At 40.6% G+C, this 57671-nt stretch carries 51 protein-coding genes, 13 pseudogenes and 1 other annotated feature (1 of these 65 running past the window's edge); of the genes and pseudogenes, 2 read left to right on the forward strand and 62 right to left on the reverse strand.

Going from position 1 to position 57671, the window contains the following annotated elements:
• Positions 1 to 235 precede the first annotated feature (235 nt).
• The 10 genes and pseudogenes from lysS to JCM10596_RS16845 form a co-directional block, all read right to left on the reverse strand.
• Positions 236 to 1719 (reverse strand): annotated as a pseudogene (gene lysS / locus JCM10596_RS26085) (lysine--tRNA ligase).
• A 57-nt stretch (positions 1720 to 1776) separates the two neighbouring features.
• Positions 1777 to 2253 (reverse strand): transcription elongation factor GreA, encoded by a 477-nt coding sequence (gene greA / locus JCM10596_RS16805; RefSeq protein ID WP_025028136.1) that lies wholly within the window; start codon positions 2251 to 2253, stop codon positions 1777 to 1779.
• Positions 2254 to 2401: 148 nt separating this feature from the next.
• Positions 2402 to 3400 carry a tRNA dihydrouridine synthase DusB gene (gene dusB / locus JCM10596_RS16810; protein WP_025028137.1) on the reverse strand — a complete coding sequence of 333 codons (999 nt, stop codon included), beginning with the start codon at positions 3398 to 3400 and terminating at the stop codon, positions 2402 to 2404.
• Complete coding sequence (locus JCM10596_RS16815; RefSeq protein ID WP_025028138.1) at positions 3400 to 3621, reverse strand: helix-turn-helix domain-containing protein; 222 nt, start codon at positions 3619 to 3621, stop codon at positions 3400 to 3402. Before JCM10596_RS16815 ends, dusB begins: the two co-directional genes overlap by 1 nt.
• Entirely contained in the window at positions 3603 to 4097 is a 495-nt protein-coding gene (folK, locus tag JCM10596_RS26090) for a 2-amino-4-hydroxy-6-hydroxymethyldihydropteridine diphosphokinase (RefSeq protein WP_034681585.1), read from the reverse strand. The genes JCM10596_RS16815 and folK overlap by 19 nt, the downstream gene beginning before the upstream one ends.
• Positions 4088 to 4462, reverse strand: a complete 375-nt coding sequence (gene folB, locus JCM10596_RS16825; protein WP_025028139.1) for a dihydroneopterin aldolase — start codon at positions 4460 to 4462, stop codon at positions 4088 to 4090. The genes folK and folB overlap by 10 nt, the downstream gene beginning before the upstream one ends.
• Positions 4455 to 5297, reverse strand: a complete 843-nt coding sequence (gene folP, locus JCM10596_RS16830) for a dihydropteroate synthase (protein WP_025028140.1) — start codon at positions 5295 to 5297, stop codon at positions 4455 to 4457. Before folP ends, folB begins: the two co-directional genes overlap by 8 nt.
• A 37-nt stretch (positions 5298 to 5334) precedes the next feature.
• Complete coding sequence (pabC, locus tag JCM10596_RS16835; RefSeq protein ID WP_025028141.1) at positions 5335 to 6162, reverse strand: aminodeoxychorismate lyase; 828 nt, start codon at positions 6160 to 6162, stop codon at positions 5335 to 5337.
• A 15-nt stretch (positions 6163 to 6177) separates the two neighbouring features.
• Positions 6178 to 6759 (reverse strand): aminodeoxychorismate/anthranilate synthase component II, encoded by a 582-nt coding sequence (pabA, locus tag JCM10596_RS16840; RefSeq protein ID WP_025028142.1) that lies wholly within the window; start codon positions 6757 to 6759, stop codon positions 6178 to 6180.
• 18 nt (positions 6760 to 6777) lie between these two features.
• Positions 6778 to 8382 (reverse strand): anthranilate synthase component I family protein, encoded by a 1605-nt coding sequence (locus tag JCM10596_RS16845; RefSeq protein WP_304502765.1) that lies wholly within the window; start codon positions 8380 to 8382, stop codon positions 6778 to 6780.
• A gap of 88 nt (positions 8383 to 8470) precedes the next feature.
• Here JCM10596_RS16845 and JCM10596_RS16850 point away from each other — a divergent pair, with 88 nt between their 5' ends.
• Positions 8471 to 9271: an MBL fold metallo-hydrolase gene (locus tag JCM10596_RS16850; protein ID WP_025028144.1), complete on the forward strand. Its 801-nt coding sequence runs from the start codon at positions 8471 to 8473 to the stop codon at positions 9269 to 9271.
• Between the two features lie 47 nt (positions 9272 to 9318).
• Here the strand turns inward: JCM10596_RS16850 and cysK are convergent, their stop codons facing one another.
• The 44 genes and pseudogenes from cysK to metG all read right to left on the reverse strand — a co-directional run bounded on the left by cysK (position 9319) and on the right by metG (position 51932).
• On the reverse strand, positions 9319 to 10245 hold the full coding sequence (cysK, locus tag JCM10596_RS16855; protein ID WP_025028145.1) for a cysteine synthase A: 927 nt from the start codon (positions 10243 to 10245) through the stop codon (positions 9319 to 9321).
• Between the two features lie 125 nt (positions 10246 to 10370).
• Positions 10371 to 11282: a peptidyl-prolyl cis-trans isomerase gene (locus JCM10596_RS16860; protein ID WP_025028146.1), complete on the reverse strand. Its 912-nt coding sequence runs from the start codon at positions 11280 to 11282 to the stop codon at positions 10371 to 10373.
• A 37-nt stretch (positions 11283 to 11319) separates the two neighbouring features.
• Positions 11320 to 12247: pseudogene (gene hslO, locus JCM10596_RS26095) on the reverse strand (Hsp33 family molecular chaperone HslO).
• Between the two features lie 103 nt (positions 12248 to 12350).
• Positions 12351 to 13115 (reverse strand): type III pantothenate kinase, encoded by a 765-nt coding sequence (locus JCM10596_RS16870; RefSeq protein WP_025028147.1) that lies wholly within the window; start codon positions 13113 to 13115, stop codon positions 12351 to 12353.
• Between the two features lie 30 nt (positions 13116 to 13145).
• Positions 13146 to 14015, reverse strand: a complete 870-nt coding sequence (gene nadC, locus JCM10596_RS16875) for a carboxylating nicotinate-nucleotide diphosphorylase (RefSeq protein ID WP_025028148.1) — start codon at positions 14013 to 14015, stop codon at positions 13146 to 13148.
• A pseudogene (gene nadB / locus JCM10596_RS26100) lies at positions 13993 to 15656 on the reverse strand (L-aspartate oxidase). The gene nadC and the pseudogene nadB overlap by 23 nt, the downstream one beginning before the upstream one ends.
• Before the next feature lie 46 nt (positions 15657 to 15702).
• Positions 15703 to 16640: pseudogene (gene nadA, locus JCM10596_RS26105) on the reverse strand (quinolinate synthase NadA).
• Positions 16641 to 16917: 277 nt separating this feature from the next.
• A complete protein-coding gene (gene ftsH / locus JCM10596_RS16890) occupies positions 16918 to 18888 on the reverse strand; it encodes an ATP-dependent zinc metalloprotease FtsH (protein ID WP_025028149.1) in 1971 nt (656 codons plus the stop codon).
• Between the two features lie 69 nt (positions 18889 to 18957).
• Complete coding sequence (gene hpt, locus JCM10596_RS16895) at positions 18958 to 19506, reverse strand: hypoxanthine phosphoribosyltransferase (RefSeq protein ID WP_025028150.1); 549 nt, start codon at positions 19504 to 19506, stop codon at positions 18958 to 18960.
• A 7-nt stretch (positions 19507 to 19513) separates the two neighbouring features.
• Complete coding sequence (gene tilS, locus JCM10596_RS26110; protein WP_234410541.1) at positions 19514 to 20776, reverse strand: tRNA lysidine(34) synthetase TilS; 1263 nt, start codon at positions 20774 to 20776, stop codon at positions 19514 to 19516.
• Positions 20777 to 20793: 17 nt separating this feature from the next.
• Complete coding sequence (locus JCM10596_RS29270) at positions 20794 to 20934, reverse strand: ATP-binding protein (protein WP_148302627.1); 141 nt, start codon at positions 20932 to 20934, stop codon at positions 20794 to 20796.
• Positions 20915 to 21367: a threonine/serine exporter family protein gene (locus JCM10596_RS16905; RefSeq protein WP_025028151.1), complete on the reverse strand. Its 453-nt coding sequence runs from the start codon at positions 21365 to 21367 to the stop codon at positions 20915 to 20917. Before JCM10596_RS16905 ends, JCM10596_RS29270 begins: the two co-directional genes overlap by 20 nt.
• A gap of 12 nt (positions 21368 to 21379) precedes the next feature.
• Complete coding sequence (locus tag JCM10596_RS16910; RefSeq protein WP_369345663.1) at positions 21380 to 22150, reverse strand: threonine/serine exporter family protein; 771 nt, start codon at positions 22148 to 22150, stop codon at positions 21380 to 21382.
• A gap of 111 nt (positions 22151 to 22261) precedes the next feature.
• Entirely contained in the window at positions 22262 to 22960 is a 699-nt protein-coding gene (gene prkT / locus JCM10596_RS26115; RefSeq protein WP_159102367.1) for a serine/threonine protein kinase PrkT, read from the reverse strand.
• Positions 22961 to 23101: 141 nt separating this feature from the next.
• Positions 23102 to 23831: pseudogene (locus tag JCM10596_RS31695) on the reverse strand (VWA domain-containing protein).
• 101 nt (positions 23832 to 23932) lie between these two features.
• Positions 23933 to 26412 (reverse strand): annotated as a pseudogene (gene spoIIE / locus JCM10596_RS26125) (stage II sporulation protein E).
• A gap of 269 nt (positions 26413 to 26681) precedes the next feature.
• Positions 26682 to 27193: pseudogene (locus tag JCM10596_RS26130) on the reverse strand (S1 domain-containing RNA-binding protein).
• A gap of 85 nt (positions 27194 to 27278) precedes the next feature.
• A complete protein-coding gene (locus tag JCM10596_RS26135; RefSeq protein WP_025028153.1) occupies positions 27279 to 27650 on the reverse strand; it encodes an FtsB family cell division protein in 372 nt (123 codons plus the stop codon).
• 29 nt (positions 27651 to 27679) lie between these two features.
• Positions 27680 to 28276, reverse strand: a complete 597-nt coding sequence (gene yabQ / locus JCM10596_RS16940; RefSeq protein ID WP_025028154.1) for a spore cortex biosynthesis protein YabQ — start codon at positions 28274 to 28276, stop codon at positions 27680 to 27682.
• Positions 28273 to 28575, reverse strand: coding sequence for a sporulation protein YabP (gene yabP, locus JCM10596_RS16945; protein WP_025028155.1), 303 nt, complete (start codon positions 28573 to 28575; stop codon positions 28273 to 28275). Before yabP ends, yabQ begins: the two co-directional genes overlap by 4 nt.
• A gap of 143 nt (positions 28576 to 28718) precedes the next feature.
• Positions 28719 to 28991: an RNA-binding S4 domain-containing protein gene (locus JCM10596_RS16950; RefSeq protein WP_025028156.1), complete on the reverse strand. Its 273-nt coding sequence runs from the start codon at positions 28989 to 28991 to the stop codon at positions 28719 to 28721.
• Complete coding sequence (locus JCM10596_RS16955; RefSeq protein ID WP_025028157.1) at positions 28991 to 29263, reverse strand: HU family DNA-binding protein; 273 nt, start codon at positions 29261 to 29263, stop codon at positions 28991 to 28993. The genes JCM10596_RS16950 and JCM10596_RS16955 overlap by 1 nt, the downstream gene beginning before the upstream one ends.
• 79 nt (positions 29264 to 29342) lie before the next feature.
• The gene (gene yabN / locus JCM10596_RS16960; RefSeq protein ID WP_025028158.1) at positions 29343 to 30428 is read right to left on the reverse strand and encodes a bifunctional methyltransferase/pyrophosphohydrolase YabN; all 1086 of its coding nucleotides are present in this window, start codon (positions 30426 to 30428) and stop codon (positions 29343 to 29345) included.
• Between the two features lie 22 nt (positions 30429 to 30450).
• A complete protein-coding gene (locus JCM10596_RS16965) occupies positions 30451 to 32103 on the reverse strand; it encodes a putative polysaccharide biosynthesis protein (protein WP_025028159.1) in 1653 nt (550 codons plus the stop codon).
• Between the two features lie 123 nt (positions 32104 to 32226).
• A complete protein-coding gene (spoVT, locus tag JCM10596_RS16970) occupies positions 32227 to 32769 on the reverse strand; it encodes a stage V sporulation protein T (RefSeq protein WP_025028160.1) in 543 nt (180 codons plus the stop codon).
• A 229-nt stretch (positions 32770 to 32998) separates the two neighbouring features.
• Complete coding sequence (locus JCM10596_RS16975) at positions 32999 to 34021, reverse strand: foldase protein PrsA (RefSeq protein ID WP_025028161.1); 1023 nt, start codon at positions 34019 to 34021, stop codon at positions 32999 to 33001.
• Positions 34011 to 37553, reverse strand: a pseudogene (gene mfd, locus JCM10596_RS26140) (transcription-repair coupling factor). Before mfd ends, JCM10596_RS16975 begins: the two are co-directional and overlap by 11 nt.
• Before the next feature lie 93 nt (positions 37554 to 37646).
• Positions 37647 to 37877 (reverse strand): anti-sigma-F factor Fin, encoded by a 231-nt coding sequence (gene fin, locus JCM10596_RS16985; RefSeq protein WP_025028162.1) that lies wholly within the window; start codon positions 37875 to 37877, stop codon positions 37647 to 37649.
• Positions 37878 to 37970: 93 nt separating this feature from the next.
• A pseudogene (gene pth / locus JCM10596_RS26145) lies at positions 37971 to 38529 on the reverse strand (aminoacyl-tRNA hydrolase).
• Positions 38530 to 38610: 81 nt separating this feature from the next.
• Positions 38611 to 39249, reverse strand: a complete 639-nt coding sequence (locus tag JCM10596_RS16995) for a 50S ribosomal protein L25/general stress protein Ctc (RefSeq protein ID WP_025028163.1) — start codon at positions 39247 to 39249, stop codon at positions 38611 to 38613.
• 80 nt (positions 39250 to 39329) lie between these two features.
• Positions 39330 to 40279, reverse strand: a pseudogene (locus JCM10596_RS26150) (ribose-phosphate diphosphokinase).
• Between the two features lie 59 nt (positions 40280 to 40338).
• Positions 40339 to 41718: a bifunctional UDP-N-acetylglucosamine diphosphorylase/glucosamine-1-phosphate N-acetyltransferase GlmU gene (glmU, locus tag JCM10596_RS17005; RefSeq protein ID WP_025028164.1), complete on the reverse strand. Its 1380-nt coding sequence runs from the start codon at positions 41716 to 41718 to the stop codon at positions 40339 to 40341.
• 149 nt (positions 41719 to 41867) lie between these two features.
• Positions 41868 to 42170: a septation regulator SpoVG gene (spoVG, locus tag JCM10596_RS17010; protein WP_025028165.1), complete on the reverse strand. Its 303-nt coding sequence runs from the start codon at positions 42168 to 42170 to the stop codon at positions 41868 to 41870.
• Between the two features lie 111 nt (positions 42171 to 42281).
• Positions 42282 to 42668, reverse strand: a complete 387-nt coding sequence (locus tag JCM10596_RS17015; RefSeq protein WP_025028166.1) for a RidA family protein — start codon at positions 42666 to 42668, stop codon at positions 42282 to 42284.
• Positions 42665 to 43503: pseudogene (gene purR, locus JCM10596_RS26155) on the reverse strand (pur operon repressor). Before purR ends, JCM10596_RS17015 begins: the two are co-directional and overlap by 4 nt.
• A gap of 65 nt (positions 43504 to 43568) precedes the next feature.
• A pseudogene (gene ispE, locus JCM10596_RS26160) lies at positions 43569 to 44428 on the reverse strand (4-(cytidine 5'-diphospho)-2-C-methyl-D-erythritol kinase).
• A gap of 169 nt (positions 44429 to 44597) precedes the next feature.
• The gene (locus JCM10596_RS17030; RefSeq protein WP_025028167.1) at positions 44598 to 44780 is read right to left on the reverse strand and encodes a small, acid-soluble spore protein, alpha/beta type; all 183 of its coding nucleotides are present in this window, start codon (positions 44778 to 44780) and stop codon (positions 44598 to 44600) included.
• Positions 44781 to 44923: 143 nt separating this feature from the next.
• The gene (gene veg, locus JCM10596_RS17035) at positions 44924 to 45202 is read right to left on the reverse strand and encodes a biofilm formation stimulator Veg (RefSeq protein WP_025028168.1); all 279 of its coding nucleotides are present in this window, start codon (positions 45200 to 45202) and stop codon (positions 44924 to 44926) included.
• Between the two features lie 215 nt (positions 45203 to 45417).
• Complete coding sequence (gene yabG, locus JCM10596_RS17045; RefSeq protein ID WP_051541359.1) at positions 45418 to 46233, reverse strand: sporulation peptidase YabG; 816 nt, start codon at positions 46231 to 46233, stop codon at positions 45418 to 45420.
• A 56-nt stretch (positions 46234 to 46289) separates the two neighbouring features.
• Positions 46290 to 47165, reverse strand: a complete 876-nt coding sequence (rsmA, locus tag JCM10596_RS17050) for a 16S rRNA (adenine(1518)-N(6)/adenine(1519)-N(6))-dimethyltransferase RsmA (protein WP_025028170.1) — start codon at positions 47163 to 47165, stop codon at positions 46290 to 46292.
• Entirely contained in the window at positions 47161 to 47736 is a 576-nt protein-coding gene (rnmV, locus tag JCM10596_RS17055) for a ribonuclease M5 (protein WP_025028171.1), read from the reverse strand. The genes rsmA and rnmV overlap by 5 nt, the downstream gene beginning before the upstream one ends.
• A gap of 189 nt (positions 47737 to 47925) precedes the next feature.
• Complete coding sequence (locus JCM10596_RS26165; protein WP_025028172.1) at positions 47926 to 48996, reverse strand: resuscitation-promoting factor; 1071 nt, start codon at positions 48994 to 48996, stop codon at positions 47926 to 47928.
• A gap of 178 nt (positions 48997 to 49174) precedes the next feature.
• On the reverse strand, positions 49175 to 49939 hold the full coding sequence (locus tag JCM10596_RS17065) for a TatD family hydrolase (RefSeq protein ID WP_025028173.1): 765 nt from the start codon (positions 49937 to 49939) through the stop codon (positions 49175 to 49177).
• A 13-nt stretch (positions 49940 to 49952) separates the two neighbouring features.
• Entirely contained in the window at positions 49953 to 51932 is a 1980-nt protein-coding gene (metG, locus tag JCM10596_RS17070; protein ID WP_025028174.1) for a methionine--tRNA ligase, read from the reverse strand.
• Between the two features lie 55 nt (positions 51933 to 51987).
• Positions 51988 to 52233, reverse strand: a binding site (T-box leader).
• 376 nt (positions 52234 to 52609) lie between these two features.
• Between metG and JCM10596_RS17075 the strand changes: the two genes are divergently transcribed.
• Complete coding sequence (locus JCM10596_RS17075; RefSeq protein WP_025028175.1) at positions 52610 to 52897, forward strand: AbrB/MazE/SpoVT family DNA-binding domain-containing protein; 288 nt, start codon at positions 52610 to 52612, stop codon at positions 52895 to 52897.
• A 140-nt stretch (positions 52898 to 53037) separates the two neighbouring features.
• Here JCM10596_RS17075 and rsmI read toward each other — a convergent pair whose 3' ends face one another.
• The 8 genes and pseudogenes from rsmI to darA form a co-directional block, all read right to left on the reverse strand.
• Positions 53038 to 53937, reverse strand: coding sequence for a 16S rRNA (cytidine(1402)-2'-O)-methyltransferase (gene rsmI, locus JCM10596_RS17080; protein ID WP_025028176.1), 900 nt, complete (start codon positions 53935 to 53937; stop codon positions 53038 to 53040).
• Positions 53918 to 54193, reverse strand: a complete 276-nt coding sequence (locus tag JCM10596_RS17085; RefSeq protein ID WP_025028177.1) for a GIY-YIG nuclease family protein — start codon at positions 54191 to 54193, stop codon at positions 53918 to 53920. The genes rsmI and JCM10596_RS17085 overlap by 20 nt, the downstream gene beginning before the upstream one ends.
• Positions 54186 to 54938, reverse strand: coding sequence for a tRNA1(Val) (adenine(37)-N6)-methyltransferase (locus JCM10596_RS17090; RefSeq protein WP_025028178.1), 753 nt, complete (start codon positions 54936 to 54938; stop codon positions 54186 to 54188). The genes JCM10596_RS17085 and JCM10596_RS17090 overlap by 8 nt, the downstream gene beginning before the upstream one ends.
• A gap of 293 nt (positions 54939 to 55231) precedes the next feature.
• Positions 55232 to 55588 carry a DNA replication initiation control protein YabA gene (gene yabA, locus JCM10596_RS17095; RefSeq protein ID WP_025028179.1) on the reverse strand — a complete coding sequence of 119 codons (357 nt, stop codon included), beginning with the start codon at positions 55586 to 55588 and terminating at the stop codon, positions 55232 to 55234.
• A gap of 30 nt (positions 55589 to 55618) precedes the next feature.
• Positions 55619 to 56461 carry a PSP1 domain-containing protein gene (locus JCM10596_RS17100; RefSeq protein ID WP_025028180.1) on the reverse strand — a complete coding sequence of 281 codons (843 nt, stop codon included), beginning with the start codon at positions 56459 to 56461 and terminating at the stop codon, positions 55619 to 55621.
• Between the two features lie 3 nt (positions 56462 to 56464).
• The gene (locus JCM10596_RS30415; protein ID WP_369345664.1) at positions 56465 to 56962 is read right to left on the reverse strand and encodes a DNA polymerase III subunit delta' C-terminal domain-containing protein; all 498 of its coding nucleotides are present in this window, start codon (positions 56960 to 56962) and stop codon (positions 56465 to 56467) included.
• A gap of 45 nt (positions 56963 to 57007) precedes the next feature.
• Positions 57008 to 57441, reverse strand: a pseudogene (locus tag JCM10596_RS28870) (DNA polymerase III delta subunit-related protein); the annotation flags it as partial.
• A 20-nt stretch (positions 57442 to 57461) separates the two neighbouring features.
• Positions 57462 to 57671, reverse strand: the 3' portion of a protein-coding gene (gene darA / locus JCM10596_RS17110; RefSeq protein WP_025028181.1) for a cyclic di-AMP receptor DarA. Its footprint extends 120 nt past the window's final position; the window shows 210 of its 330 coding nt (coding positions 121-330); its start codon lies off the right edge, out of view — the gene reads right to left on this strand; it ends in the stop codon at positions 57462 to 57464.

Genomic DNA, 57671 nt, shown 5'->3' on the forward strand with positions numbered 1-57671 from the left:
AAAATCTAAAGCTTTAATCAACCATCAATTTTTGGAAAAATCATTTATTCAAGTTGAAGCAAGCTTCTTAATGAACCGCCTCTTTGCGGCAAAAACTAATATACCATAGATAAATTAAGAATGCAAACTTTTTTTATAAATTGATGACACGTCTTCACTGTTATCTCTTCTCTTTTATAAATTTAAGTGAAAAAGACAGTTCAAAAGTGAACTGTCTTTTGTTAGCTGTACATACTTATCTGTTTTCCTTCATGGTTGGGAAAAGTAGAACGTCCCTGATGGATGCAGAATTAGTTAATAACATAACTAAGCGATCAATACCAATTCCTAAGCCACCTGTTGGAGCCATTCCATATTCCAATGCTTCTATAAAGTCATGATCCATTTCATGAGCCTCATCGTTTCCAGCTTCTTTTTCTACTAGCTGAGCCTCAAAGCGTTCCTTTTGGTCAATTGGGTCATTCAACTCTGTAAAGGCATTAGCATGCTCTCTGGCTACAATAAATAACTCAAATCGGTCTGTAAAACGGGGATCATCATTGTTTTTCTTCGCCAAAGGAGAAATATCTAATGGATGACCATAAATAAATGTTGGCTGAATAAGTGTTTCTTCTACACGTTGCTCAAAAAACTCATTCACAATATGACCAAATTTCATATGGGGCTGAATTTCAATTTGATGCTCTTTAGCAAGCTGGCGCGCTTCTTCATCTGTCATTTGTTGTGAAAAGTCAACACCTACTACTTCTTTGATCGCCTCAACCATAGAAACTCTTTTCCATGGAGCGGCTAATTGGATTTCATGTTCTCCATAGGTTACTGTTGTTGTCCCTAACGTTTCTTGAGCAATATGCTCAATCATACCTTCTGTTAGCTTCATGATATCCTGAAAGTCAGCATATGCCTCGTATAATTCGAGCATCGTAAATTCTGGGTTATGTCTCGTGGAGATTCCCTCATTGCGGTATACTCGTCCAATCTCATACACCTTCTCCAAGCCACCTACAATCAACCTCTTCAAATGAAGTTCGATGGCAATTCGCATATATAGTTCAATATCTAAGGCATTGTGGTGAGTAATGAACGGACGAGCGGAAGCACCGCCAGCAATTGTATGTAAAGTTGGTGTTTCAACCTCTAAAAAACCAAGCTTGTCCAAGTATTGACGCATCGATTGGATAATACGACTGCGAGCTATAAATGTATCCCTTACTTCCGGATTGATAATCAAATCTACATAACGTTTTCTATAGCGCTGTTCTACGTCCTTCAAACCATGATACTTGTCTGGAAGAGGGCGAAGGGCTTTCGATAGAAGGACAAAGCTTTTGGCTTTAACACTTGTTTCCCCTTTATTGGTTTTAAACACAACTCCATCTATCCCAATAATATCTCCTAAATCAGCCTGATCAAATAAGGCGAATGAAGCGTCACCTACTTGATCTTGACGAACATAAATTTGGATTCGACCGGTTAAATCTTGAATATGGCAAAACCCGCTTTTCCTTGAGAACGCTTAGCCATAATACGTCCAGCTATTTGAACATGTACCTCCTGAGGATCTAGTTCCTCTTTCGGAAGATGGTCATACTGATCCAATATTTCTTTGGACAGGTGTGTACGCTCATATTTTCCGCCAAAAGGGTCTAAGCCACTTTCTCTAATATCATTCATTTTCTGTCTACGCACAAGCAGTTGATCGTTTAATTCTTCGCTCATATTAACACTCCTTTATCGAAAAAAGGGGGATCACTCCGTTGTGATTCCCCAAAATGATTACTTTTTAATATCTAGAATCTCATATTGAATCACACCTGCTGGAACATTTACATCCACTAAACTCCCTTTACGCTTGCCTAGTAGTGCTTGACCTACAGGAGATTCATTCGAAATTTTATTATCGAGAGGATTAGATTCAGCAGAGCCAACAATCGTATACTCTACCTCATCATTAAATTCAACATCTCTGAGCAAAACAGTGGAACCAATGCTCACAGATTCTGTATCTACCTCATCCTCTTGAATAACTCTGGCATTACGAAGCATTTTTTCTAACGTAATAATACGTCCTTCGATAAATGCTTGCTCATTTTTGGCATCATCATATTCTGAATTCTCACTAATATCTCCATAGCTGATCGCTACTTTAATTCTCTCTGCGACTTGTTTACGCTTCACAGATTTTAAATGTTCCAATTCTTCTTCTAATTTCTTTAATCCTTCTTGCGTCAAGATTACTTCTTTTTCTGTCATGAACGTTTTCCCCCATGCCCTATAGATTTCTTTAAGGATTATATGTGAAGCTGTTATATATTAGACTCATACCTGTATTGAATGTGAGAAAAACTGCCGATATGTTTCAGGCAGTTCTCTAACTGAGTGGTATTATATTGAAAAATCTCTACTCTGTCAATAATGATTCTTTTTCTTCCAGAGTATCTACATACGTCATGAGTAAATGAATGAGATCATCTCTCGTCGTAATGTAGTTTATTTTTTCTCTAATGGGAGCCGCTCCGCGCAGACCTTTTAAATACCAAGCAGCATGCTTACGCATTTCCTGGACAGCGATTTTCTCACCTTTTAGGGCAATAAGACGATCAAGATGCAGGATACAAATGTTTATTTTCTCACGAGGAGTTGGGACAGGAGGAAGAGAACCATCCTCTAGATATTTCACTGTACGATAAAGCATCCATGGATTACCCAGTGCTCCCCGTCCTATCATTACTCCATCAACACCTGTTTCATCCATCATTTTTCGCGCCTTTTCAGGGGAATCGACATCCCCATTGCCAATCACCGGAATGTTTACAGATTCCTTTACTTGACGAATAATATCCCAATTGGCATGCCCCTCATACATTTGCACTCGTGTACGTCCATGGACTGCTACCGCTTTTCCTCCTGCACGCTCTACAGCTTGTGCATTTTCAATAGCGTAGATATGCTCCTCATCCCAACCAATTCTCATTTTCACAGTCACTGGTTTTTTAACAGCTTCCACTACACTCGCTACCATATCATAAATTTTATTCGGATCAAGGAGCCAACGTGCACCTGCATCACATTTTGTGATTTTTGGAACAGGACACCCCATATTAATATCAATAATATCCGCATTTGTGTGATTATCCACGACTTTAGCCGCTTCAACTAGAGAACTTTTGTCCCCACCAAAAATCTGTAAGGACAATGGTTTTTCACGCTCGTCTACAAACAGCATTTTATGTGTTCTTTCGTTTCCATGCAGGATCGCCTTATCACTGACCATTTCGGCACAGACTAAACCTGCACCGAATTCTTTTGCAATTAATCGAAAGGCGGGGTTACAGACACCAGCCATAGGTGCTAACACGACTGGATTTTTCGTTTCTATATCCCCGATTTTTAATGACATTATGACCCACTTCCTTCTGCCTTCAATTCTTCTATTGTCACCCCTAAATGCTGAGCGATATCTTCAAATAACTTTGTTGTTGGGACTTTTTTTCCTCTTTCAATTGAACCAATCACTGAAACGGAAACGTGTAGGTCCCTCGCTAATTCTTCTTGTGTAAATCCTTTCAACTTTCTAAATGCTCTTATTCTTTTTCCCCATCTTAGAACTTGTTCCTCCACTTTTGGACACCCTTTCCTTTAAATAAAGCAACGGTCTCGGCGACCTTCGCTACTTCTCCTGGTACGATTAGATCTGGCGCTATTTCTGCTAAAGGTATCATTACAAACGCTCTTTCGTTCATTCTTGGATGTGGAATAGTTAAATGATCCATTTTAATTTCTCTATTATTATATAACAAAATGTCAATATCTATGGTTCGAGGGCCCCATCTTATTTCTCGCTTCCTTCCTAAAGTCTGTTCCACTAATTGTGTGGTTTCAAGAAGGTGCTCTGGGGACAGACTAGTCTGACCATGGATGACCATGTTCAGGAAGGCAGGTTGATCTGTATAACCGACGGGCTCTGTTTCATAAATAGACGAGGCCTTGGCTATTTGAATATTTTTGCTTTCCCCTAACAAGCGAAGGGCTTCCTGTAAAAAAAACAACCGATCCCCCATATTCGTGCCCAAAGAAAGGTAGATTTCTACGGACATGATAAGGTCCTTTCACGTTGTATTTCTACAGCAACTGAGTCGTAGTGCCCCGGAATCGGCGGGTTAGGTTTAGTCACTTTAATGCGCACCTGTTGTATCTGTTCAAAACTGAGTAGGATTCGTGCAGATATTTTTTCCGCCAATGCTTCAATTAGTTGAAACTGTTCCCCTTCTACAATGGACTTTACAATCTCGTACAGTTCAGCGTAGTTCACTGTATATTCAAGTTGATCTGTTACTCCTGCCTTCTGGAGATTCGTAAAGACCTCTACATCAACATCATACATTTGACCTAGCTTATTCTCTTCGGGGAAAACTCCATGATAGGCATAAAACTTCATTCCTGAAAAAATAATCTTATCCATGATTCACCAGTACCTCTTTTCCTAACATCGCATCCATCATCTTTGCCGCTCTGGAGACGGCTAATACATCATGAACCCTTACAATACTACAACCCAACTGAATTCCTAAACAAACGGTTGCTACAGTGCCTTCCACTCGCTCCTCTGGAGGAAGCTGAAGTGTATTCCCAATCATCGATTTTCTTGATGTACCTAAAAGCACTGGATACCCCATCTCTACAAGCTGATTTAAATTTCTCATCATCATTAAATTCTGACTGTAGGATTTAGCAAAGCCTATACCTGGATCTAAAATTATATGACGATTTTCAACCCCTGCCTGTTGCACTATTCGAATGGAATCTTGTAAATCTTGTTTCGCATCTGCCATAAAATCTCCATAATTACGATCTGAACGATTGTGCATTAAGATAATAGGGCTGTTTGTTTGGGCAGCTACCTGAGCCATTTGAGGGTCTGCTTTCGCCCCCCACACGTCATTAATGATGTGTGCTCCTTTGGCAATCGCTTGCTTCGCTACTTCAGCCTTGTATGTATCGATCGATAAGGGAATAGAAAATCGACTTGAAATAGCTTCAACAACGGGCAAAACCCTTTCCAATTCCTCTTCAAGTTCTACCTTGGGTGCACCAGGACGCGTCGATTCTCCCCCAATATCTATGATATCTGCCCCTTCTTTAATCATCTGGGATACGCGATCAATGGCGTGATCGACTTGATTAAATTTTCCTCCATCAGAAAAAGAATCAGGAGTCGCATTCAATATCCCCATAATATGGGTTCTTTGGTCCAAGTAAAGCGTGTGTGGTCCGACTTGCAAATGATGACGAGTCATAGTTAATCACCTTTCAATTAAGATCTTACATGCTGTTCTATGCTTTCGTGCATTGACTATAAATTTCTTGAAGCCTTCCCACTACTGATTTATTTCTTAGCCTGTCGTAATGGCACTGATCCCATTCATAAACAGGAACAATTTCCTGAATAGAGTTGGTGACAAAAACCTCATCAGATTGCTGAGCAAAAGATAAATCGTATTCCCCCTCCTCTATGACTAAAGAGAGTTCCTTCGCCGTCTTAAGCACCCATTCCCTAGTAATTCCATTCAGAATCCCTGTTGTCAGTGCCGGAGTGTAAACTGTTTCTCCTTTGACAAAAAAAAGGTTGCTCACAATACCTTCTGCTACTTTCCCTTGTCCTGTCAGAAAAACCCCTTCTGCATCTGGAGGGGCCTCTCGTTTTGCTAAAATATTGTTTAGGTAATGATGCGATTTAAGTCGCCCTGCTCCTTCTGGAGTGTTGCGCCTTAACGTTAATGTGGCCAATTTTTTTTCTGTTATTGCTGGAGGAAGCTCCTTAACAAGCAGAGCTTCCGTATAGTGACGATACAAATCACTGGGTAACCCAATTGCTTCAGGACCTGCTGAAACATTCAGTCTAAAATACCCATCATGAAGATCATTAACCTGGAGTAAATCATGGATTTGTTCTTGTAGCTTCAATCGCTCTGGAGTCCATTCAATCCCAATCTGTTGACAGCTCTCTACCAATCGGTGAAGATGTTCTTCAAATAAAAATGGTTTTCCTGAATAGGTGCGAAAGGTTTCAAATAAACCCACTCCATACAAATAACCATGATCATAGAGTGATATTGTCGCTTCTGCGCTATGCACTTTTGCTCCATTTAAGTAAATATACAAAGAAAGGCACTCCTTCTACTGTTTTGCCTTAGCATACGTCGTAATAAAATTCTTTAATAGTGTCTTTCCGTAATCTGTAATAATGGACTCTGGATGGAATTGAACTCCTTCTACAGCAAGCTCTTTATGGCGTAAGGCCATAATCTCTCCCTCTTCGGTCCAAGCGCTAATCTCTAGACAGTCTGGTAAGCTTTCTTTCTCCACAATCAAGGAATGATATCGAGTCGCTTGATAGGGGGAAGGAATTCCTTCAAATATTGTTTGACCATCATGATATATGGGCGATGTTTTGCCATGCATTAACCGCTCTGCACGAATCACCTTTCCTCCAAACACTTGTCCAATAGACTGATGACCTAGACAAACGCCAAATAGAGGAACTTTTCCAGCGAAATGACGGATCACCTCAAGGCTAATTCCGGCATCATCTGGCGTGCAGGGTCCTGGTGAAACCATGATATAGTCTGGCTGCAGTGCTTCTAACTCCTCAATCGTAATTTGATCATTGCGATATACTCTCAGCTCTTCTCCTAATTCGCCTAGATATTGTACTAGGTTGTAGGTAAATGAATCATAATTGTCAATCATTACAATCATTTCTAAACTCCTCCTCAGCTATACACTCAGCTCTTTTTTATTTTTCTTACTCTGCTCCAGAGCCTTCCATAAGGCCTCCGCTTTCTTCAATGACTCCTTGTACTCATTGACAGGGATTGAATCAATAACAATACCTGCACCAGCTTGAACATGGGCTATTCCATTTTGAGCTAGCATCGTTCGAATGACGATATTTAACTCCATGTCCCCATTATAATCAATCCAGCCGATAGATCCAGTATAAATGCCTCGCCGGACAGGCTCAAGCTCTTCAATAATTTCCATCGTTCGTACCTTAGGGGCTCCTGTGATCGTCCCTCCTGGAAAAACAGCTCGGATAACATCAATGGCATCCTTCTCTTCGGCAATCGTTCCTTTGACATTGGAAACGATATGCATGACATGGGAGTACTCCTCAATGACCATAAACTCATCGACTTCAACACTACCAAATTGACACACTTTCCCTAAGTCATTTCGTTCTAAATCCACAAGCATCACATGCTCCGCCCGTTCCTTCTCATTATGAATCAACTCTTCTGCTAAGCGCAGATCCTCTTCCCGATTGCCACCTCTGGGGCGAGTACCAGCAATAGGTCTCGTATTTAACTGCCCGCCTTGAAGCTTAATAAGCTGTTCTGGTGAAGCACTGATGAGTTGAAATTCGGGAAAGTGAAGGTATCCCATATAGGGAGAAGGATTAATTTCCCTTAACTCTTTATACACATCGAGCGGTTTGGATTGAAGTATTTTCGATTGCCTTACTGATAGATTAATTTGAAAAACATCACCGGCAGAAATATATTCTTGCACCTTCTGTACGGCTGTTATAAATCCTTCTTCTGAAAACGAAGGAATCATATCTTGATGTTGCTCTACAATCTCTCCTTGTACATCTCCTGCTCCTTGTTTCCCAGGACTGTTCTGCATGAATAGAGTCGCTTCTTGAGTGGAGGATTCTTCAGCTACCTCTTGAATCAGCTTTTGAAGCTCCTCATACCACAGCAGTAAGCGATTCTGTCCCTCTACATACTTTTCCTTCAGGCTTTCTTTCTGTTCTACGGCTTGATAACAAACTAACCAATGCTGTTTTTCTTGATGATCATAGAGCAGGATTTGCTCAAAAACATAAAAAGCGAGATCGGGAGTACTCAGATCATCCTTCGCCAAGCTAGGAAGAGATTCAATTTCTCTTACTAAGTCGTAGCTCAGAAACCCTAATAACCCACCGCAAAAATCTGGTAAATCAAGAAAACGCGGAGCTCTTCTCTTGCTTGTCCAAGTTTGAATCGAATCTAATAGGTTCCCTTGGATCGTTTCTTTCTGTTGTATATGCCCTTTATGATCGAATCGTCGAATGGTTAATTGATCATTCTTTCCTTGAAGAAAATAAGAAGGAGCATAAGCCATGATCGAATATCGACCTGCCCGACCACTTTCAAGCAAGACATGATAAGAATGACGTTCATTAATTTTTTGATATAAAGAAAACCATTGGGCATGATCCAAATGAATAGGATACGCTACCGGAATATAGTGGTAGTGGTCAGCCATCTTTTTTTGGATCTCATCATAGGTAGGAATAAACACGCAATCACTCTCCAAGAGTTCATCTAATGTCATTATTTTACCTTATCTAGCAGTGTTGCACAAATATATGATATACTATTCTTAATTAATGAATGATCATTCATTCGGAGGTATTTTTGATATGAAAACGAAACAAATTGGGGACGTCATTCAAACGAGACTTTATCTTAGACCCCTAGGTTTATCCGTATGCTTTTATGAAATCGATCATTTGCTTTTTGATACAGGTGCTCCTTCTCAGCGAAAGCATTTAAAAAAATACTTGATGGATCGCCCCCTTGAACAGGTGGTGGTTTCTCATCATCATGAAGACCATACCGGAATGGCAGATTGGTTAGAAAGAAAAAAAAATCTTCCCATCTATATGCTTCCGGAAACACAACGAATCTTAAATCACCCCTACAAGCTCCCGATGTACCGCTATTTAACATGGGGACAAATGCGACCTGTACAGGGGACCCTTATCGGTGAAAAAATTCAGACAAACCGATTTACCTTCGATGTTGTTAGAACGCCCGGTCATTGCCAGGATCATCTTTCCTTGGTTGAACCTAACCACGGCTTTGTCTTTAGCGGGGATCTTTTTGTTTCCAGCAGAATTAAATATAGCTTACATCGCGGAGAATCACTGAAATCCATGCTGCAATCTATAGAAGCACTGTTATCCTATGATTTTCAGCATGTATTTTGTGCTCATGCAGGTTTTGTTCCCCGAGGACGTCAAGCCTTAGAAAAAAAGAAAAAATTTCTTCACGAGCTCGTTGATTCGGTTCTGTTCTACTACCAAGAGGGACAATCACTGGAAGAAATTCGAGAAAAGCTGCATCCTCAAATTGATTGGAACCATTTACTCTCTAGAGGAGAGTTCTCCTCCCGCAACGTGGTACGCCTGATTATTGATGAATTTAGTGGGCAAGTCTAAAGAAAAAAACCTTCTCAGTAAAAATTGAGAAGGTTTTGATCACTATATTAGTCTTCAAATTGATATAAAGCTGTACTTAGGTAACGCTCTCCATTACTTGGGATGACCGCAACCACTTTCTTCCCCTTACCCAAGCGACGCGCTACTTCCAATGCTGCCTTTACAGCTGCTCCAGAAGAAATACCACCTAGGATTCCTTCTTCTTTCGCTAAACGTCTAGCTGCTTCAAATGCTTCTTCGTTGGATACAGCAATGACCTCATCGTACACATCCGTATCAAGAATATCAGGAACAAACCCTGCACCAATCCCTTGAATTTTGTGTGGACCAGGTTGACCTCCTGAAAGAACGGGAGAATCCTTTGGCTCTACGGCTACAACTTGTAGCTGAGGGAATTTTTGCTTTAACACTTGACCTGCGCCTGTAATGGTTCCTCCTGTACCGATTCCAGAGATGAAAGCATCTAATTGATCTCCTACTTGCTCTAGTAGTTCAGGTCCTGTTGTTTCACGGTGAACTTTTGGGTTCGCTGAGTTCTTAAACTGCTGAGGCATGAAATAATTATCGTTTTCAGCAGCTAATTCCTCAGCCTTCTTAATGGCCCCTTTCATTCCCTCCGGTCCAGGTGTTAATACTAATTCTGCCCCATAGGCTCTTAATAGATTTCTGCGCTCTAAACTCATGGTTTCAGGCATCACTAACTTTGTTCTGTAGCCCTTGGCTGCTGCTACCATTGCCAATCCGATTCCTGTGTTTCCGCTTGTAGGCTCCACAATCACCATTCCTGGTTTTAATGCTCCACTCTTTTCCGCTTCTTCAACCATGGATAAGGCAATACGATCCTTTACACTGCTTCCAGGATTGAAAAACTCTAACTTCAAATACACATCTGCGTCATTGGGACCGACTAGGCGGTTCAATTTCACTAGAGGTGTTTGGCCGATTAAATCTAAAATAGAATTTGCTACTCTCATCTTGAAGTGCCTCCTTATAAAACCAAGTAAATTTATTGGTTTTTCTTGTTTTTATTATTTTAGCAGAGAAAAAATTAAAACGTCAAGATATTATGCAAGTTCTCTTGTAATTATTCGACAATATTTTATGGATACAGATAGTTCTCTACTCCCACTCTCGCCCGTAGGCTTTCCAGAAAGGAAGTGACTCCATCTATTTGCTTCACTGCTAACTCACGGCGAATCTTAGATTTCACGTCTTCAAAAGGCTGAATTTTTCCCTCAACTCTTTCTGAAACCTTAATCACCGTATATCCTTCTTCCGTTTGGATGGGAGTACTAAGCTGATTGAGCGGGAGTTTCTCAGCCGTACGAGCTACCGCTTGATCTAGAAAAAAATCATCGACAGAAACCATACCCATATCTCCACCAGCAGGGGCTGTAACTAAGTCAGTCGAGCGTTCAGCTGCGACCGCTTCAAAACTTGATCCCTGTTCAATTTCTTGAATCACTCTTTCTGCTTCCTCTTCGGTGGGAACTAAGATCGTATGTAAGTGAAGCCGCGTAGGGACATAATACTGATCAATATTGTCTTCATAATATTGTCGTTGTTCCTGTTCCTCAATCACGATATCCTTTGTTGCCATATCCTCCATCAGAAGATAAAAGCGGATTTCATTACGCAAATCTTCTTGGCTTATTCCGATTTGCTCATGCAGGGTTTGATAAAACTCTTCTTCACTCGCATAATCTTGGCGCAATAGGTTAATTTCTTGTTCTATTTCTTCTTCAGAAATGGTCAATTGTAGTCTTTTGGCTTCCGTAAAGATCAGCTTTCGATTAATCAGTTCCTCTAGAACGTTTTCTCCATAATTACTACGTAAGCGCTGGTTCAAGTCGTCCATTGTGATATATTCTTCTCCAACCTTCGCTGCATGCTCCAATCGAGGATCTGCACCTGCTTCATTCTTTCCTTCTGAGATAAAATAGAAAACGGTTAATACTTGTAACAAGATAAGGACAAAAATAATCCCCCATAACAATTTGATGCGCCCCATATCGACCCTCCTAACCATTCAATGCCACTCATTTCTTTTATTTCTTGATCTCTACCAGTAACTCCTCTAAATCGGAGCGAGTAAGGTGATATTTTTCATTGCAAAAATGGCACTGTACCTCCGCTTCTCCTGTATCCTCAATCATCTCTCTGATTTGTTCAGCCCCAAGACTAATCAGTGTACTTTTGACTTTTTCTTTCGAGCAGGTACAGGAAAAGGAAATAGGAAGCCGATCTAACCACTGTATGGTTTCATTTTCAAAAACAGCCTCGATCATTTGCTCAGGAGTATACCCTTGATCTACCATCGTCGATACAGGCAGAATCGTAGATAATCTCTGTTCTAATTCAGTGATAAACTCATCTGAAACACCTGGGAGCAACTGAATGATATACCCGCCACTTGCCTTGACGGTATGATCAGGGTTTACCATCACTCCTACAGCTACGGCTGAAGGAGTTTGTTCTGATTGAGCAAAATATAAAGTGAAATCTTCTCCAATTTCTCCATTGACCATTCGGCTGGAGCATGATAAGGCTCTCGTAAGCCTAAATCTTTGGTAATAAAAATCTCTCCGCTTGTTCCCACAGCTCTTCCCACATCCAGCTTGCCCTGTGCATTTACTGGAAAATGAACATGAGGATGATCAACATAGCCCCGCACCTCTCCTTGGCTATTTGCATCGACAATGATCTTGCCAATAGGTCCTCCTCCCCTCACCTGCAGAGTAACCTTCTCTTTTCCTTTGAGCATAGCTCCCATCATGGCACCAACAGAAAGAGATCTGCCAAGTGCCGCTGTGTAGTTGCCCAAGTATCATGACGCCTCTGGCACTCGTCCACAAGCTGTGTTGTTCGCACCGCATAAATTCGCACCTTACCTTCTAAACAAAGCGCCTTCACCAAATAATCATCTTGTAGATTTATGTCATCGTGTGTATGTTCCGCCGGTTGTTGATGCTCCATCTTTCCATCCTCCAATATCCATTTCGTGTCGTGTAAAAAGAGTAGTTTAACCTCTTCATTAAACTACCCTCTTGTTCCTATTCTATTTCCTTTTATGTACTTCTTAAACATTCCTATGGTATATATTATACAATCCCTTCAAGGTTAAGAACGGGTCGACATGATCAATATATTCTGATTCATTGGCAATTAATTCTGCTAAGCCGCCAGTTGCAATAATCGTCGCCTCTTCCTTCGCCTGCTGCTTCATTCGCTTAATGATGCTGTCCACCTGTCCAGCATAACCAAATAAAATTCCTGATTGCATAGCAGCAATCGTATTTCTTCCAACAACATGTTGAGGGAACTTTAATTCGATACGCGGGAGCTTCGCTGCGTGATGGTAAAGTGCTTGTGTAGAAATTTGAATACCTGGAGCAATCGCTCCTCCTATGTAACGTGCTTCCTCATCAATATAACAAAACGTAGTTGCCGTTCCAAAATCAACAATGATGAGCGGTGGCTTATACTCCTGTAATGCAGCAACAGCATTAACAATTCGATCTGCCCCTACATCCTTGGGATTATCATAATGGATGGAGAGACCCGTTTTAATTCCCGGTCCTACGACAATGGGGTCGTTTTTGAAATATTTCCTGCACATTCTCTCTAATGAGAACATCAGAGGCGGTACGACAGAAGAAATAATAATTCCTTTGACATCCTGTGGTAACAATCCTTCTTCACGAAAAAGTCCTTTAACCAGCATTCCGTACTCGTCTTCTGTTTTTTGCTTATCTGTGTTTACACGCCAATGATAGGTAAGCTTGTCTTCCTGATATACACCAAGAACGATATTTGTATTTCCAACATCAATCACTAGAATCATAATCATGACCCATCCTTTGTTTAATATCTTTTATGCGTCCGATTCTATTATATTCTTTCTGCGCCCTAAATCCATACTAATATCTAACGCTTTCACTGAATGAGTTAGTGCACCAACAGAAATCACATCTACCCCAGTAGAAGCAATCTCTCTGACCGTTTGTAAAGAAACCCCTCCTGAAGCCTCTACAATGGCACGCTTGTTGATCTTTTCAACTGCCTTTTTCATTTGTTCAATAGACATATTATCAAGCATAATAATATCGGCTTGAACGCTTAATGCTTCTTCGACCTGCTCCTCATGCTCTACTTCCACTTCAATTCTTGTTGTGTGTGGCAGATTGGCTCGGAGTGTTTGTACTGCTTTCGTAATGCTGCCAGCCGCTTTGATATGATTATCCTTAATCATGGCAGCATCATATAACCCAAACCGATGATTAAATCCCCCACCCATTCGGACAGCATATTTTTCAAGCCCGCGCAGACCTGGAGTTGTTTTTCTCGTATCTACAATTCGTACAGAATAGTCCTTTACCAAGTTTACATACTGCTGAGTAAGCGTAGCAATTCCAGACATCCTTTGAAGGAGGTTCAACGCCACGCGTTCAGCCGCTAATAAACTGAGCATGGGTCCCTCGATCTCTAAAAGAACATCTCCTCTTTTCACAGGGCTCCCATCCTCAACTAAGACTTGGATTTGGCAGCTAGGATCCACTTCCTCAAACACCATTTTGGCTAGCCATAGCCCAGCCACTATACCGTCTTCTTTTGCCTGTATCCATGCCTTCTCTCGATCCTGAGGGGTCAATAAAGAATGGGTTGATAAATCCCCTTCCATTATATCTTCATCTAACCATTCTTGAATTTTGCCTCTCCATTTACGAAGATTTAACATCCACATAGCTCTCCTTCATTTCACCTGATTGTGCATCACGTGTTAGTATGATATGCTTCTTCCATTCTTCATCATTGACGAGCGGATAATCTGTCCTAAAATGCCCTCCTCTGCTTTCGGTTCGCAGTAAAGAAGCTTGGACTACTAAATAACTGCAAATGAGTAAATTGATATACTCAATGGCTTCCTTCTGATTCCAAACATAAGGGAAGACCCTATCCATCCCTTTTATAATCGCCTCTTCTACCTTGTGCAAGGAGCCTTCATTACGAGTTAAGCTCGCATGCTGAAGCATTTTTTCTGTTAGGGAGATCCTCTTTTCTTGGATGTCCTCTAGACTAGGACGATTTGTTTCCTCAGGCTGATTCTCCCCTGCTAACTCCATCACTTGAAGCAAGTCTTTAGATCTAAGACGCTGGGTCAAACGTTGGGCTAAGATATGATCCGCAATCCGTTTGCCAAAAACAATCGCCTCAGACAATGAATTTGAAGCTAAACGGTTCGCCCCATGAACCCTGTACAAGCAACCTCACCACAAGCATAAAGTCCATTGATACTGGTTTCTCCATGAGTATTTGTCTTCACACCTCCCATGGTGTAATGAGCAGCAGGAGCGACAGGAATCCAATCCATCACTAAGTTGAGACCATATTCCAGACATGTTTTATAGATAGTGGGGAAACGATGCCTGATTTTCTCTTCTGATTCATGCGTAAAATCAAGATAGACATATTGGTTTCCAGATTGTTGCAGCTCACTGACAATGGCTCTTGAAACCACATCTCTAGGAGCTAAATCACCTAGGGAATGATACTTATGCATAAACGGCTCTCCATTTGTATTTCGTAAAATGGCGCCTTCTCCGCGAACCGCTTCTGAGATAAGAAAACGAGGAGCTCCTGGATAGAAAAGAACCGTTGGATGAAATTGAATAAACTCCATGTCCTGAATGTTTGCACCAGCCCGGTAAGCCAAAGCAATTCCATCACCTGTTGCAATATCAGGGTTGGTCGTATAACGATATAGCTGTCCTGTTCCCCCTGTTGAGAGAATAACGGACTTGGCTTGAATCAACATCTTTTTTTGATTTGGTTTAAGGACTGTAATGCCATGACATTGCTCATCCTTCGTTAACAAGTCGGTCACAAAATGGTCTTCTAATATCGTAATGTTTTTTGTTTTTCTTACTAGTTCAGATAGACCTCGAACAATTTCAGCTCCTGTTGCGTCCCCTTGAGCATGCAGCACTCGATGCCTACTGTGAGCTCCTTCCCTCGTTAAGGCGATTTGCCCATCTTCCTCATCGAAATGAACACCGTAATAGATTAAATTCTTTACTCCATCTGGTCCTTCATGCGCCAGAATGTCAACAGCAGCTGGATCACATAACCCAGCTCCTGCCATTAAGGTATCTTGTTTATGTAATTCCGGAGAATCCATTTCTGATGTAACCGCAGCAATTCCCCCTTGAGCCCAGCGAGTATTACTATCGATTAATGATTTCTTGGTTACTAAAATCACTTCTGCTTTCTGACTAAGCTGTAATGCCGTATATAAACCAGCAATACCTGCACCTACCACAATGGTATCTGTTTGTATCACTTGATGAACCTGGTCAAGTGAGCTTATGTATCTGGGTATTCTCATCCTATCCTCTTCCTCCTTAAAGTAGGTACAAGTAAAGCAGCGCATGCTACTTTACTTGTAGCATGCGCTCTAATGATGCTCTTGCACGATCTGCAACATCCTCAGGAAGGTAGATTTCTGGTTGCATGGTTTCTAAAGCATTAGCAAGCTTCTTCAGATTGTTCACCTTCATATTCGGGCATACAAGAAACTTGGAGGCAAAAATAAACTCTTTGTCAGGGCTCTCCAATTCCAGCATATACCTTACCCCTTCTTCCGTAGCCACAATAAATTTTTTATGTTCGCTTTCACGACAATATTTTAATATCCCTGTTGTACTCCCTACATAATCAGCAATCTTCCACACCTCAGGTCGACACTCAGGATGAGCAACAAATAAGGCATCAGGATGCTCTGCACGAAGCTTTTCCACATCCGGCACAGTGAGTAAGTCATGTGTATTACAGTACCCTTCCCAGATGATCATTTTTTATCAGTGAATTGTTGTACGTATTGTCCAAGATTCTTATCTGGAATCCAAATGATTTCTTCGGCGTCAATGGATTCAATAACGGCCCTCGCATTGGAGGATGTACAGCATATATCCGTTTCTGCTTTGATTTCAGCTGTTGTATTGATATACGCTACGACCTTAGCATTGGGATGTTGAGCCTTTAGCTTCCTTAACCCATCCACATTGACCATATCCGCCATAGGACAGCCTGCTCTTTCGTCAGGTATTAATACCGTTTTATCCATATTTAATATTTTAGCACTTTCTCCCATGAAGTGTACTCCACAGAAAAGAATGACATCGGCATCTGTCGTTTTGGCTTTTTGCGCTAGACCAAAGGAATCACCCAAATAATCTGCGATTTCCTGAATTTCTGGCCGTTGGTAGTAGTGAGCTAAGATGATCGCGTTTCGTTCCTTTTTAAGCTGTAAAATTTTTTCTTGAAGCTCTTTATTTCGTTCGCGCTTTTTTTCAATCGCTAAGGCTTCCATGTTGAGTTCCCCTCCATCAGATTAATGCTATGGTTAGGCTCATTGTAAACTGATCTTCCAATTGTGTCAATCTTCACAAACTTCGTTTATTATATTTCTTTTTCATCGAAGTGTGTGTTCTTTATTTTAACCCTTTTTTTGATTGCTACTCAAGACCAACCTTGATTGGAAAAAGGTTGCGTCCCCCCTCTAGGACTCTTGATATAAAAGACATGTGAAAAGCTTTTATAGTCCAAAAAGAAAAAAGAAGAGCTATCAAATAGCTCCCCTTCATTGCTTATTTTTTCTCTTCATCGTCTTTTGGAGTGAACTTATCATCATCTTCTTTTTTCGACTGGATTTGGACTTTAACGTCCTCCTTTGCCACGGAGGATTTCTTTTCCTCAGAAGGCTTCTTGGGCATGTTCTCTTCACTGATTTTTCCGTTATTGACCAAATCAGAAATTTGCTCTGCCGTTAAGGTTTCCACTTCGAGCAAGGTTTGAGCGATAAGCTCGAGCTTGTCACGATACTGCGTTAATAGCTCTCTACAACGTTCGTATTGCTCTTTGACAATGCGTTGCACTTCCTGATCAATTTCATGAGCAATGGCTTCACTGTAATTACGTTCATGACCAATGTCACGTCCCAAGAAGACCTGTCCTTGGCTTTCTCCATATTGTAATGGCCCAAGGCGGCTCATTCCAAATTCCATAACCATTCGTCTAGCGATTCCAGTTGCACGTTGGAAATCGTTGCTTGCTCCAGTACTTACTTCCCCTAAGATGATTTCTTCAGCTACACGTCCGCCTAAAAGACCTACGATACGATCCTTAAGCTCTTGTTCTGTCATCATAAAGCGATCTTCTTTAGGAAGCATGACCGCATATCCACCCGCATTTCCTCTCGGTACAATCGTTACTTTGTGTACCGTATCCGATCCATCGAGGTAAACACCTACAATGGTGTGACCCGCTTCATGGTAAGCCACAATACGTTGTTCTTTGTCAGAAACACGACGCGATTTTTTCTCTGTACCAGCAATCACACGATCGATTGCATCATCAATCTCTTGCATGGCAATATCCTTCTTATTTCTTCTTGCCGCTAGTAAAGCAGCTTCATTTAACAAGTTTTCAAGATCTGCTCCAGAAAAACCTGGTGTACGTCGAGCAATCACATCCAACTTCACATCATCAGATAGGGGCTTATTTCGAGAATGTACCTGTAATACGGCTTCTCTCCCTCTTACATCTGGACGATCCACTGTAATTTGGCGGTCAAAGCGCCCTGGACGTAATAACGCTGGATCTAAAACATCTGGACGGTTGGTTGCTGCCATGATAATAATTCCTTCATTCGCTCCAAAACCATCCATCTCAACAAGAAGCTGATTTAGCGTCTGCTCTCTCTCATCGTGTCCTCCGCCAAGACCCGCTCCACGCTGACGACCTACAGCGTCTATTTCATCAATAAAAATAATACATGGCGCATTTTTCTTCGCATTTTCAAACAAATCACGAACTCGAGAAGCACCGACCCCAACAAACATTTCAACGAAGTCTGAACCTGAGATACTAAAGAATGGTACTCCAGCTTCACCTGCAACGGCTCTTCCTAATAATGTTTTACCTGTCCCTGGAGGTCCCACTAGGAGAACTCCTTTAGGTATACGTGCCCCTAAGGTTGTAAATTTTCTAGGATCTTTCAAGAATTCAACGATTTCGACTAGCTCTTGCTTCTCTTCATCCGCTCCCGCTACATCCTTAAATGTCACCTTTTTCTTTTCTTCACTGTAAAGCTTGGCTTTACTCTTACCAAAGTTCATCACTTTGTTGCCGCCGCCTTGCGCTTGGCTCATTAAAAAGAAAAATAAGATAAAGATTAATAAGAACGGAATAAGTGTGGTAAAAAAGGTAAGCCAAACTGGATCGCCCTTGGCTTCGATAAAGGTCACCTTGGCTTTTGATTGATTAATAATCTCGAGGGTCCTCTCCGAATTCATCGGAGCATGCGTAATAAATCGATCTCTATCTTTCCCTTCACTATCCTTTACAGCACCTTTTACGAACTTACCATCAATAAACCATACCCCACGCGCAGCTTGAACATTAACGGAATCAATTTCCCCTCTTTCAAGATGGGTGACAAACTCTGTATATTCAATTGCAGGAGATTCCTGCCCTGATTGTACAATAAATTGAACAATACCGATTACAACTAGAAAAATAAGCAAGTAAAATACAGTATTTCTTAAAAAACGATTCATCCCCTACCTCCTCTCAGAGTAAAAAAAGCTATTAATTAGTTTAACATAACAGAATTGTTACTCTCAAGTTTAAGCTTCGGAATATATTTCCGGTTTTAGCACACCCACAAAGGGTAAATTACGGTATTTTTCAGCGTAGTCTAAGCCATATCCTACAACAAATTCATCTGGGACACTAAATCCAGTATAATCAGGCTTTAGATCTACTTTACGGTTATGTGGTTTATCTAATAGTGTAACAATTTGGACACTATTGGCTTTACGATGCTGTAACAGCTCCACTAAATAGTTGAGGGTTAATCCGCTGTCGATGATATCCTCTACAATCAATACATCGCGACCTTCTACAGTCGTATTCAAATCTTTAATAATTTTTACTTCTCCAGAAGATCGAGTGGAGTTCCCGTAGCTGGATACATCCATAAAATCCATCTCTAAATGAATATCCATCCTCTTCGTTAAATCTGTCATAAAGAGGGCAGCCCCTTTTAAAATACAAACCACTAAAGGATTTTTTCCTCGGTATTCTTCTGATAAGATTCCGCCGAGCTCCTTCACTTTTTCCGCAATTTGCTCTTCAGAAATTAATATTTCTTTGATGTCATCTAACACTACTATACCCTCCCTAGTCTGTTCCGATCATAATGGTTATGATGTTTTGCCTTGTTTCTGTTACTTTACCTCTATTGCTTCTTTTTAAACCTGGGACCCAGATAATTCCTGCTTGATCAGTCAAAATGGGCCAATCCTGTCGCTTTCGAACAGGAACTTTTTCATCAATAAAAATATCTTTTACCTTCTTGTGACCTTCCATACCTATAGGTTGAATTCGATCTCCTGATCTGCGATTGCGTAACACAAGCGGAAACTGAAGAGAGCCTTCAAGAAAGTGTGTTTTCCAAACCCGAGAAAAAAGACTTTCCCATTCTTCCTCTTTCTTCCTATCGATTCCTTGATAAAGAATCATTTGGATAGGGGGTGTGGAAAAGTGGTATTCACCTAGATGAGAAATAGAATGTAAATAATCTAAGGTGCTTTGATCTTGTTGGCTTTCACTACTTACTTTCATTATGTATAGTTGGTGGTACTCTTTAACGACTTGTACCTGATCGGGCATATCAAGCGTCTTAGACCCTTTCTCATTTTGTATGATCTCAAGAATTTGATCAATATGTACCTTACTCCAAGAAGAACGTTCAATCTGCAGATAACTTAATATTAGTAGAATCACCCTTCTTTGTAAAGGAAGAGGTAAGGTTTTTATTAAAGAGAGGTTCATAGTAATTTTATTCATTGATTCTGATTCAATGACTTGTTTTACATAATTTTGAGCCATTTCTTCTAATAGCTCATCCTCCTCGCGAATCAGTGATGTCGTTTCGTGTATGACTTGATGCAGATTCGGATTTAGTTGAAACAGGAGAGGAGAGATATGATGTCTGATCCAATTCCTCGTATAATCATCTCGAAGATTACTAGAATCCTCTCGATAGGAAATACGATGTTCCCGGCAATAAGTTTCAATTTCTCTTTTACCAACAGACATGAAAGGGCGGACAATCATATAGGAGTCCCCTTTTCTTTTCGTAGGAATGCCGCTTAAGCCAGCTAACCCAGCTCCTCGAACAAGGCGCATCACCATCGTTTCAATCTGATCATCGCCATGATGCGCTAACGCCAGTTTCGTTGCTTGGTTTTCTTTAGCAACTTGAGAAAATAGCTGATAGCGGCATTCTCTTGCCGCCACCTGTTTACTTAAATGATGCTCCTTCGCGTACTTAGCGACATCCACCTTTTTCGAGATACATTCGATTCCCCATTCTCGGCATATCTGTTCGACCCATTCCTGATCTAGATCTGCCTCCTGACCCCGAAGTTGATGATTCACGTGTACAGCAACTAGTTTCAAATTCCACAGATGCTGATGGTCCATAGCCAATGAAGCAAAGCCATGGAATCTAGGCCGCCTGATACACCAACAAGAACAGAATCATTAGGTTGAAACAGAGATGCCGCTCTTACTTCTTTAAGCACGCTTTGTTCCATGACGCCATCCCATTCCTTTCCCACTAAAGAATATGGCTAGGGAGAACATAAGTCCCGCAGCAATCGCACCAGCGGATAATAGGGTTTCTGTGGCGAGGGCAAGCCCATTCACATAATCCCCGTCAACAAAGCTTCTCATCGTGCGATAAGCCATAGCCCCTGGCACCAGAGGAATAATACCAGCAATACTGAAGTTGGTACTTGGCATCTTCATCATCTTAGATGCTATTTGGCTAATGGTGGCAACCACAAAGCTAGCAATGAGTGCCGCAGCCATATAGGAGAATTGAAAGTAATAAATGAACATACTGACGAGAAGCCAGCCACTCATTCCAATCAATCCTCCCCCAATCAATGCCTTCTTGGGTACGTTAAAAAGAACTCCATAAGAAAGGGTGGCAGTAAACGATAGAATTAAATGAGTCCAAGACATTCTACAACCCCCTTACAATAAAATAGATATAGCGAAAGCAATTCCAGTTGCAATCGATAATGCCGTTAATGTCGCTTCTGCCCCTCTGCCAACCCCAGCAATCAAATCTCCTGCCATAATATCACGTGCTGCGTTGGTCAAAGGTAATCCAGGAACCAAAGGCATTAAAGCCCCTATTATAATCGAGTCCAAGTTCGCTCCAAATCCAAATCGAACCACGGTAATAGCCACCACTCCACCGACAAAAGCAGCTAATAACTCAGCAATAAATTTGACCTTGAGATATTTCTCAAGCAAAAGCAAACTAATGTTGACGAAGACTCCAGCCAAAAAAGCAGGAAAGATATCGACTAATTCCCCTCCAAACAAAACAGCAAAAGACCCACTAGCTGCTCCAGCAGCTATATGCTGAACATAGACGGGATAATTCATTTTTTGTTTATCTATCTGTTTTAATTCCTTCATCGCTTCTCGAATGGGTATCTGAGCATCGACAAATCTTCTCGATAGATCATTGACCATCGTCACTTTGTTCAAATCAATCAATCGTTGATCTACACGGACCACTCTTGTTCTTTCATAATTACCTTGCTTCGGAGATTTAAAGGACAGGAATATGCCTGTAGGCGTAACAAAGCTATGAACTTCGACCATCTCTCGTGCAGCAGCCATTCGTTCCATCGTTTCTTCTACCCTGTAGGTTTCAGCTCCGTATTTGAGCATAATCTCACCTGCAAGGAGGCATATCTCCATCACATCCCCAAATTGATTCACTTGGCTCACCTCTTCACCCCTAGCTTCCTTTCGCTTATGACTACAAAGTCTGTGAGAATAAGTATAGGGTAAATAAAAAGATAAGGAAAGAGGATACAAATAAAAAGGAGATGGTTTTCTTTAAAAAGCTAGATTTTTTAACAGGAGTCTCTGACGCCTGGAATACGTTCCACTCTCATTTGTTTGCTCCCTTTTCTGTAAATGCCATACCTGCATCAGTTCTCTTTTCATTTCTTGAGCCGATGCATATTTTCCTTCTATCGCCTTCCACAAAATCTTTTGGTAAGGACCTAAGCTCCGATCATGGTGCACTAGTCGATGTAATTGAGTCGGACGTCCTTCACCAGAGGGCTCCTGGAGCTTTCCATAATACATATTCAAGAAGATCATCGCGACGCTGAATAAATCGTAGGAAGGCTCCGCTTTTCGATCTCCCATATGCCAATACCCGCGATCATAAAGCTCCGTATATTCCTTAATCGAACGTCCTAATTTAGTTATGCCTCCTGCATCAAACCAAGCAATCTTTGGAGGATGACCGGAAATTTGCAGGTTATCTGGCTTCAAGTCTCCAAATACCCATCCTTGCTGATGAAGCTCTTGCAAGAACCCTAATAATTGGATCATAAATACTGGAATCCATTCTTTTCCTCTGTTCTGGATGAACTGTATTAAGGATTCCCCTTCAATCACATTCATCACATAGAAGGGCATGATTATTCCTTGCGCTTCCCAATCATCTACATCATATACGGAAGGCCCAAGGATCCCTCCTTGAGCCTTTTCAAAGTGTTTGAGAACATTCACTTCTGAAGTCATCGAGATCGGGTCCTCTCCAACCTTGATCGCATAGGGCTGGTGATGCAGGGTGCTAAATAGACTGTTCCATTCGCGCCTTTCCCCAATTCCTTTTGAATCTCGTAGACTTTACCATTCCATTTCCCTCTGATGGTTCTAAGGTTAGAGTGCACTGTCACGTAGCATCCCTTCTTCCTCATCATTAGGCTGGCTATGATTGATCGTAAAATATCTAAGAGCTTCTTCTAGGGCAGGACCTGTTGGCGTAGTACCCTGAGTTTGTATTTTAGAGAATATTTTCTCTAAAGAGAAAAACTGATCAGACCAGTCCATATGCTTATCTGCCGAAGCATGAACACCGGGAAAGGTCCACAATGAAAAACGATTTTCCCCCATACGCGATTGCATGGATAGGCTAAATCACGCAAGGCTTGTTTCACCGCTGGAATCTTACTTTTCATTGAAGCACTTGTGTCTACTAAAATAAGAATTTCTACTGCTATCTTTTCCCCTAAATCTTCTACTACTTCTACTACCTTTCCTCTCTGGGCAGGAGGCAATGAGCCACATCTTCTGTATTTCCTAGTATATGTCTTAATTCTTTGTTGACCACTTGCTGAATCGTCTGAGTCATCGCTTTTCTGGTTACCATTTGCACCGTTTTCGCCAATACCTGACTATGTACTTTCTGATGAATCCCACCTCCCGCCAACGCGATCTCCTTAATTTCTGTTAAAGCCTTTTCACCTAATAAATGATCATCTAAGATACCAATGACATTGATACTAATCCCGTATTCTGGTGCCATAGAGGCAATCGCGATGGGGTCAACCCCAACATTAGAGCATCCATCTGTTATTAATAGAATTTGTTTCAGTTTTCCTGTTTTCATAGAGAATCCCCCTTGTAGAATAATAAATAGCTCACTAAACTATTATCATTCTTAACCACAGGGGGAGAATCTATACCTTTCGCCTATGTGAAGCAAGGATGCTAGGACACGAGATGATGATTTTTTTTACGCTTTAGTTTTGGAATCCCTGCCATTGAGATTGTGGACCATTCTGGTATATTTCGTTCTATTTTTGCCACAATGACCGTCATATCATCCATGATTTGTCCTTGGTGCAGACGAACCACTTTTTCCAGCAAGAGATCCGCCACTTCCTGTGGATCTTGAGTTAAAATCTCCGAAATCATTCGCTTCATCCACATTTCTTTATTTTCTATATTTCTAGGAGCGTCATAGATTCCATCCGTCATCATAATTAATAGATCACCCGCTTTAAGCTGTTCAGTCACTACATCTACATCAATTTCATTCAGGATTCCCATCGGAAGATTGTGAGCGGCAATCGTAAAACATTGCTCTCCTCGCTTAACAAAGCTAGGGGTGGAACCTATTTTCAAGAATCGGGTCTTTGCCGTCTGCAAATCAATCATGGCTAAATCTAAAGTAGAAAAAATTTCATCAGTCGAACGAAGAGATAGAATGGAGTTAATGGATTTAATAGCTACCGTTTCTTCAATCCCAGATTGCAGAATTTGTTGGAGCAGCCGCAGTGTATCGTTGCTTTCTAGGTGAGCTCTTTCTCCATTGCCCATCCCATCTGAAATCGCAAGCGCATACTTTCCGTTGCCAATCTCCATGGTGTTAAAGCTATCTCCAGAAACCCAATCCCCTCCTTTCAGTCACGCACTAGAAATCCCTGTAGCAATCTTAAACGTCTTAGCAGAGCATAGGCTCATTTTGCAATACCCATCAGAGTAAAATTCACATTCCTTCTTCGCCACCATAATATTTTCTCCCACAATCTCAGAAATAAGAGGGGCCACCACCTTGGAGCATTCATCCCGACCGTGGCACATTGGTTGACTGATTTCAATATCGACATTCCCTTCATCAAGAGAAATAATTTCTACATACCGAATCGAAAGACCCAAGCCTTCCAGCGCATCTAATACCTGTTGCTCCTGAACATGATGAGCTTCCCCTTCACGCTGTATTTCCCGGGCAAAGTTGTTCATTACTTGGGAAACTCCAGATAATTGATCCGCAACTAAACGTCTGCTTTCCGTCATTTTTTTCTTATATAACAAATGAGTCTTGTATTGCTCAAATTCCTGCTCCATGGCCTCAATGACCTTTTGCGACTTGACGCAATGCTTTGCCCACTCACCAAACAAATGAGGCTTCTTAATTTCGCCATGTACTTCAATCGTTTGAAACAGTTCCTTCATTAAGCGATACGTATCATCAAACTTACTTTCCCAGCATTGTTCTTTCTTGAAGCATACCTGACAGGTTTTCTCTGTGACTTGACTGAGAAAAATATCTGTATACCGCTCCTTTTCTTCATCGGCTACGACCGGTTGACTTAGGAAGCTTTGAGCTAAATGCTGAAAAACATGTGAAAATTGCTCCACTCTGCTTGCCGTTACATCTCTCAAGCGTTTCGCATAATCCTGCTGTACGGTAGCATGCTCCACTGTCCCTGGAATATATTTTGAAATTTTTGTAAATAGCATTTTCGGAGTCAGAAAAAAGAAGAAAATAGCAATAAGAGATTCATTTAAGGTAAGCCATAAGGTCTGCTCCCCCATGTATAAGCCCATCAATAGGGTTCCAATTAATAAGCCTATGGCAACCCCTATCTTTCTTCCTTCACGAAGTAAGCCTCCTAGTAGACCACTAAAAGCAAGCAGGCTCATTTGAAGCATCGCCTCCATATTAGCTAAGCTAAGAATCAGCCTGTTACAACTCCCACAGTAGCGCCAATAGCTCCTCCAGCCGCGAAAGCAAAAACAAGGATCGCATAGCGCGAAAGAATATGCTCTAATGATAAATCCATCATGATCCAACCGACAGTCCCTGTCATTACAGAGGCAAGAAGAATCACCAGACAGACAATTTCTTCATTCTTGAGCGGCTGTGTTCGTTTATTGGTTGTAATGAGAGGCAGACTTTGAACGAAGATCAGGGTTAAGACTAGGCTCAGACTTGCTTCAACAACCGACATCAGTAATTGATAGCCTGTCCACTCCATAAATAAGGCGTAGCCCATTTTGGCGAGCAAGACAGAAGTGAAGACGGCAAAAGGAGTATAAGACAGCTCCCCTTTTCCCCAGCGCTCCAAAACTCTTTGAATAAAAAGAAACAGGCTCATTCCTAACATGAGGACAAGAGGAACACCGAAGTCATGACTCATTGCTCCGAGAAGAACCGCCACTCCTGAAAGCAGAAGCTTGTCCTTACGCAGATGATAAAGTACGGCAAAAAAAGGGATGGCAAAAGGAGCAAGCTCTCCAATAATCATCGCCCTCCCTAATAGAAATCCTAGGGCAAATAACAAAAGTCCCCATCGATTGACTAAGATATCAGTTCCTTTTTTCAGACGATCTACCATATGTTCCGCTTTTATAAACTTTCCTTGTACTGGGTTGACGACGATTTCTTCTACTTTGCGAATCATAATAACACCACCTGGCTTTTATTAGTGGTCTTATTATAAACAGACTTTATGCTTTTTTTTGTCAAAACAAGGGGTCGAATCATAAGAACCGTACGACATATTTCAAGGGATTCAGATAAATTCAAAGAAACTGTAAATGGATGTCGGAAGGGGAGAAGAAAAAACAAAAAACCCCCTATAACCCGTGTCACAATGACCACTTTACATTCAAAATGGTCCATTCTACACGATGCCTTATAGGGGATTACTCTGTATTCTTCCTTATATAACTAACCTCGGCGAGCTCCGCGGCCGCCGCGTTTGATTCTGTACTACGCTTTAATGAAGTTAAGCGATCTTCACTATCCTTGAGAAACTTAGAAACTTTGTCTTCAAAGGTGTTTGCGCGTGGTGCCAAAGGTTTTCCTCCACCACGGTTAGGGCGACCTCCATCTGAACGGAAAGGTGGCTTATTCGGACGGTCAGGGCGATCAGGACGGTCTGATCTAGGACGATCAAAGCCTTCTCCAGAACGTTTAAATGCAGGCTTAGGCGTTTCAACAGGGCGATCTTGGGCTTGCTTAATAGATAAGCCAATTTTCCCATCCTTCTCCACATTAATGACCTTAACCTTTACAACATCATTTACTTTTAAAAACTCGTTAACGTCTTTCACATAGTTATCGGCAATTTCACTAATGTGAACAAGACCGGTTACTCCATCTGGTAGTTCTATAAACGCCCCAAAGTGAGTAATCCCTGTGACTTTACCTTCTAGCTTGCTGCCTACTTCAATTGACATGTACGAAATGATCCTCCTTAAATAAATAAAAAAGATTGGCTTATGTAATACATTATACCCGAATCAAAAAAAGTGTGCAATGAATCTACTGTTTAGGTACCATAAAGATCAATTCACCTGGCTTAGATAAGAAATACTCTCTTCTAGCAACCTCAGCAATATACTCTAGATCTTCTAAGCGCTTCATTCTGTAGGTCAACTCGACCTGCTGTTCCGTGGCTTGATTTACCTGTACCTGCAAAGCCTCTAATTCTTCCTGTTTTTCTGCAATCACTTTTTGTTGAGCTGCCCAAACAGAGCTTGACCAATAAATAAGTGCAATAATACATACGGCTAGTAAGGTCATTCTGCGCCTTTTTCCTTTGTTTTTATTCATTGGTGCATCATGGTCTTCTTTTGATGGTCTATTGGAAAAAGGTGGCTGTTGAACCTCTCTTGTTTTAGACTGCGGTTGCATAAGAACAACACCTCTGTTAAGATTTTTTCTTAAACAACCAATTCGCCACCCATTTTAAAATTCCTTTTTTTTGTGTTTGTTTTTTTAGCGACTTTTTTGTTTTGAAATTCTTTTCTTTTCTGCACCATTTTCTTTTTTACATAATGATAAAGGCGAATAAAGGGTCGAGCCAGAAAGAGTAGGATCGAATACAGCAGTTGAACCATTTTTGTCAAAAGACCAAAAATAAAGAAGATCAGAGCCATGATCAATTTATACAGCCAAACGATGGGCTGTATAATAAAAAGTCGAATCATTCTCACGACCAAGCGATAGAGATAGATCACGCTGCGAATGATCTTTTCTAGTATATTCCTATATATTTGTTGCAAAAGAGCCTTATACATAGCATATCCACAAAGCAAGGACAAAATTACATAAATCCTCATCTCTCCTTGATTCACATAATGCAACCATAAAAAGATACAAATAACGTTAAGAAGCCAAAAGAAAAGATCCTGAATCAATGTGATAAGCTGTTGTTTTTTCTTCCAACGCAAACGACTGTAGGTTTCATAAGCCAACCCAATATAAACACCAGCTCCAACCATATGAAGCATTGTTAGAGCCTGTACCTCTAGCGTCACTTGAATAACTTGCTAAAGAGACCTTTAGCTTTGTCTCCGCCTGAAGAATGGTCTACATATACCATTTCAATCACTAGCCCTTCTATTGAAACGAGCCCATTCTCCACATTAAGATTTTTCATATGCAGATTTTGTCCGCGAATGGCTAGAAAACCCAACTCTGTTTCCAAAAGAAATTCTTCATTATCGAAGCTTTCTACATTGACAACCCCGGTAATATCCATTTTTTTGCGATTTATGATTTTGATTTCATGAGATTTCTGACTATCGTGCCGATGATAACGTTGTTGGTCCAACATATGCTTCCCCTCCTTTTTAGTACAAGTGTATGGGGGCAAGCTTTAAAATAGACCAAATTATTAATATAGAAGGGAAAAACAAAAACCCCTTCAATCTATTCATGAAAGAATCATAAATAGAATCGAAGAGGTTTCTGCGATTGTTATTGGTGATCTGTTGCTTCAATGGATTCCTCGGAAAGAATCCGATACATATGATCGGCTTCTTCCTTCCGAGTTGTTTCCTTGAGCAGCTGCACTTCAAAGGTAACTAGTTTTTGTCCAAAACGGATTTTGATTTCATCACCTACGGCAACATCACTGCTTGCTTTTGCCGGATTTCCATTAATCATCACACGCCCACTGTCGCAAACTTCCTTGGCAAGAGTACGGCGCTTAATGACTCTGGAAACCTTTAAAAACTTATCTAAGCGCATTATTTTACAGCTTCTTTAAGCTTGTTCCCTGCTTTGAAAGCTGGTACTGTTGTTTCAGGAATTTCAATTAATGCACCTGTTTGAGGATTGCGTCCAGAACGGCTCGCACGTTTACGAGTTTCAAACGTTCCAAATCCTACAAATTGAACCTTGTCACCAGAAGCAAGAGCCCCAGTAATTTCATCTAATAAGCCATTAATGACTAATTCTACGTCTTTTTTTGTTAATCCACTTTTTTCTGAAATGTTAGATACTAATTGATTTTTGTTCATGTGAGTTATACCTCCCTTTCAATCTAAACAAACATATTCGTCTTATAAATGATAATTCCTTCTTTTTCTCCTAAAAAAATTAATCTTTTGCCTTCTCCTCTTTCATTTGTCGCTCTTCCGCCTTAATTTTGTGCCATTGATTAACAACTTCTTCAGCATTTTCAATATTTGTATCTCCAAATACATGGGGATGTCGGCGAATCATTTTTTCATTTAGAGATTGCAAAACATCCTCCATTGTAAAATACCCCTCATCCTCAGCAATTTGAGCATGGAGAAGGACTTGGAGTAGGACATCTCCTAATTCTTCCGCCAGATGATCATAATCCTCTTCATCTATCGCCTCAAGGACCTCATTCGCTTCTTCAAGCATATATTTTTTTAAGGTTTGATGTGTTTGTTTTTTATCCCATGGACAGCCGTTAGGCCCCCTTAATTGGCGAAAAATTTCACGTGAGCGATGAAATTGACGGTTCAGCACTTCTTCGCTTTGATTTCTAGGTACATAGAGTGCTGTTAAGTTACTTAATGTCATGATTCGATCTAATTCATACAAGGGGATTTGTTGTATCTGCTCAAGGTCCTTAATTCCTGCTGCCGTTACCAGTGTAATCGGATACTCATCAGGATATACCTCCATTAAGGTTAATTTGACCTCTGAAGCGACAAAAGCATCGTATACCTGCGTAATGATGGTATCACACTCGGGCTGCAAAAAATGAGGTTTTACTGTCAAGGCATCGACAAAGAGAAGCCCCTCCACTGGATCCACCTGTAGAGCAGTCAGCATAGGATCAATAAAGCTTTGCCCCCCCTTAATGAGCAAATGCACGTTCCCTTCCTGTTGTTCTTCTATTAGAAGCTGGATCGTTCTTTCAGCGACAAAAGGATGTCCAGGAACAGCATAGACGATATTCTGATAGGTCACGGCAGCTTGTAGCAATTGAGAAACAATTTCTTCATAGACATTCTCGAATTGTTCCTCTTTTTCATAAAGAAAATCAAATGATGTATAGGTGACTCCTTCTTCTTCTAGGCTTCTCACCACTGGATGCTCGCGTGTTCTTAGATAGATATGCTCTGCCTTCAGTATGGTTCGATAGATGCCTAGAGGTAATTGTTCAAGATCACCTGCTCCTAAGCCCAAAATAGTAATCGTTGGCATCAAACACCCTTCTCCCTCTTGTTTATTTTATTATTCTAAAGCGATCAAGCAGTGGAACAAGCTTATTCACTTTAGGGATAGAAAGCAATTCACTGCGGGTCACTGCTCCTAAGCGTAGTAGACCGACTCCATACGATAAAACCCCGATCCCAACCGCTGTTAATGAAACAAAGGTATAAAGGAGTCGTTCAGATGTTATGTGAGCCTCCGCCACATAGAATAAGCCTTTCATCGATCCCCAGACAAAAAGGGTCATGATCAATACAGCTGTCACTGGCTTGGCAAAAAAAGAAAGAAATGAAAAGGTCAAGCTCGTGTATTTGTGTAAAGCAAGTAAATTTAATATCGTTGCCACAGCATAAGCAGCCACTGTACTGAAAGCGGCTCCTGAAATATCCCAAACAGGAATTAGCAGAATGGTCAGGATGACCTTAACAATCACTCCAATAAACAAATTACGAGCCGGCAGAAGAACATGGCCCAACCCCTGAAGAATGGCTCCCGAAGCAATACCTATCGTGGAGAAAATCGTAGTAAAAGCCAAGATTGCCATCGCTGTTGTGCCTTCATTCGTCTTATAGAGCATAATATTAATCGGTTCTGCTAAGATCGCTAGACCAAAAGAAGCAGCTAATCCAATAAGCAATGTTAACCTCATCGCCATCTCAGACCTTGCAGCAATCAATGGTTGATCTTTCTTCGCATTCGCTTCGGCAATTGATGGGACAAGAGCTAAAGCTAATGCCGTAGCAAAGAACGCGGCGAATTGAATGAGCGGCTGTCCTCGATCAAAGATTCCCTTTAACTCCCTTGCCACCTCATGATCCCAGCCCGAATGAATAAGGAGTTTCACAACAGACATCGCATCAACTAATTGAAACATAGGGAGAACAATACTCCCTAAACAAATAGGGATTGCATAGTACATTATTTTTTTTGTGACATTCCAAATGGACAAGTCTTTGTCCTGTAGCGCTTGATCAGGAGATGCTGGACCTTTGTGCTCCCCTTCTATTATTTCTTGTTTATCTTGAACTTTTTTCCAGAAGAAAAGAAGGACACAAAGAGCCGCTATCGCCCCAGTAAAGGCTCCAAAAACAGCCCCCGCCCCTGCATAATAGGCGTCGTATTGGTTATGTATAAGCCAGTAACTAAGAATCAAAATGGTTGCCACGCGCACGATTTGCTCCACAATTTGAGAAACCGCTGTAGGGATCATATTTTGATGCCCTTGGAAGTAACCGCGAATAGCTCCCATAACGGGAACCACTAATAGAGCAAAAGATACACTGCGAATAGGCAAAATTAATTGTTCATCCTCCATCCAATAAGCAATCAGCGGAGCACTAAAGAATAAAAGGAAGAAAAATAAAATTCCTGTTAATGTCAAAACAAAGGCAGAGGCTTTGAATACTCTCTTGGCTCCGTAGACATCCCCTAGAGCAATCCGCTCCGCCACCAATTTCGAAACAGCGAGAGGAAATCCAGCTGTTGCTAAGATTAATAACAGGCTATAAATCGGATACACTTGTTGATAGACATAAAACCCCATATTCCCTGTAATATTCTGATAGGGTATGCGGTAAATAACTCCTAATACTTTTGATAAAAGAGCAGCTATAGCTAAAATAGCAGTTCCCCGAAGTAAAATTCTTGTTTTTTCCTGCCCTGACATCCCATTTTTTCCCCTCTCAATCAAACTGATGACATTATATCACAAATCATCATGAAAAGAAGAAAAAAGACTGACTCTCACCTTTTGGACAAGTTGAGTCAGCCTTGAGTCTTTCATTGTCTATTATTGCTCCATTTGCTTGGCTAAAAAGCCTGCTGCTGTTTCTGTGAGCTTCATTTCTAAATCGCTCATTTTGACCCCTTCCGTCTTGCTTAACAGGATAACTGAGCCAATGGGATCGCCACCTGCAACGATAGGGGCAACGCAATAAGAAGTATATTCTTCGTTTAGATCACGGCAAATTTCATATGTCCCTTTGTTGCTCTCCACCATTGTTTTTCTTTCTTCCATGCTGCTTTCAACTACTTTACCAATTGGCTTCTCTAAGTAATCCTTTTTAGATACACCAGAAACAGCTATAACATTATCTCTATCTGAAATTAAAGTCATATGACCTAGGCTTTCGTACAATGAATCTGCATATTCTTTGGCGAAATCCCCCAACTCTCCAATGGGTGAGTATTTTTTAAGAATAACCTCTCCATCTCGATCTACAAAGATTTCTAAAGGATCGCCTTCACGAATTCGTAAAGTACGGCGAATCTCTTTTGGAATAACAACTCTTCCTAAATCATCAATCCGACGAACTATTCCTGTCGCTTTCATATCTTGATGCCTCGCTTTCCAGATTGTTTTAAAATCTTTGTTTTTTTATCTTTTCCCTAATTAGCTTTTTTAGTAATAAAAATTTCAAATTCTTCTCAAGAGAGAGGTGGCTCCCTCATGAAGTCTCGGACTTAGTATCTGTCCCAAGATAAAACATATACACTAAACTCAGGGAAAAGAAAAAAAAGTTGCTCAGCCCTTAAGGGGTAAGCAACTTTTTACGCTACGCTTATAGGTGGATCTCTTTAATTTTTCCAGGAAGTTCATTTTGGAAATAATTCATTAATCTTTCTTCTGCCAAACGTCCTGTTAAGTATTCACGTACCTCAGCTAATTCCTCTACTTCTCTAGATTCAACGCGAATAATATGATACCCAAAATCGGTCTTTACAGGCTGACCAATCTTATTTAATTCTTGTTCTAAGGCTGCTTGCTTAAACTCAGGAACCCATTGTCCTACAGGAGCATCTGCATACAATCCGCCTGACTCCTTACTTCCTGGGTCATCCGTGTGCTCAGTCGCTAATTCAGCGAAATCAGCACCGCCTTGAAGCTGTTGATATAATTCATCTGCTCTCTGCTTCGCTTCTTCTTCCGTTCTAATGTCTTTTCTTGTTCCATCTGGCTGCATCTCTTGGGTAGCCACTAGAATATGGCGAACAGAAGCTGTTGTTAAATCAGGAATCATCTCATTGTAACTACTAACCACTTGTTCTTCTGTGATTTGGCTCTTAAAATAAGCTTCTGTTGTAAAATAACGGGAAAGGAAGGCTTTGATATCTTCCTCTGTAATTTGCAGTGTATCAAATCCGCGCTCGCGTGTTGCCTCATCATAGCGCAGCTCTAATTGTTCCCACATCATATTCACATTCTCTTGAGCAGCTTCACTATGCTCATCTGTTGTTAAAGAAAGAATCGTTTTTTCAGCAATCAAAAATTCAATGGCTTGTTTTCTAAATTCTGGATCGTTAATAGGGTAACTAGGTTGAAAGAAACCTTGAACGGACAAGTACTGGGCAAATTCGTCACCTTTCACTTCTCCACCTTCATAAGTGGCTACAACCTTATCAGCTCCTAAATCAGTACGATCTAGCTCTGGAAACGTGATCTCTGAACTTACTTCTCCACCTTCAGTTTCAGTTTCAGTTGCAGGTTGTTCATTTTCCGCCTCTTCTCCCTTTTTGCCACAAGCCGCTCCGACCAGGACGAGTAATAGGACCAAGACAAGTACGAATAGTTTATTAAAGCGCATGTTTCTTTTCTCCCTTCAATATTTGGCCAGTATTTAATTGAAGAAGAACTTCTTCAACCATGGCTAACCATTGATCTTCTTCCAATCCTTTGACCCTGAAAGTAATCCCGATCTGCTGTCCAGAAACTAATCCGAACCTTCGGTCAGATTGGCTAACCAATTGGAATAGACGACCTCCGTCTATTTTATCATTTTGTGATGAATGAAACATCATTTTTAATTGATCATTTTTCAAAATCATGGATTCAAAGAATAGCTGTTGACCATAAACCTTTAATCTAGATACTGTGAGCAAGCGTTTTGCTGGTGCTGGCAGGGGACCAAATCGATCCTCGAACTCACGCCGAATATCTTCAGCTTCCTCCATCGTGCCAATCGCTGCTACCTTTTTATACATTTCTATTTTTTGTTTTCCATCATGAATATATTGATCTGGTAGGTAGGCATCAATATGCAAATCTACTTCAAACTCGATTTTTTCTTCTTTTGGCGCCTGGCCTTTTAATTCATCTATCGCATCCTTAAGCATTTGAGAATACAAATCAAAACCGACCGAAGCAATAAATCCATGCTGTTCCGCACCTAGTAAATTTCCTGCTCCGCGGATGGATAGATCTCTCATCGCTATTTTAAAGCCTGATCCTAGTTCCGTAAATTCTTTAATAGCATGAAGTCTTTTCTCTGCTACCTCGGTCAGTACCTTATCCCTCTGGTAGGTGAAGTAGGCATACGCCATCCGATTGGAGCGCCCTACTCTCCCGCGCAGCTGATAAAGCTGGGATAGGCCCATTCGATCTGCGTTATAAATGATCAGCGTATTGACATTAGGAATATCGACCCCTGTTTCAATAATGGTTGTACTGACCAGCACATCAAATTCTCCTTCTAAAAAGGCAATCATGATCGCTTCTAATTCTGATTCCTTCATTTGACCATGAGCTGTAGCCACTCGGGCATCAGGAACTAAGGCTCTAATCTGTTCAGCCATGCGGTCAATATCCTGTACCTGATTATACAGGAAAAAGACCTGACCATCTCGGGCTAGTTCTCGTTCTATTGCTTCACGTACAAGCGCTCCATTGTACTCTAGAACATAGGTTTGAACGGGGAAACGATTCTCCGGCGGAGTTTCGATGACGGATAAATCTCTTACACCTAGCATGGACATGTGCAATGTTCTAGGGATGGGGGTTGCTGTTAGAGTGAGAACGTCCACGTTTTCCTTCAGCTGTTTAATCTTCTCTTTATGACTCACCCCAAAACGCTGCTCCTCATCGACAATCAGAAGTCCCAGATCCTTAAACAGAATATCCTTGGACAGCAAACGGTGAGTTCCAATCACAATGTCTAATACTCCATCCTTTAAACGTTTCACCGTTTCATTTTGTTGTTTTTTAGAGCGAAAACGGCTAATGACATCAATGTGAACCGGATATTCATTAAAACGCTCTCTAAAGGTTTCATAGTGCTGTTGGGCTAAGATCGTTGTCGGAACAAGGACAGCCACCTGCTTCCCATCCATGACCGCCTTGAAAGCTGCTCTGATGGCTACTTCTGTTTTTCCGTAACCTACATCACCGCAAAGAAGTCGATCCATAGGTCTGGAGCGTTCCATGTCTTTCTTAATCTCTTCGATAGCCCTTAATTGATCCTCTGTTTCTTGATAAGGGAACAATGAATCGAACTCCCGATGCATCGCAGAATCCCTGCTATAGCCAAAGCCCGGGGCTGATTCCCTTTTAGCATATAACTTGAGCAGATCCGCTGCGATATCCTGAACAGAGGACTGGACTTTGTTTTTGACCTTCTTCCATTCACTGCCGCCTAAGGAATATAATTTAGGGTCCTTTTCCTCACTGCCTATATATTTCTGTACCTGATCAATTTGTTCAACCGGAACATACAGCTTATCATTACCCGCATACTTAATATGTAGATAATCCTTATGAATCCCAGCGATTTCAAGCGTTTCAATCCCTAAATAGCGTCCAATTCCGTGATTGATGTGCACAACATAGTCGCCAATGTTTAGCTCATTATAATTTTTTATTCTTTCTGCATTAGATATATTTTTTTGTTTCGGTGTCTTTTTCTTCTGCTGCTTGGAGAATAATTCTCCTTCTGTAATCACCACTAAAGAATGGAGTGGCAGCTCAAATCCAGCGTAAATACGACCAATCTGTATAGCAGCCACCCCTTTTCTTAGACGGGGTTCCTTAACCTGCAATTCTGCTTCTATTTCAAAATCTTCAAAAACTCTTGCCATTCTCTTCGCTCTTTCCTCACTGCTTGCTAGAAAGATAATGGCCTGCTTTGCTTTTTTCCAGCGCTCCATTTCCGTTTTTAGGATTGGGAATTGCCCATGAAAATCCTGCATCGCCTTAGAAGTGAAATTAACAATGTTTTGAGGCTGTGTATAGGGCGTTTGTCTTAAAAACAAAGAAAGATAAATGACCGGGCGCCCTAAGGTTTCCTTCCATTCCTCCAGCGTAATAGAAAGGCTTAAATCAGATAAATACTCTCCTGTTTGAATTAAGGAAGTCTGCCACTCTAATTCGTCCCGCTTATACCCTTCCTCCGACTCTTGTAGTCTAGTAGGCTCATCTAAAATGACCAGCGTATTCTTAGGCAGGTAATCAATGAGCGTGCCTGGTTTGGAATAAAAACAAGAGCAGTACTTATTCATGCCCTGAAAAGTCGTTTCATTCCTTAATTGCTCTAGCTCCCAGCCTATATTTTCAGTAAGCCTTTCTTTTTATCTCAGGATCCTTGGTTTTTTTCAATTGCTTGTCTAGGGCTTGTTCGATATGTTGTACGGCATTTTGATAGTGTTCTGGCTGCAGCACCCACTCTACTGTGGTCCAATGGTCACTTTAGGTAAGGATTGAACGGATCGTTGTGTGCCAATATCAAAATAACGGATGGATTCAACCTCTGTATCAAACAGTTCAATTCGAATCGGATTTTCTTCAGTCGCGGGGAAAATATCGATAATCCCACCTCGAATGCTATATTCCCCTTGCGATTCTATCATTTCAACCCTTTCATAGCCCAAATAAAGTAGCGTAGTCTGCATTTCTTCAATATGAATGTCTTGTCCTACGGTAAATTGATGCTGTGCTTTTTTCCATACCTCTACAGGCGGTAAAAAGCGTCGAACCCCTGCTAATGGAGCGATCACAATTTTTCTTTTACCTTCCATTAGTTGATTAAGCACTTGAATTCTTTGTCCTCTTAATTCCGGGCTCGCCGTGGCAATCTCTGAAGAAATAAGTTCGTTAACAGGATAAAGATAGACATGCTCTTCCCCTACCCACTCTACTAAATCATCATATAATTTTTGAGCTTGATGCAGGTTATGGGTCACAATAAATTGGGAGGTCGGTTCGTCTTGAAACAACGAAGCAATAAATAAAGTTCGAGCCGAATGATTAAGTCCAGCAATTAACTGTTCCTTGATTCCATTGCGATACGCTGTTAACACATTTTGATAATCGTCACCTTTAGAAAAATACTGAATGAGTTCTAGCATATAATCCTCCTCTCCATAGCACTTCTACCTTCATGATCATGCAAAGAAGCCTTAGGCAAGCTAAGGCTGATTGCACGTTTCTCATATAGTATCCTATTGGAGTATGCTTGATTGTAATAGTAATTCTGGATTTCTATCAACAGCTTCTTGACAATGCTCACATATAACATTTGCTTGTATATCTCCATTATCTTTATACGTAATCATATGAACTCTCTCTTCATATGTTAATTTATGAAATCCCAGATTCTCTTCTGAAACCTCTTCTTTATCTATTTCTCCTATATGGTGACCACAATAGCGGCATACATATTGAATGGACATCAAACACCCTCCTTTTTAGGGAAACCTTGATATCACTTAGTATGCCTCAACTCATCGAATTTCATTCAATACACCTTATTAATACTATATGTGCTAGGAGTTGTATCTATTCATCACCTTTGTAAAATCTTCTTCTTCAACAAACGAGCAGGAGGCTTCCACAGACTTGATTAGCTGCTGCTTCAATCCCTCCTCTTCTTCTTTTAAGAATTTGCCTAAGACATAGGAAACAATATCTCCTTGCGCAGGTCTGCCGATGCCCATTTTGATTCTTTTAAATTCTTCGGTACCAAGATGAGCAATAATGGACTTCATTCCATTATGTCCGCCGGATCCACCTTTATATCTCAGCTTAATATGACCTGCCGGGAGATCCAAATCATCATAAATAATTAATAAATCCTCGACCTGTAATTTATAGAAGTCCAGCACCTCTCGTACAGACTCCCCAGACAAGTTCATATATGTCATGCTTAAGCAAGACAATCTTCTCATCCTTATATCGCCCTTCACCATACAATGCCTTAAACTTCGCTTGGTCCACAGAAATATCTAACTCTCGCGCTAAACAATCAATGGTCATAAACCCGATGTTATGGCGAGTATATTCATATTGTTTCCCTGGATTCCCCAGTCCAATGATCGCTTTCATCCTTATCCCCTCCCGGTAAAACCTTTTTCTTCAAGGACGATAAGGCGCAACCAAATGGTTACGCCTTTCAAACCTATTTTACTATCTCGCTACATCAATACCTGGTCCATCATCTGGATTGATGATTTCTGGCTCTTGGCCTTCATCAATTTGCGGTTCTTCTGGATCTGTTTGCAATGTTGGTGCTAAGACAGAAACAATCACTGTGTCAGGTTCCAACTGAGATTCTACCCCTTGAGGCAACTGAAGGTCACCTACCATTACACTATCCCCGATCTTTAGGGAATGAATCTCTACTGGAATGCTCTCCGGTATGGAATCTGGCAGACAACGAACTTCGATCGTACGGTGTTGTCTCTGAAGCAATCCACCCTCTTTTACTCCTTCTGCCTCTCCAACAAGATCGATTGGAACCTCCACTTTTAGCTTTTTCGCCATATCTACTTCCTGAAAATCGATATGAACAATTTCATTTTTAATGGGGTCCTTTTGAACCTCTCCTACAATGACCTTAGAATTTGCCTCTCCCCACATCAAATTGACGATGGCATTCTTCCCTACTTCACGCATGAGTTGCATAAAATCATTTTCATCTACATGAATCGAGGTATTGGGAGTTGTTTTCCCGTAAACCACGGCAGGAATTTTTTTCTCCGTTCGTAATGCTTTAACAACCGATTTCTTTTTGTCTTTTCGTGGTGTCGCAATAAGTGTATTCACGAATCATTCACACTCCTAGTAAAGTTCTTTCTTCTTTACTATGCCCCAGTGAATGAGAAGAAAAACATGTCTATTCCTTTTTAATCAAATAGCTTACTAACAGAGAGCTCTTCATGGACACGAATAATCGCTTCCCCCATTAGTCCGGCTACAGATACCGTTCTAATTTTGTTGATTCTCTTCTCTTCAGGGAGTGGAATTGTGTTGGTGACCAGCAATTCTTCGATTTTGGAATTTTGAATTCTTTCAATAGCAGGGCCTGAAAGAACAGGATGTGTACAGCACGCGTAGACTGCTTTTGCTCCGCTTTCCGCCAGCGCATTGGCAGCAAGGGTAATCGTTCCTGCTGTATCGATAATATCATCAATGAGTATCGCTGTTTTTCCTTCAATATGACCTACAATATTCATGATCTCCGCCACATTTGGCTTAGGTCTACGTTTATCAATAATGGCAATTGGAGCTTGAGACGCTCAGCTAATTTTCTAGCTCTAGTTACACCACCATGATCAGGTGATACAACGACAATGTCTTCAAGGTTTTTTTCTAAGAAATTATCCGCCAAAATAGGTACTCCTAATAAATGATCAACAGGAATATCGAAGAATCCTTGAATTTGAGTGGCATGCAAATCCATCGTAATCACTCGATTCACTCCTGCTACTTCGATTAAATTGGCTACAAGCTTAGCTGTAATCGGATCACGGGCTCTTGCTTTGCGATCTTGTCTGGCATAGCCGTAATAAGGAATCACAACATTAATGCTTTTAGCAGACGCCCTTTTCAAAGCATCTACAGTGACCAAAAGCTCCATGAGATGATCATTCACTGGCGCAGAAGTCGATTGGATGACAAAAACATCGGCTCCACGTACACTCTCATTAATATGAACAGAAATTTCTCCATCGCTAAAATGATTTACGTTAGAGCTTCCCAAAGCAACTCCAATGTGTTCGCAAATTTCTCTAGCTAGTTCTGGATTCGAATTGCAAGTAAAGACTTTCAACTTTGGATCACGATAATTGGCCATTTTTTAATAAATACCTCCGCTATGGTTTCATACTTTAACAATTTAATACTTTACTATTTTTATTTCTTCTTACCCTTTATTCTTTCTGCATAATTTTCTTTCGTCACTTGACGCTCACGAGCAATGGCAAAGCTTTGGCTCGGGGTTGAATCGGTGATGGTGGAACCAGCAGCAATATAAGATCCCGCTCCTATTTCCACAGGAGCAATCAAATTCACATTGCATCCTACAAAAGAGCCATCCCCCACCTGAGTCAAGTGTTTCTTCTGTCCGTCATAATTAACAGTAATGGAACCACATCCCATATTCACCGCTTGTCCAATCTCTGCATCTCCAACATAGCTTAAGTGAGGGATTTTAGAGCCGTTACCTATCTTTGAATTTTTCACCTCTACAAAATCGCCTACTTTACAGCCATCTCCAATTTCCGAACCTGGTCGAATATAAGCAAAAGGCCCCACGCTCGTCGCCTTTCCAACATAGCTCTCCATAACAACAGAATGTTGAATAACACTTTGATCTCCTACCTCTGCATCTCTCAGCTCAGTATGTGGACCAATCACACATTCTTGACCAATTTGAGTTTTCCCCATAATGATAGTTCCTGGATGAAGAATCGTATCTGAGCCAATCTCCACTTCTGTTCCAATATAGGTGGACTGAGGATCAATGATGGTCACTCCAGCACGCATATGCTTTTGATTAATTCTCTTTTTCATGATTTGCTCCGCTTCAGCTAAAGCGACTCGATCATTGACGCCCATTGTTTCGTCTGGATCATTGGTGAGATAAGCAAGTACTTTCTTACCTTTTTCAAATAAGATTTGGATACAATCCGTTAAATAATACTCTCCTTGGGAATTATTATTTTGAATTTTATTTAAACTATCCATTAATTGCTCATTTGAAAATAAATAAACACCTGTATTGATTTCTTTGATTTGCTTTTCTTCTTCGTTAGCATCTTTTTGTTCGACGATGCGATTGACTTCACCTGCTGCATTACGCACGATTCTTCCATATCCTGTTGGATCTTCTAATTGAGTAGTTAAGACAGTCACATCTGCCTTTTCTTTCTGATGAAAGTGGATAAATGATTGGAGGGTTTCTGTAGTAATTAGCGGAGTATCTCCACACAGAATCAAAGTGTCTCCGAGACGATCTTGCAATCGTTCCTTCGCCATTTTTACTGCGTGTCCCGTTCCTAATTGTTCTTCCTGTAGCACGTATGAAATTCCTTCAGTGCTTACTCTTTCTTTCACTTCCTCGGCTCCGTGTCCGACAACCACAATCGTTTCTTGTAATTTCAAATGACTTAACGAATCTATAACGTGCTGAACCATAGGCTTTCCACATACGGGATGGAGCACTTTATATAATTTCGATTTCATTCTTGTTCCTTTACCTGCAGCTAATATGACTGCAAATGTGTCGTTCATTTATGTAACCTCCAGCACTTTATATTCATACTGACTATATCCTAAACTAGCTTGTTTTTCAAGAATTCTCTTTCCTCAACTAGAGTAAAAGAATGCAAAAAAAGAACCTAACGTCAGTTAGGTTCTTTTGACTATTGATCTGTATTCGTTTATGCTCCTGCTCCAAGGTTTTCTAATTCCTCAGAAGAAGCTTCATTTTCGCCTACAGCATCATATTCTGCTAATACAGCGCTTTGAATTTTCTCACGTGTAGTAGAAGAAATCGGATGAGCAATATCTCTAAACTCTCCATCTGGAGTACGTTTTGACGGCATTGCCACAAACATTCCATTATTACCATCAATCACACGAATATCATGAACGACAAATTCGTTGTCAATAGTGATGGAAGCAATTGCTCGCATTCTTCCTTCCGTATTTACACGGCGGAGTCTTACGTCAGTAATTTCCATGCTTTTTTCACCACCTTTTACCAAAAAATAGAGTCTTGACATAAGATTTCAACATAGGTGGGGAAAAATCCTCCTTTTATCGGAAAAAAATTTACATATTTTTATAGTTTTTTAAAATTTATAGGCAATGCACTCTATTTCTACTTTTACATCCTTTGGTAAACGTGCCACTTCAACGGTAGATCGAGCTGGTTTCGCTTCACCAAAATAGGCAGCATAGGTTTCATTTAGCTCAGCAAATTCATTCATATCTTTAATAAATACGGTCGTTTTAATGACATCTGAGAAAGAACAGCCTGCTTCTTGTAAAACCGCTTTTAAGTTTTCTAATACCTGTGTGGCTTGCTCTTTCATTCCACCTTCAACTAAGATACCCTCCTTAGTCAAAGGAATTTGACCTGAGGTATAGACAAAAGAACCGATTTGTACAGCTTGTGAATAGGGACCGATTGCTTGAGGTGCTTGATCGGTTTGAATCATTTTTTTCATTTCGCTCATGAATGAACACCCTCCATCATTTGAAATAAATTGCCTAACTGAATCAGAATTTTTTTATCTCTTATATCTACCTCATTAAGCTGAATAAGAGAAATGACATTGTCTACAAGCCTCTGTTCCTCGGATTCAGATTCCACTAAGACACATGTCCCTACGACGTCCGCTTTGAATTCTTGTAATAAATCCATCATTCCACGAATGGTGCCACCTGCTTTCATAAAATCGTCAATGATAAGCACTTTGGAATGCTCTTTTAACCCTCTGCGTGACAGGGACATCGTCTGAATCCTTTTACTAGACCCCGAAATATAATTAATACTTACCACAGAGCCTCTGTGACTCGATTATCTCTACGGACAATGATCACGGGGACGTTCAGATATTGCGCTGTGGCAAAAGCCAAGGGAATCCCTTTGGTTTCTACGGTCATGACATAATCAATTTCTTTGTCGGTAAATAGCGAACTAAAGATCTTGCCCAGCCTGTTAACATATTGAGGTTGATTAAGATAATCACTCATATAGAGATATCCGCCGGGTAACAAACGCGTGGGATCAGAAAGACCTTCTAGCATTTCGGTCACCCATTCCTTGCATTTTTCCAAGCTAATCTTAGGTATGTACTTCACTCCTCCAGCTGCTCCGGGAAGAGTTCGTAGTTCCCCTAACCCCTCCAGTTCAAAAACCTCCTTGATAATTTGGAGATCTTCACTTATAGATGACTTAGCTGAGCTATAGCGCTCCGCAAAAAAGGTGAGGGGAATGAGAACATTTGGCCGTTCCAATAAATGCTGAGTCATATCTGCAATTCTGGCACTTCTTCGAATTTTTTTCATCCTGAACCTTCTTTCAAAAAAACCGAATATTATGAGGGTAATATATCATTTAAGTACGGCTTTTATCAAGTCTTTCTTTCCCCTAAACAGCGCACCACATAAACATCTTTACAGAAGCCCTTCAATCCATTATATAAGCGATGAACTCTAGACTCTTTCTGAGTAATGGCATAAACAGTAGGACCACTTCCAGACATCAACACACCATCCGCACCAAAGCGCTTGATCTGTTCTTTAATATGTAATACCTGTGGATACTCCTTTAATGTCACGGACTCTAAGACGTTTCCTAGTTCTTGAGTGATCGCAGCAAAATCTCTTGTCGTTATCGCTTCAATCATGTTTTGAGTATTTGGATGCTTGGTTTCTTTCGTTATTTGTAGCTTCCCATAGACATTGCCCGTTGAAACTCCGATCGGAGGCTTAGCCAGGATCACCCAAAAAGGCGGCGGCGGCGGAAGCTTCTCAATCTTTTCTCCTCTGCCTGTGGCTAGAGCTGTACCTCCATATACACAGAAAGGCACATCTGAGCCAAGTTCTGCTCCAATGGAGCCATCTCATCCATAGTCAATCCAAGATCCCAGAGTTGATTGAGACCTTTAATTGTTGCTGCGGCATCACTACTTCCTCCAGCTAAACCAGCAGCAACTGGAATTTCTTTCTGTATATATATAGAAACGCCTTTGTCTACTTGAAAGCGTTCTTTAAGCAGTTTAGCGGCTTGATAGGCAAGGTTTCTTTCATCCGTCGGGACAAAGCTAGCGGAGCAATCAATCTTGATCGTGTTGGATTCCAGCAAGGCAAGTTCAATTCGATCGGCAAGGTCTATCGTTGTCATCACCATTTCCACCTCATGAAACCCGTCCTCTCGCTTGTATAACACGTCAAGAGTTAAATTAATTTTGGCAGGTGCTTTATCGATAATTTCATATTTATGATTTTCACCACTTTTCCCCAATATTGCTTTAATATTTTATCATTCCTCACACATAATGACCAGCCAATTCAGTAGATGATAATGAATTGGCAGATATCGTGCGATTGCTTTTTCTATTTTAGCAAAAAAAGCCGGGGCGGCTGCCCCGACAATCGCTCTATTTTTGGGTTTGATTAGCAAGACTTTGTTCAGCAATTTCAATTGCTCTTTTGACCATGTTTCCAGCATCCCTTGCCCGAATACCTCCCCAGCCCTCACGCTGAACGGTATCATAGAAGCCTAATTCCTTCGCAAGCTCTTCCTTAAACTGCTCGGACATGATCCCTCGTCTTCTGCTCATAAGATCCCCTCCTAAGAATAGAACGATCAGGATTAGTATGTGCAGGTTGGTTAAAGGTACGCATCCCAATACATGGGCTTGCTTTTCTATACGAGCTGGTTTAGAGCAAGGGATGGAACGTAAAAAAGCAGTAGAAGGAAGCTCTACTGCTTTACATAAGTGATACGAACATGATCATTTTCATCCTGACAAACTGTTAGCTCTACAGTTTCAGTTAATATATCTGCATAGCTGTAAGATACACGCTTAAACGTGTTTTCTTCTTCATCTAGCTTTACTATAAATACAGAAGGGTAGGTTTCTTCAAGGACACCGGAACGTTCAACGGTCTTTCTCCTACCACCGTTTGCCTTTAACATAATCTTTTGTCCGATGTGTTGATCTAAATTGCGCTTTATATCAATTAACGCGTTTCTTCCCATTTGACTACCACCTCGCTCATGAAAATTATAGCATGTCCTGTACTAAATTGTCAAACGAATTGATAATTATAGCAAGTGGACAAAACATTTGTCAACAATCTTTTTTATATATTTACCTAATTCTTGAGAAAGTATGTATTTTTTTATCTAAATTCTTATTTATTTTCCCTTTTTTTGCAAAAATAATAAGCACACGCTTAAATAGCATATGCTTGCTACTCCTCCATTTTTGGTTTTCCCGTCCTTAAGGTTCCTCTCGTGTCAAAGCCTCCTAAACCTGCACTGCCAGACAAAGAATATTGAAAAATATCTTTGATGCTTATGATCCTGCTGATCGATGTATAACAAGCCTTCTCCACTATATATACTGGATCTAAAGCATGAATGTTGACTCTTTCTGGGGAGCTGGCAAAATTAGCACCGGCTTGTATAAGCCCTTCAAAGTAAGATTGGCATGCCCCAGCAAAGATAATAAGATTATCTCGATTTTTCTCATATTCCCGTGCTCTTCTAACAGCATCCATAAAAAAACAGGAATGCCGGTACGCCTTAATATTGTTCTTATCCCCTTTTGACTTACTATAAGCATCATGCCCTGTCATCACCAGAATATCAGGTTTTATTTTTTTTAGCAGCGAAAACACTCGATCAGGGATTTCCTTCTCTGATATATGAATTCCATGAACAGGAATATTTAATTCACGATAGACTCCAAGACACTTTTTTAAGTAGTTCGCGTCTCCATCGATATGTAGGACACGCCCTGGGAGCTCGAAGTATGCCTCTCCCTGCTCCCTTTTGCTACGAAGCTCTTTGATGGAGCTGGAGGTCCTTTTCATTTCCTGCTCTTGCATCTTTCCTCTATAGTCATCTTCTATTTTTACGAGATCTGTCAAAGGTGCATCGGCACATAGGCGCATATCGATCCCTTTTAGTTCTGCGGTACCCTTCTCTCGACTGATCGAGATAATGCGGAAGTGGACATCCGCATGGTATGATTTACGTCCAACTACATCACCAACCTGAAACATCAACCACCCCTCCTATAGCACTAGCATATGTACTATAGACGAATGGGGTGCTGGCTTTAACCCACTATTTTTTGCAGCTCGTTGCTTAAGCGCGCATATTCCTCCATAGTCAGGGTTTCGCCTCGCCGAGTCGGATCGATCTGCACGTGATCAAGTAACTGAAGGAGCTCCTCTTTTTGATCCTTTGCCACTAAATTATGAAGTAAGTTATTTAGTAATGTTTTTCTTCGTTGCGCAAAAGAAGCTTTAATTAATCGAAAGAAAAAAGCTTCATCATTCACCTGTACTGGAGGCTTGTCCCTCAGCGTTAATTTAAGTACGGCTGAGTCCACATTAGGCTGTGGAATAAAGACCGTCTTAGGAATGATTTTTTCCACCTTTGATTCAGCATAATATTGCACAGCTATGGAAAGAGAACCATAGTCCTTTGTCCCCGGCTTAGCCGCAATCCGCTCTGCCACTTCTTTTTGAATCATCACGACAATATGCTCAAAACGTACTCCAGATTCTAGTAAATGAAATAAAATAGGCGTGGTTACATAATAGGGTAGGTTCGCTACGACACTGAGGCTTTCATACTCTGTAAGCTGCTCTTCGATTATTCTGCCTATATCTGCTTCTAAGATATCCTGATGAACCACCTTCACATGAGGATAAGGCGCTAAGGTTTCTTGAAGGATGGGGAGCAATCTCTGATCAATCTCAAAAGCAAGAACCTGTCCTGCCGATTTGGCAATTTGCTCAGTTAATGCACCGATTCCAGGACCCACTTCAATCACAGCCTTCTTATTCGTAACTCCCGCTGCTTGGACTATTTGTTGCAATATATTGGTATCAATTAAGAAGTTCTGTCCTAAGCTTTTTTTAAATGTGAAGCCATGCTTTTGTAGAATTTCCTTCGTTCTTACGGGCGTGGCAATATCTTTACTAATCAATGCCCCTAACCTCCTTTATCGCCTGATTGTAGGCTTGCTCAAATTCTTCGTGTTGAATACGAAACGCTTGTATTCGTTTGGCCAATTGTTTGCCATTGCAGTACCCTATTCCTATTATTTTAGACAAGCTCTCCCTCAGAGCTTGTGAATCAGGTGCACCTACAAGTCCTAGGGCTTGGAGTTCCACCATACTTAACGTAAATTCTTGCTGATGTTCAGCATGCTCTATTTCTGTTCGCTTTACTCTTCGTAAAGCTTCTTGAATATCCTCTGGCTGGGCATGTTCTATGCCATATTTACCCTTAGAGGATCTTGCTTTTTCCCTAGGTAAAAAAGCATGTTTACAACCTGGGACATTCTGCTCAATGATTTTTCTAATTCTCTCACCAGGATAGTCCGGGTCTGTAAATATAATCACGCCTCTTCGTGCTTGGGCTAACCGAATACGCTCTAGCTTTTCTTTGTTAATGGCTGAGCCACCTGTTTCTATGGTATCGGCTTCAACGGATCTCTGGATAGCTACCGTATCATCTCTTCCTTCTACTACGATCATTTCACTTATTTTCATCCTGCCTAACATCCCTTATACCAGATTCTATGTTTTATTTTTCTACCCCATAAAAAAAGCTTCTACCGAAGCCCTTTCGAAGATGTCATCTACCATACTTTCTTATTCAGTAAAGAAAGCATGTAGGGATCTCTTCCCTACATGCTATCATATTTTTGCTGCTTATGACATGTGAGAGCTAAAGCCCTCTTATTTCTTGTCTGGTTTCTTCTTACCAATAATATAAACCTTAAAACCTTTCTTGCGTCCAAACTTAGTTGCCGTTGTATGATCATCAAAGTAAAGATCAATCTTCTTTCCTTTGATGGCACTTCCCGTATCTTCAGCGCGACGCAAGCCTATCCCTTCAATATAGACCCATGTGCCTAAGGGGATCACATTAGGGTCTACGGCTATGGTTCGACCTTGTGTAGCTGTTGAGCCACTCCTTGTAATACCATATCCTGAGTCCCCAGGTTGTTTCCCTGTGGATACGACTCCTGCCGAGTACGCCGTTAGTACTACATTCTCTAAAATCGATCGAGGTGAAAAAATATAATTTCCTCGTGACACGGCTGTTTTTGTACCCACAGCAATGATTTCATCTCTGCGCTCTTCAATGACCGTCGTTTCGACTAGACGTCGCTCAATCACAACTCCGTTTTTGAGCGTTAAGAGAAATTGATGCTTAGCTTTACCAGCTTTGCCTCGCGTCACAACCTTCTCCTCACCCTGTAATAGAGCAGAATCATTCTTTCGAATTGTCTGATAAGGTACTACTTGCTCTTCATCCACTATCTCATGTGCCAAATGATTTAGTTCAAAGCTCATAGAATCACTAATTGCAGATTGGGGCTCTAGAGATAAGATATCTCCTTCCTGAAGTGGAAGGTCAATCTCTTGTAAGAACTCCTCGACAGTATCTGCCGTTGTCCAATGAGCTTCCTCTTCCCCATAGCGATAAAAAGTAATATGTACTGCTTTCTTCCAAGCAATATGCATACCTGCTGTAATTTCTGTATCAATTCCTGGTTCAATTAGATCGTGTTCTGTATATGGGACCTGTAATTCCTGTAATAACTGCTCAACAGTCTGAGCTTGAGTTCTAACTTCTTGTTCTATTCCATCTAGGTTTATGCTGACTTGGACTCGAAGCTGAGTGTACAAACCAAAGGCTGTCATGAATAGACATGCACTTGCTAGAAAAGAAACAAGTAGGATCCTTGTCTGATTCAGGTTTTTTGCCTGATCTAACAGGACTTTCAGTTTCCTTCGTACCATTTTCGGTTTCTCCTCCCTTTCAAGTTAGTCATTTTACATGAATGATTGTGAAAAGTCAAACATTGCAATATAACTTTCTATCTATTACATATTATGGGAAGAGGATCCTAATAGCAAGAATATTTCATCGACAAATATAGGGTATGTACGCAACTTGCTAGATAGAACAGGAATTCTGTCAAATGTTAAAGAGCCTTTTTCCATTTTCCATTGTGATTCGACAAACCTCTTCGTAGGAGAGGCCTCTTAGCTCAGCTAAGCTCTGAGCCACATGCTTTACATAACTAGATTCGTTCCGTTTGCCTCGATAAGGATGAGGCGTTAAATAAGGGCTATCTGTTTCGATTAAGATTCGATCTAAAGGGATTTGCATCGCCACTTCTTTCGGCTTTTTGGCATTTTTAAAGGTTAAGGGACCTCCAAAAGAAATATAAAAGTTGAGATCCAAGCATTCTTTGGCGATTTCAACGCTTCCACCGAAACAATGCATGACACCTCCCACTTCGCTAGCCCCTTCTTCCTTTAAGATGTCAACAACATCTCGGTGGGCATCACGATCATGAATAATAATCGGCTTTTTCACCTTTTTGGCAAGGGCAATCTGCTGACGAAAAACCTCTTTCTGAACATCACGAGGAGAGTTATCCCAATAATAATCTAATCCCATCTCACCAATGGCTACTACTTTTTTGTGAGCAGATAATTCTTCGATCCAAGCAAGATCTTCTTCCTTCATATCCTTCGCATCATGGGGATGCCACCCCACTGCGGCATAGACAAAATCGTATTTTTCTGCTAGTTCCAGTGTTTGTGGAATCGTCTGACGATTAAATCCTACATTGACAAGCAAAGAAACCCCTTCATCAAGGGCTCTTTGCATCACTTCATCTCGATCCGCTGAAAAAGCTTCGTCGTTTAAGTGTGTGTGTGTATCAAATAACATGCTTCATTTCTCCTTACTTCACCTTGGAACCGTTAGGAAGGGTTGGTTCTACAGTGGCTAAACGTAATGTATCTCCCGCCGATCCTGCTAAAATCATTCCTTGAGAAAGCTCACCACGCAACGTTACAGGCTTTAGGTTTGTCACACAGATTACTTTTTTCCCAATCAGTTCTTCCGGGGTATAGTATTTGGCGATTCCTGAAACCACTTGTCTTTTTTCATAGCCTAAATCCAACTGGATCTTTAACAGCTTATCTGCCTTTTTGATTTTCTCAGCTTGAATGATTTCAGCCACTCGTAGGTCCACTTTCATAAAATCATCAATGCTGATTTCTTCAACGTCTGGCTTTTCAATCACAGCTTCATTCTCTTCTTTTTCTTTCTTTGGCTCTTGTGTAACCGCCCCACCCATGGCTTCTAGGATATAAGCAACCTCTTCCTGAACATCCAATCTAGGAAAGATAGGTTGTCCTGTTTGTACCTGGGTTCCAGCTTGGATCATTCCAAAAGTGGAAAGACTCTCCCACGAGGTCTCCTTCCCTTCTGCTAAACCTAATTGTGCCCATATTTTCTTAGGCGCCTGAGTCATAAATGGCTGGATCATAATAGAGATATGACGAATTGTTTCAACCAAATGGTAGAGGACTGACCCTAGAGTTGATTGATTTGCTTCATCTTTCGCCAAAACCCAAGGCTGCGTTTCATCAATATATTTATTGGTCCTGCTCACTAGCTGCCAAATAGCTGTTAGTGCAATGGAGAATTCCATTTTTTCTAAGGCTTTTTCTACCTTTTCCCTTGTTTCGTAAACAAGCTGCACGAGAGAATGATCATACTCAGTAGCTCCCTCTACATAAGGAGGAATTTTTCCTTCAACATATTTATTAATCATAGCTACAGAACGATTTAACAGGTTTCCTAAATCATTTGCTAGGTCAGAATTAATCCGGTCAATGAACCCCTCTGGAGTAAAGACCCCATCCGCACCAAAAGGAACTTCCCGCAGCATATGATAACGGAAAGCATCTAAGCCATATCGATCAATTAAAGTGACTGGGTCCACAACATTCCCTTTGGATTTTGACATCTTTTCATTCTTTACTAAGAAGAAGCCGTGCGCAAATACTTTTTTAGGTAATGGAAGATCCAAAGCCATCAGCATAATAGGCCAGTAAATTGTATGGAAGCGAACAATATCTTTTCCTACCACATGAACATTCGCAGGCCAATAACGCTCATATTTTTTCTCTAGCTCTGGATTCTCTGAGCGATATCCTAGTGCCGTAATATAATTGGTTAACGCATCAATCCAGACGTAAATAACATGCTCTGGTTGGTTGGGTACCTTCACTCCCCAATCAAAAGTAGTACGTGAAACGCACAGATCCTCCAAACCTGGCTTAATAAAGTTATTAATCATCTCATGCTTTCTCGATTCAGGTTGAATAAACTCTGGATTTTCTTCATAGAACTGTAGTAACCGATCCGCATATTTACTCATTTTGAAAAAATAACTCTTTTCTCTTACTAGCTCAACAGGTCTTCCGCAGTCAGGACATTTCTGGTCTTTGGCTTGTCTTTCCGTCCAAAAGGATTCACAGGGAGTGCAATACAAGCCTTCATATTCATCCAAATAAATATCCCCTTGATCTAATAATTGCTGAAAAATCTTTTGTACAACTGTTTTATGACGCTCCTCTGTTGTTCGAATAAAATCATCATAAGAAATATCTAACTTATTCCACAATTCTTTGATCCCAGCTACAATCTCATCTACAAATTGTTGAGGGGTTACTCCTTTTTCCGCTGCCTTTTGTTCAATCTTCTGTCCATGTTCGTCTGTGCCTGTTAGGTACATCACATCGTATCCTCGTAAGCGTTTGTACCTCGCCATGACATCAGAGGCTACCGTGGTATACGCATGCCCAATATGTAGTTTGTCTGATGGATAATAAATTGGAGTTGTAATATAAAACGTTTCCTTTTGACTCATTTTTTTCAACCTTCCCATATTTATTTTTTTGGTAAAATAAAAAAACTCTCTTCCACAAAGGGACGAGAGTTGACTCACGTGTTACCACCCAAATTTCCCTACTTTCTCACAAAAGCAGGCTCATTCAGTCTATGACTGATCTCCTTAACGCGGAAAATACGTAAAACCCTTAGGCTATACTCATGCCCTCGAATCTTATTTCTCCCAGACCATCTTCCATGCTCCATTTAAACTGGTTTTCAGCTACCCCAGCTCTCTGCATTAAATGAACATCATGTACTCATCTGCTCATCGAAAAAAATGTATGTTATTTTTTCTACTTGCTTGAATTGAACCTTCTCATTCTATCCCAAAATATAACGAAACCATCCTTGTTTTGTCAAGGAGAGAACCGCTAAAAAAAAAATTTATAGATGTGTGGTTTATCATATCATATTAATGGGAATATACCAAACAATGGGAGTTTACAAAAAAAAAATATGTCGAAAAAACCTTGTAAAATAGGCTTTTTGTCGAATTTTTTAATTTTTTTTTAAAAGTGAACCTTTTTTTGTAAAAAAAGTGATTGACTAGTTATAAAATGCTTGGTATTATGTGGGTAGAGAAAAAATGTCGAAAATTGACGATATTTATAAAAACAAAAATAAACTTTTAAAAGCCGAGAGGAGAAATGTAACATGTTAAAAAGCACTGGTATTGTTCGTAAGGTTGATGAATTAGGAAGAGTTGTTATCCCAATTGAGCTTCGCCGTACACTAGGAATTGGTGAGAAAGACGCACTAGAAATCTATGTAGATGGTGAAAAAATTATTCTTAGAAAGTACGAGCCTCGTATGGCTTGTATGATCACAGGAAAAATCAATGAAGAAAACCTAGTACTAAATGATGGTAAAATCATCTTAAGTCCTGAAGCGATTACTGATATCTTACCAACTTTAGAAAATTACTTGAAAAAGCAATCTTAATTTTAGTTACTCATAGCCTTTTTAATAAAACCTGTATGACTCATGTGGTGGCATTCTTTTGCCACTACACTATGAGATCATACAGGTCCTTTTTTGTCCTTTGACACGTCTTGGAATTGAATAAATATACATTTCATTTTTTACGTAACATGGTAGGCTTGATATACCTCACGCTTCGGCATTCCTCGATCAACCGCTGTGGTCTTGATCGCTTCTTTCACATCTAACCCTTGTTCTATATAAGAATCAACATGCTCCACAATAGAAAAATCCTTCCACCACAAAGTGGCTTCCTTCTCTTTTTGCAGCTGTTGAAGCTCTTCTTGATTTTCATTACCTTGAATAATAATACAAAATTCCCCTCTTATTTCTTCTCGTTCACTCCATTCAACTAATTCCCCTAATGAGCCTCTAATGTATTCTTCATGTTTCTTGGAAATTTCTCTGACGATGGCTCCACTGCGATCTGCTCCCAACACTTTTTCCATCGACGCTAACGTTTCTTTTAAACGATGCGGTGCTTCATAAAAAATAAGGGTCTGAGTGATATATTTTAGCTCAACAAGCTCTTCTTCTCTTTTTTTCTTTTGACGATCGATAAACCCGATAAACACAAATCTTTTGGTTGATAATCCAGAGGCTATTAAGGCGGTTAGACCTGCATTCGCCCCAGGCAAAGCGACAACAGAGATGTGAGCCTCTGTGGCTAGCCGAGTTAGGTCTTCACCAGGATCGGATATTCCAGGCATTCCAGCATCCGTTACAAGGGCGATTCTTTTCCCTGCTTTGAGATCTTCAAGAATTTCTAGCCCTTTCTTCTCCTTATTGTGCTCGTGATAGCTAATCAGTTGTTTTTCAATCTGAAAATAATTGAGTAGCTTTCTTGATTGTCTTGTATCTTCGGCAGCAATATAATCAACTTCTTTTAGGGTTTCTACCGCTCGAAAAGTCATGTCCTGTAAATTTCCAATTGGTGTAGGGACGAGAAATAAGCATCCCTCCTCTTCTTTTATAGCATAACTATGTTGATTCCAGCTCATGATTATGGACTCCTTTCTCAACGAGTCTCCTTTTTTGTATCGTTGAAAGCTTCTTTATTTCTGCTTCTTTTCTTAAGGCAGTCGATTTATCTTCAAATTCTTCTACATACTTTAGCTGAAAAGGACCTCTACCCCTTGTATATTTAGCCCCCTTCCCTATCTCATGCAGGTGAAGTCGGCGCTCTATATCGTTTGTATAGCCTGTATAGAGGCTATGATCCTTGCATTGAATGATGTAGACAAAGTGCTTACTCATGCTTAGGAGCTCCAAAGTATATTTCCTGAAGTTCACTCGTGTACTCATTATGATCATCGTAAACCACGAGAGGAGGAAGCAGCTTTAAATCTGGTTGGGCATCCTTCATTCCCTCTACTAACACCATGTTCGCCTCCTTATGGCGCTTAGGATGAACAAAGCGTAAACGCTTAGGCTCAAGTCGATATTGTCTCATCAGTGTGAGGATATCCATGAGACGATTCGGACGGTGTACATAACAAGCCTTGCCTCCTGGACGCAGTAATTGTGCAGAAACTTTAATCACATCCTCTAAGCTGCACATGATTTCATGTCTGGCAATAGCATAGTGCTCATTCTGATGGTGTTCTCCTGTAACCACAGGCATATAAGGAGGATTACAGGTAAGATAATCAAACAGCCCATGCCCTATTTTTTGCGGGGCCTCCTTCAAATCCATATGATGAATCGTAATCTGGTCTTGAAGCTGATTTAAAGCCACACTCCTGTTCGCCATATCAAATAGTCTATCCTGAATTTCAACAGCTTCAATCTTAGCCTTAGATCTAGCACTAAGCAGGAGAGGAATCACTCCATTTCCCGTACACAAATCCATCATTCTCCCTTTAGTTAAAGGAATAGAAGCAAATTTAGCTAATAATACGGCATCCATTGAAAAAGAAAAAACCTCTGGGCTCTGAATGATTTTTAAATCATTGGTTAATAGGTAATCCATACGTTCATTCTGCTGTAGTTTTACTTCCATATTCTTCTTCCTTTATCTTCTATGTAATAATACTAACAATCGTTGGCCTACAAACAATCGCTATTCTGTTTTTCTATGTGAAAAAAGAGTCTGTTCCCCAGACTCCTTTCTTACTGAATAAGAAAGTATAAATTTTTGTATAATCTTTATAACAAAAATTTATACTTTCTGGCAGCATGATATAGGACGACTTGCGACGTTGTCGCTTAGCGTCACTTATGCAGTTGCTGTGAAAGCTTCCTCTAAAGAAGGACTAGACGACATCTTCGAAAGGGCTTCAATAGAAGCTTTTCTTACTTATTTAAAAATGAGAGGCAAAATAGACAATCTCCTTCACGTCGAACACTTCCATAATGTAAATTACATATATGAAACCCTTCCTGATAAAGTCTAGCTAGATTGTCATAGCCTTCTCCAACTAACTGTTTTTTATGATTTTTATCTAGATTCTCAACATCAGTTGGTGGAGTAATTTCTTCCTTTACCTTTTCGTCAAGTCGTTCTCTGAGGTGTTTGTTTTCTAGTGTTAGGTAATTATTTTCTTCAATCAGCTTGGCCACTATTTGTTTAATATTACCTATATTTTGATGGAGTTCTTCTATCTGATGTTCAAGATGTACTACATGGTCATATAACGCTTTTTTATCCACTATATCCACCCCGTCCTAAATCCCATCACCCTAATCTTCGACTAATTGATTGCCTACTGCCTCTAGTTTTACCTGTTCTCCAATCAGTTCGTCAAGGGTAAACTCAATCACTCTCTCTGGCTCTGCCAGCTCCACTTGAACCAATTTCTCTAAGATATTCAGACCTACCACTCGACCTCTGCCTAACGGCGTATTCGCGGTTTCACCTATGTCCGGTAAATCCTTAATTGCCGATTCATATTGATCATTCTCATATTTTAAACAACACATCAAGCGACCGCATAACCCAGAGATTTTTGAAGGGTTCAGAGATAAATTCTGGTCCTTGGCCATCTTAATGGAAACAGGTTCAAAATCCCCTAAGAAGGATGAGCAGCACAATACACGACCACATGGACCGATTCCACCAAGCATTTTAGCCTCGTCTCTTACTCCTATTTGTCGAAGTTCAATCCGTGTTCTAAAAATAGCTGCCAAATCCTTGACCAATTCTCTAAAGTCAACTCGCCCCTCTGCCGTAAAGTAAAAGATCACTTTATTACGATCAAACGTATATTCCACATCAACAAGCTTCATTTCTAACTCATGCTCGTGTATTTTCTCCGCACAAATATGAAAGGCTTCCTTAGCTGAGCTTTTATTCTCATCTACTTGGAGCTTGTCTTTATTATCTGCAATTCTCAGCACCTTTTTCAGTGGGAGAACCACATCATCCTCATTGACTTCCTTAATCATCGTCACGGCTTTTCCGTACTCAATTCCTCTAGACGTTTCGACAATCACAAATTGGTCCTTCTCTATATCAAATTGATCTGGATCAAAGTAATAGATTTTTCCAGCTTTCTTAAATCGAACTCCAATGACTTTAAACATCGCTTATCCCTCCTTTAAACGAAGCACTAATTGCTCTAGAAGGAGTTGTGGGTTAACATTAGCATAAAGGCGCTTTTTGGCACTTAGTATAGCCTCAATTCCCCTAGTAATTCTCTCCTGAGACAGTAATAGCGCCTGCTTATTTAACTTTTCTACTGAATCAATATTTATATATTTATCCGTTAGATGGCATTTTGTATACATGAGATCTTTATACCAAAACAAAAGAAACTCTAACGCTATATCGATTTGTTCTCTTTCTTTGGCAACTTTCAACCATTTATCCTGTACATGAAAAAAAGCCTTTGAAGAGTTTTGCAGAATCTCTTCTACTAATTGTATCATTAAATTTCTTAGTTCTGCAAACCATTCTGATTGGCAAAGGTTACGTGCCTCTTCCAAATCTGTTGTTATGTGGGAGGCTGTTTTTGCTATAGCTAGTCCATATTCAGGAGATAATACTTCCATAAGCTGTTCAGGAGAAGGTGGATAGAACGTCATCTCTTGACATCTAGAGATAATCGTTGGTAATAAGCGATGGCGATGTTCCGTCAAGAGGATCGCCACGGTTCCAGAATGGGGCTCCTCTAAAAATTTAAGGAGGCTGTTTGAGGCTTGGACAGTCATCGTTTCAATGCGATCTATAATATATACCTTTCGGCTACTTTCTACACCACGATATGAAAATTCCTTTTGTAATTGACGAACCTGATCAATTTTGATGGATGTACCTCTGCTTCAACCCAATGCACATCAGGATGGTTTCTATTTCGAATTCGTTGGCACTCGTGACACTGACCACAAGGCATTTGATCCTCTCTTTGAATACAAAATAGGGCTTGAGCAAAAAAAAGAGCCAAAGCTTTCTTCCCAGCTCCTTTTTTCCCCACAAAAAGATAAGCATGAGCTAAGCGATTTTTGGCAATAATTTTCGTGATCCATTCCATCATATGGGGCTGTGTCGTGTTTTCAAATTGCATAGTTAGCTCCTTGTATCCTCCTAGAATTGTTCAAACTTCTCCACATCGACAACAAACACAGTGGCACCACCCACTTGTATTTCAACGGGATAGGGCACATAAGAGTCCGCATTTCCTCCCATAGGAGAAACTGGAGCGACTAATTGTTGACGAGACTGGCAGTTTTTCTTAATTATTTCAAGTACCTCATCCATTTTGTCATCATCAATTCCAATTAGAAAAGTAGTATT

The sequence above is a fragment of the Caldalkalibacillus mannanilyticus JCM 10596 genome (assembly GCF_000615945.1).
Taxonomy (GTDB): Bacteria; Bacillota; Bacilli; order Caldalkalibacillales; family JCM-10596; genus Bacillus_AT; species Bacillus_AT mannanilyticus.

Excerpts from the sequence above, each read along its gene's own strand:
- greA (WP_025028136.1), bottom strand. The coding sequence starts at position 2,253 with ATGACAGAAAAAGAAGTAATCTTGACGCAAGAAGGATTAAAGAAATTA.
- dusB (WP_025028137.1), bottom strand. The coding sequence starts at position 3,400 with ATGTCATTAAAAATCGGGGATATAGAAACGAAAAATCCAGTCGTGTTA.
- folK (WP_034681585.1), bottom strand. The coding sequence starts at position 4,097 with ATGTCCGTAGAAATCTACCTTTCTTTGGGCACGAATATGGGGGATCGG.
- folB (WP_025028139.1), bottom strand. The coding sequence starts at position 4,462 with ATGGATAAGATTATTTTTTCAGGAATGAAGTTTTATGCCTATCATGGA.
- folP (WP_025028140.1), bottom strand. The coding sequence starts at position 5,297 with ATGACTCGTCATCATTTGCAAGTCGGACCACACACGCTTTACTTGGAC.
- pabA (WP_025028142.1), bottom strand. The coding sequence starts at position 6,759 with ATGATTGTAATGATTGACAATTATGATTCATTTACCTACAACCTAGTA.
- JCM10596_RS16845 (WP_304502765.1), bottom strand. The coding sequence starts at position 8,382 with ATGACATTAGATGAACTCTTGGAGAGTGATTGCGTGTTTATTCCTACC.
- JCM10596_RS16850 (WP_025028144.1), top strand. The coding sequence starts at position 8,471 with ATGAAAACGAAACAAATTGGGGACGTCATTCAAACGAGACTTTATCTT.
- cysK (WP_025028145.1), bottom strand. The coding sequence starts at position 10,245 with ATGAGAGTAGCAAATTCTATTTTAGATTTAATCGGCCAAACACCTCTA.
- JCM10596_RS16860 (WP_025028146.1), bottom strand. The coding sequence starts at position 11,282 with ATGGGGCGCATCAAATTGTTATGGGGGATTATTTTTGTCCTTATCTTG.
- JCM10596_RS16870 (WP_025028147.1), bottom strand. The coding sequence starts at position 13,115 with ATGATTCTAGTGATTGATGTTGGAAATACAAATATCGTTCTTGGTGTA.
- nadC (WP_025028148.1), bottom strand. The coding sequence starts at position 14,015 with ATGTGGATGTTAAATCTTCGTAAATGGAGAGGCAAAATTCAAGAATGG.
- ftsH (WP_025028149.1), bottom strand. The coding sequence starts at position 18,888 with ATGAATCGTTTTTTAAGAAATACTGTATTTTACTTGCTTATTTTTCTA.
- JCM10596_RS29270 (WP_148302627.1), bottom strand. The coding sequence starts at position 20,934 with ATGGAACAAAGCGTGCTTAAAGAAGTAAGAGCGGCATCTCTGTTTCAA.
- JCM10596_RS16905 (WP_025028151.1), bottom strand. The coding sequence starts at position 21,367 with ATGTCTTGGACTCATTTAATTCTATCGTTTACTGCCACCCTTTCTTAT.
- prkT (WP_159102367.1), bottom strand. The coding sequence starts at position 22,960 with ATGACTTCAGAAGTGAATGTTCTCAAACACTTTGAAAAGGCTCAAGGA.
- JCM10596_RS26135 (WP_025028153.1), bottom strand. The coding sequence starts at position 27,650 with ATGCAACCGCAGTCTAAAACAAGAGAGGTTCAACAGCCACCTTTTTCC.
- yabP (WP_025028155.1), bottom strand. The coding sequence starts at position 28,575 with ATGTTGGACCAACAACGTTATCATCGGCACGATAGTCAGAAATCTCAT.
- JCM10596_RS16950 (WP_025028156.1), bottom strand. The coding sequence starts at position 28,991 with ATGCGCTTAGATAAGTTTTTAAAGGTTTCCAGAGTCATTAAGCGCCGT.
- JCM10596_RS16955 (WP_025028157.1), bottom strand. The coding sequence starts at position 29,263 with ATGAACAAAAATCAATTAGTATCTAACATTTCAGAAAAAAGTGGATTA.
- yabN (WP_025028158.1), bottom strand. The coding sequence starts at position 30,428 with ATGCCAACGATTACTATTTTGGGCTTAGGAGCAGGTGATCTTGAACAA.
- JCM10596_RS16965 (WP_025028159.1), bottom strand. The coding sequence starts at position 32,103 with ATGTCAGGGCAGGAAAAAACAAGAATTTTACTTCGGGGAACTGCTATT.
- spoVT (WP_025028160.1), bottom strand. The coding sequence starts at position 32,769 with ATGAAAGCGACAGGAATAGTTCGTCGGATTGATGATTTAGGAAGAGTT.
- JCM10596_RS16975 (WP_025028161.1), bottom strand. The coding sequence starts at position 34,021 with ATGCGCTTTAATAAACTATTCGTACTTGTCTTGGTCCTATTACTCGTC.
- fin (WP_025028162.1), bottom strand. The coding sequence starts at position 37,877 with ATGTCCATTCAATATGTATGCCGCTATTGTGGTCACCATATAGGAGAA.
- glmU (WP_025028164.1), bottom strand. The coding sequence starts at position 41,718 with ATGAACGACACATTTGCAGTCATATTAGCTGCAGGTAAAGGAACAAGA.
- spoVG (WP_025028165.1), bottom strand. The coding sequence starts at position 42,170 with ATGGAAATTACTGACGTAAGACTCCGCCGTGTAAATACGGAAGGAAGA.
- JCM10596_RS17015 (WP_025028166.1), bottom strand. The coding sequence starts at position 42,668 with ATGAGCGAAATGAAAAAAATGATTCAAACCGATCAAGCACCTCAAGCA.
- JCM10596_RS17030 (WP_025028167.1), bottom strand. The coding sequence starts at position 44,780 with ATGAGCAGAAGACGAGGGATCATGTCCGAGCAGTTTAAGGAAGAGCTT.
- veg (WP_025028168.1), bottom strand. The coding sequence starts at position 45,202 with ATGGGAAGAAACGCGTTAATTGATATAAAGCGCAATTTAGATCAACAC.
- yabG (WP_051541359.1), bottom strand. The coding sequence starts at position 46,233 with ATGTTTCAGGTTGGTGATGTAGTTGGACGTAAATCATACCATGCGGAT.
- rnmV (WP_025028171.1), bottom strand. The coding sequence starts at position 47,736 with ATGAAAATAAGTGAAATGATCGTAGTAGAAGGAAGAGATGATACGGTA.
- JCM10596_RS26165 (WP_025028172.1), bottom strand. The coding sequence starts at position 48,996 with ATGGTACGAAGGAAACTGAAAGTCCTGTTAGATCAGGCAAAAAACCTG.
- JCM10596_RS17065 (WP_025028173.1), bottom strand. The coding sequence starts at position 49,939 with ATGTTATTTGATACACACACACACTTAAACGACGAAGCTTTTTCAGCG.
- metG (WP_025028174.1), bottom strand. The coding sequence starts at position 51,932 with ATGAGTCAAAAGGAAACGTTTTATATTACAACTCCAATTTATTATCCA.
- JCM10596_RS17075 (WP_025028175.1), top strand. The coding sequence starts at position 52,610 with ATGTTAAAAAGCACTGGTATTGTTCGTAAGGTTGATGAATTAGGAAGA.
- rsmI (WP_025028176.1), bottom strand. The coding sequence starts at position 53,937 with ATGAGCTGGAATCAACATAGTTATGCTATAAAAGAAGAGGAGGGATGC.
- JCM10596_RS17085 (WP_025028177.1), bottom strand. The coding sequence starts at position 54,193 with ATGAGTAAGCACTTTGTCTACATCATTCAATGCAAGGATCATAGCCTC.
- JCM10596_RS17090 (WP_025028178.1), bottom strand. The coding sequence starts at position 54,938 with ATGGAAGTAAAACTACAGCAGAATGAACGTATGGATTACCTATTAACC.
- JCM10596_RS17100 (WP_025028180.1), bottom strand. The coding sequence starts at position 56,461 with ATGTTTAAAGTCATTGGAGTTCGATTTAAGAAAGCTGGAAAAATCTAT.
- JCM10596_RS30415 (WP_369345664.1), bottom strand. The coding sequence starts at position 56,962 with ATGACGTTCTATCCACCTTCTCCTGAACAGCTTATGGAAGTATTATCT.